The organism is Gordonia sp. CPCC 206044 (assembly GCF_048537895.1).
Classification (GTDB): domain Bacteria; phylum Actinomycetota; class Actinomycetes; order Mycobacteriales; family Mycobacteriaceae; genus Gordonia.
On sequence record NZ_JBCLVL010000005.1, the window covers coordinates 1 to 57,671 of the forward strand.

The window sequence follows — 57,671 nt, forward strand, 5'->3', positions numbered from 1 at the left end:
GTTGATCGCATCGGGGTACTCGGTACAGCGGATCACCGCCGACGACCTCAAACACTGACGTGCGCGCGGGGAACCGTCCTGCACAGCGCACGGGCGCCGCCCATCGGTCGAGACCTCGAGAACCCAGGCTGTGAACCTCGACGACGCATCGGGAAACCAGCACCGCGACGCCGCCGGACCGGACATGACCCGAATCCGCGGTGCCCCCGGCAGGACTCGAACCTGCGACCTAGGGATTAGAAGGCCCTTGCTCTATCCACCTGAGCTACGGAGGCTGATGCCGCTCGGGGCGGCAGCGTGGGCGAGTATATCCCGTCCTACAGTGGTTCCATGACCAGCGCTTCGCCGACCGCCCCGGCCGAGCCCGGCCGGGACGCGATGCGCGAGCAACGCGGTGTCGTGGCCGGGTTCGGTTGGGCACTGTCCTGGCTGGCCGCGATCGTGGCGATCGTCGTGACCGCCATCTCGGCGGCCACCGCACTCGATCTGGCCGGCGTGCCCGATCCCGGATGGCTGACCACGTATGGACTGCCGACGGTGACGGCCATCGGTGAGGTCGGTGCCGCCCTCGCACTGGGGACGGCGGTGTTCGCCGCGTTCTTCGTGCCACCGCAGGCCGACGGCGTGCTCGACGTCGGCGGGTATCGGGCGATCCGGATATCCGCGGCCGCGTCACTGACATGGGCCGTGTGCGCGGTGCTGATGATCCCGTTGTCGATCTCCAACGTCAGTGGACAGCCGCTGTCGGAGTCGCTGAAACCGTCGAACCTCGTGAACTCCTACGGTCAGGTCGCCGACGCACGCACCTGGTTCTGGACGGCGTTGTTCGCCGTCGCGGCCGCCATCGTCGCGCGGATCGTGCTGCGGTGGGGCTGGACCGTCGCGGTCGTCTACCTCGTCGGACTGAGTCTGATGCCCATCGCATTGGCCGGCCATTCGTCGACCGGCGGCGATCACGACCTCGCCACCAACAGCCTGATCCTGCACATCGTGGGCGCGACCCTCTGGATGGGCGGGCTGTTCGCGGTGGTCACCTACGCGCTGGCCGGTGGACGCTGGCGTGTGCTGGCAGTTCGCCGGTACTCGCGGGTGGCCTTCTGGTGCATCGTCGTGGTCGGCATCAGCGGCGTCATCAACGCTCTCGTCCGGGTATCGCCCGGCGAGCTGTTCACCGACACCTACGGCCGTCTGGTGCTGGCCAAGGCGGCCGCGCTCATCGTCCTCGGCGCGCTCGGGGCGTGGCATCGGCGGGTCACCATCGTCCGGCTCGAGTCGGAGTCGGCGCCACGATCGTCATTCGTCCGGTTCGGGATCATCGAGGCGATGGTGTTCGCGGCGACCTTCGGGCTGGCGGTCGGTCTGTCCCGGACGCCGCCACCCCCGGGGGCCAACGACGCCGACATCAGCGCGGTCGAGGCACAGATCGGGTATCCGATCGACGGTCCGCCGACCGTGGCGCGCATCCTGTTCGACTGGCGATTCGACCTGCTGTTCGGCACGCTGGCGATCGTCCTCGCGGTGGTCTATCTGGCCGCCGTCCTGCGACTGCGCAGGCGTGGCGACCAGTGGCCGATCGGTCGGACGGTGGCGTGGCTGCTGGGATGTGCGCTGTTGCTGTTCACCACGTCCTCGGGACTCGGGCGCTACTCGCCTGCGATGTTCAGCATCCACATGATCAGCCACATGCTGATGTCGATGATGATCCCGGTGCTGCTGGTGCTCGGCGGCGGCGTCACCCTTGCACTGCGGGCGCTCCCGCCCGCCGGGCGCGGCAACCCGCCCGGCCCACGCGAGTGGATTCAGTCGGCGATCCACAGCCCGGTGTCACGATTCCTCACCAACCCGGCGGTCGCCGCCATCCTGTTCGTGGGCAGTTTCTATGCGCTGTACCTCGGCGGGTTGTTCGAGACGTTGGTGCCCTACCACGCAGCGCACATCGCGATGAACGTGCACTTTCTGCTCAGCGGGTACCTCTTCTATTGGCTGACGATCGGTATCGACCCGGCGCCGCGCCAGGTGACCCCCGTCGCGAAGCTCGGCATCGTGCTCGGGTCGTTGCCCTTCCACGCCTTCTTCGGTGTCGCACTGATGATGACCGGCGGCATCATCGCGGAGAGCTACTACCGGGGCCTCAATCTGCCGTGGCATTACGACCTGTTCGCCGATCAGCGTGTGGGGGGCGGTATCGCCTGGGCGGCAGGCGAGATCCCACTGGTGGTGATCATGCTGGCGTTGCTGGTGCAGTGGCGACGCCAGGACGAGCGGCAGGCCCGACGCTACGATCGGCGCGCCGCCCGCGATCACGACGCCGACCTCGAGGACTACAACGAGATGCTGCGCGAACTCAACAAGCGTGGTTGACCCGGCCTGTTGTCCACAGATTGCGGCGCAGGCGGTTTCGTCGTCGCGACCTGCCCGATGCTGACTCCAGCCACGATCAACCGTGGTGCGTGAGAACCCGAGGAGTCGAGCATGTACGAGACCTACACAACCGTCATCGGGACCGTGGTGTCCGAGCCGCGTCGCCGCCAGACGAATGCCGGCGAGGAGGTGATCTCGTTCCGGGTGGCCTGCAACTCGCGTCGCGTCGACAAACGTTCCCAGGAGTGGATCGACGGCCCCACGCTGTACCTCACCGTCAGCTGCTGGCGACGTCTGTTGGCCGGTGTCGGCGGCGCCATCGCGAAGGGACGCCCGGTGATCGCACACGGACAGATCAAGACCAACGAGTACACCACCGGAGACGGAGAACGCCGCGCCGACCTCGAGATGACGGCGACCACCGTCGGTCTGGATCTCAGTCGGTGCGTCGTCGCCTATCAGGGGCCGTCGGGGCAGGACCGAGTGGTCGAGGCGCCGCCGTCGCGACTCGACGAACAGCCGTCGGCAGCATGAGGGCCCGCGACTGATCGCACCCGCAGAGCGCACGCCACACCCCGGTCCGCCGAATCCAGGACTCTCCGAGGGAGCATTCGGCGAACCGGGGTGTGGGGCTCGCGTGTGGTCGGGCAGGTAGAGTCGGTGGGTGATTCACGGTGCCCGTGAGTCCAGGCCCTGGCGGCCGTCGAGCCCGCCGGGGTCGCTTACTGTGGGCACCCAAGGTGGTCGGCCGGCACCTCGCGGAGGCGGCGGACCGAACAGACGAACAGGCAGGTGACAGCCCGACATGGCCGAAAAGTTCATCTACACCATGAAGAAGGTGCGCAAGGCGCACGGCGACAAGGTGATCCTCGACGACGTCACGATGTCGTTCTATCCGGGCGCCAAGATCGGCGTCGTCGGACCGAACGGTGCGGGTAAGTCGTCGATCCTCAAGATCATGGCCGGTCTCGACCAGCCCTCCAACGGCGAGGCGTTCCTCGATCCCGAGGCCACCGTCGGCATCCTGCTGCAGGAGCCTCCTCTCAACGAGGAGAAGACGGTCAAGCAGAACGTCGAAGAGGGCATGGGCGAGATCAAGGTCAAGCTCGATCGCTACAACGAGGTGGCCGAGCTGATGGCCACCGATTACTCCGATGAACTGATGGAGGAGATGGGCAAGCTCCAGGAAGACCTGGACAACGCCGACGCGTGGGACCTCGATTCCCAGCTCGAGCAGGCGATGGACGCACTGCGCTGCCCGCCCGGCGACTCGCCGGTCACACACCTCTCCGGCGGTGAACGCCGCCGCGTCGCCCTGTGCAAGCTGCTCCTGCAGAAGCCCGACCTGCTGCTGCTCGACGAGCCCACCAACCACCTCGACGCCGAGAGCGTGCTGTGGCTCGAGCAGTTCCTCGCGAACTACCCGGGCGCCGTGCTGGCCGTCACCCACGACCGCTACTTCCTCGATCACGTGGCCCAGTGGATCTGCGAGGTCGACCGCGGCAAGCTGCACGGTTACGAGGGCAACTACTCGGCCTATCTGGAGAAGAAGGCCGAACGTCTCGAGGTGCAGGGCAAGAAGGACCAGAAGCTGCAGAAGCGGCTCAAGGAGGAACTCGCCTGGGTGCGGTCGGGGGCCAAGGCTCGCCAGACCAAGAACAAGGCTCGCCTCGCGCGCTACGAGGAGATGGCCGCAGAGGCCGAGAAGACGCGCAAGCTCGACTTCGAGGAGATCCAGATCCCGACGCCGCCGCGTCTGGGCGATGTGGTGGTGGAGGTCTCCCACCTGGACAAGGGCTTCGAGGGTCGGGTGCTGATCAAGGACCTGTCGTTCACGTTGCCGCGCAACGGCATCGTCGGCGTCATCGGTCCCAACGGTGTCGGTAAGACCACCCTGTTCAAGACCATCGTCGGGCTCGAGGAACCGGACTCGGGGACCGTCAAGGTCGGCGACACGGTCAAGCTGAGCTACGTCGACCAGGGCCGTGCGAACATCGATCCGAAGAAGTCGGTCTGGGAGGTCGTCTCCGACGGACTCGACTACATCGAGGTCGGTCAGAACGAGATGCCCTCGCGTGCCTACGTGAGCGCCTTCGGGTTCAAGGGGCCCGATCAGCAGAAGCGGTCCGAGGTGCTCTCCGGTGGTGAGCGCAACCGACTCAACCTGGCGCTGACGCTCAAAGAGGGCGGCAACCTGATCCTGCTCGACGAGCCGACCAACGACCTGGACGTGGAGACGCTGAGCTCGCTGGAGAACGCGCTCGAACAGTTCCCCGGCTGCGCCGTGGTGATCAGCCACGATCGCTGGTTCCTCGACCGCACCTGTACCCACATCCTGGCGTGGGAGGGCAACGTCGCCGAAGGCCAGTGGTTCTGGTTCGAGGGCAACTTCGAGGCATACGAGGCCAACAAGATCGAACGTCTGGGTGCCGATGCGGCTCGCCCGCACCGGGTCACCCATCGCAAACTGACCCGCGACTGAGCGGGACCCGCCACCTGCCCGTGTCCGGCATCCGACCTCGGATGCCGGACACGCGTGTCTGCAGGCAGACTGTGTCGCCTCCCGTCATTACGATCGCAGGAGAGGGACACATTCCGGAGACTCCGGGTCACTGTCTCTCGCGCGATGGGGTGAGTGCCGTTGCTGAACATGACATCGCTTCTGCCGCAGGCGATCACACGATATGTGAGTGCGACGTCCACGGCTCGACCCGACGAAACGACGCCCGGTGGACCGGACCCCGAGCTGGCCGCGCGGGTCCGTCGGCATCTGGAACTCGCCCGACGGCGTGATCCCGACGAGCGCCTTGTCGACGTGGCCGTCACCGACTCGGGCGGTATCGAGGTGGTGGTCGTCAACGACGACATGCCCCTGCTGGTGGAGGCGGTGCTCGCCACGGTCGAGGCTCATGACCTGACCGTGACCCGGATCGACCATCCGGTGGTCGGCGTGATCCGCGATGCCGACGGGACGCTCGCGGAGTTCGCCGACAACGGCGACTCGACCGCCGTCGAGTCGTGGATCTTCGTGGTCGCGCTGTCTCGACAACCCGACGTCGACATCACCGCTTTGCACGATGACGTACTCGCCGTGGTCGGGCGCGTCGCCGACGTGGACGACGACGCCGACGCGATGCGCCGACAGATCGCCGAACTCGCCGCGGCATGCGCGCAGGCGCCGTCGACCCCGGAGACCGGTATCGACCCCGTCGCGCGCACCGAGTACGGCGAACTCCTGGAATGGTTCACCGGAAATCATTTCCTGCCGCTCGCATACGCGTATGTGCGCGACGCCGGGGAGACCGGCGGACGCGCCGACGACGGGCTCGGATTGTGGCGGACCGGTGGATCACCTGCACGGCTCGGAACCGCCATCTCACCGCCACTGCTGCCGCGGGTCTCGCGAATCCACCTCGAGACCGGGATCCAGCGGTCGAACTTTCCCACGCTGCTCCAGGTGCCGGCATTCTCCCCGGGCGGCGAGCACGTCGGCGAACACCGCTTCCTGGGTACCTTCACCTCGTCGGGACTGCACCAGACGGTGCTCGACATCCCGGTGCTGCGCACCAAGGTGCGCTCCGTGTTCGAGGCCGCCAACGTGGAAGAGGACTCCTACGCGGGGCAGTCCATGCTCGAGCTGCTGCAGAACTATCCGCTCGCCGAGATGTTCGCGATCGCCGACGACGAACTGCTCCGGCAGATCGACGAATTGCTCGACGCGGCCGCCACCCGCTCGCTGCGGCTGTTCGTACTCGCCAACCCCGCAGGCGGGGTCGTGGCGGCGCTCGTGTACCTGCCGCGCGATCGTTACAACACCCGGTCCCGTCTGACCCTGCAGCAGGAATTGGTCTCCGAACTCGGGGGCACGGCGATCGAGTACACGGCCAGGGTCAGCGAGATGCCGCTGGCCAGACTGCAGGTCCTCGTGGCTGTCGATGCCGATGCGGCGCGACCACTGGGCTCACTGGACACCGGAAGCGTCCGTCGCGCGGAGATCCAGGCGCGCCTGGCGGATTCGATCCGCAGCTGGGACGAGCGGGTGCGAGAACTCGGCCGGGCCGATGCGGACCGGATCACCATCGAGGGCGGAGTGGACGCGCTGCTGCGCATCCTCCCGTCGTTGCCCGACGAGTACAAGGATCAGCGCACGCCGCAGGCGGCCCTGGCCGACCTCGTGCACGTGAGCGGACTGACTCCCGGTGACGTCACGGTGACCCTGGACCGCGACGGCGGAGCGACCGGCCCCGACTCGGCGGCGCCGAGCACCGACGACCGGGGTGAGATCACCGATGAACGGTGGGTGTTCACGCTGTATCTGTGCGGCACGCCCGCGACCCTGACCGATGTGCTCCCGGTACTGGGCAGCCTCGGACTCGATGTTCTCGACGAGCGGCCATACCACCTGGTGCGACCCGACGGATCGTCGTGCTGGGCCTACGAGTTCGGCGTCACCCTGACGTCGGGGATGTCGGTGGACCACGACCGTCTCGACGACCTGGAAGGTCGGTTCACCGACGCCTTCGGCGAGATCTGGCGCCGCAACGCCGAGATCGACGCGTTCAACGAATTGGTCATCCGCTGCGGACTCGACTGGCGTTCGGCGGCGATGCTGCGCGGATACGGACGCTACCTTCGACAGTGTGGGTTCGCTTACACCACAAGCCATGTCGCGTCCATGCTGGGCGCGCATCGCGAGGTGACCCGTGGTCTGGTCGATCTGTTTGCGGCGTCCTTCGATCCCGAGGGTGCCGACGATACGCGCCGCGCAGCGGCGCTGAGCAGGCTGGACACCGAACTGGGCAAGGTCATCAGTCTGGACGCCGACCGGATTCTCTCGGCGTTCGTCGCGGTGGTGACGGCGACGTCGCGAACGAACTTCTATGTCCCCGACGACGCCGGGCATCGTCCGGTGATCGCGTACAAGGTGCGGCCACGGGAGATCCCGCAGGCGCCTCTGCCGCGGCCCCTGCACGAGATCTTCGTCTACTCGCCCCGGACCGAGGGTGTGCACCTGCGGTTCGGCATGGTCGCGCGCGGTGGATTGCGCTGGTCGGATCGGCGCGAGGACTATCGGACCGAGATCCTCGGATTGGTCAAGGCGCAGGCCGTCAAGAACGCGGTGATCGTACCGCTGGGTGCGAAGGGTGGATTCGTCGTCAAGCGGCCGCCTCCGTCGACCGGAGACCCGGCCGCCGATCGGGAGCGGCAGCGGGCAGAGGGCATCGAATGCTATCGGGAGTTCATCGAAGGCCTCCTCGACGTCACCGACGACATCGACCTGCAACGCGGCGAGGTCGTGCCCGCGCGGTCGGTGGTGCGTCGCGACGGCGACGACCCGTATCTGGTGGTCGCGGCCGACAAGGGCACCGCGGCGTTCTCGGATATCGCCAATGATATTGCGCTGCACCATGATTTCTGGCTCGGAGATGCTTTTGCGTCCGGCGGCTCGGCGGGCTACGACCACAAGGCCATGGGGATCACCGCTCGCGGTGCATGGGAATCGGTGAAGCGTCATTTCCGCGAGATGGGTCGCGACACCCAGTCGCAGGACTTCACTGTCGTCGGGATCGGCGACATGAGCGGAGACGTCTTCGGCAACGGGATGCTGTTGTCCGAGCACATCAGGCTCGTCGCGGCGTTCGATCACCGTCATGTCTTCGTCGACCCGACCCCTGACGCGGCGCTGTCGCATCGCGAACGCGCGCGCCTGTTCGCCCTGCCACGATCGTCGTGGGCGGACTACGACACGGCAGTGATCAGTCGTGGCGGGGGTGTGTGGTCGCGTGAGCAGAAGTCGATCCCGGTCAGCGCCGAGATGCGTACGGCGCTCGGACTCGCCGACGACGTGGCCGCACTCGCGCCCCCGGAGTTGATCCGGGCGGTGCTGCAGGCGCCGGTCGACCTGTTGTGGAACGGCGGGATCGGCACCTACGTCAAGGCGTCGACCGAATCCGACGCCGACGTCGGGGACAAGGCGAACGACGCGATTCGGGTCGACGGGAACCAGGTGCGGGCCAAAGTGATCGGCGAGGGCGGCAACCTCGGCGTCACCGAGCGGGGCCGGATCGAGTTCGACCTGTCCGGTGGTCGGGTCAACACCGATGCCATGGACAACTCGGCCGGCGTGGACTGTTCGGACCACGAGGTGAACATCAAGATCCTGCTCGACGCCGCGGTGTCCGCAGGCGATCTGCCGGTCGCCGAGCGCAACCCGTTGCTCGAGTCGATGACCGCCGACGTCGCGGATCTGGTTCTGGCCGACAACATCTCGCAGAACTCCGAGCTCGGATTCTGCCGGGCCTACTCGATGGAACGCGTCGACGTGCACGGGCGGCTGCTGGCGTATCTCGCGGCGTCGCATGGGGTCGACCTGCGGTTGGAGGCGCTGCCGACACCGACGGATCTGCGTAAACGGTTCACCGGCGAGATGCACCGCGGCCTCACCTCACCCGAACTGGCGACGTTGATGGCGCAGGTGAAGCTGGCGGCCAAGGCCGATCTGCTGGCCACCGACCTTCCCGACAACGACGTGTTCGACGCCCGCCTCGCCGGCTATTTCCCGGTCGCACTACGGGACCGATTCTCTGCGGGGATTCGATCGCATCGGCTCCGGCGCGAGGTCGTCACGACCGTTCTGGTCAACGACGTGATCGACAAGGCAGGCACCACACATCTGTTCCGGCTGGGGGAGGGCACCGGTGCATCGACCGAGGAGGGAGTGCGCGCCTACGTGGTGGCGGCGGCGATCTTCGGCACCGACGACCTGTTCGGACGGATCGTCCACGCGCCGGCGACAGTGGCGGCGATCGACGAGATGTTGACCTATGCCCGGCGGTTGGTGTTCCGCGCGTCGCGCTGGCTCTTGGCGTTCCGGCCGCAGCCGCTGGCGATCGCCGCCGAGGTCACGCGGTATTCCGAACGGGCTGCGGAACTCTCGGCGTTGCTCGACAGCTGGTTCGGTGCGAGTTCGGCCCGAGACGTGGACGGACGGGTCGAGCGATACCGGTCCGCCGGGGTACCCGAGGATCTCGCCCATGACGTCGCGGTGAGTTTGCATCGGTTCTGCCTGCTCGACATCATCGACGCCGCCGAGATCGCCGACCGGGACCCCGTCGAGGTCGGCGAACTGTACTTCGCGGTGATGGAACACTTCGGTCTGGAAGAACTGCTCACCGCCGTGTCCGATCTGGACTATGGCGACCGATGGCACGCGCTGGCCCGGCTGGCGTTACGCGACGACATGCACGGTGCGTTGCGTGCGCTCACGCTGAAGATCTTGGAGGTCGGCGAGCCCGACGAATCGGCAACACAGAAGATCGACGAGTGGGAGTCGTCGCATGCATCCCGGCTCTCGCGGGTGCGGTCGATGCTCGCCGACATCGAAGGGTCGGGAACCCGCGACCTGGCCACGTTGTCGGTCGCGGCCCGACAGTTGCGCAGCGTCATCCGTTGATCGATCCGTACCGGACCGGCACGCCGGCGGTTTATCGTGGGGCATGGCCCTGACTGCGCTGCGTATCTGCCCGTTCTGCGAGTCCACATGCGGGTTGTCATTGGGCATCGCCGACGACGAGCCCCGAGTGCTGACCGCACGCGGCGACGCCCAGGACGTGTTCAGCCACGGATATCTCTGTCCCAAGGGGGCGAGTTTTCCGGAACTCGACAACGACCCCGATCGGCTCGAGCGCCCGCTGGTGCGCCGCGACGGGAACCTCGCCGAGGCGGAATGGGACGATGCGTTGGCGATCGCCGCCGACCGTCTGGGGGCGGTGATCGCCGAGTCCGGCAACTCCGCGGTCGGCGTCTACCTGGGGAATCCCAACGCGCACACCATCGCCGGTGCACTGTATGCGCCGTTGCCCATTCGGGCGATCGGCACCACGAATGTCTTCAGTGCGAGCACGCTGGACCAGATGCCCAAACAGGTCTCTCTGGGCCATCTGTTCGGCAACCCGTTCGCGTTTGCCGTCCCCGATCTCGACCGCACCGATCACCTCGTCGTCATCGGTGCCAATCCGGTCGTCTCCAACGGCAGCGTGACCACCGTCGCCGACTTCCCCGGCAAGCTCGCCGCGCTGCGTCGCCGGGGTGGGCGGCTGACGGTGATCGATCCGGTCCGCACGCGCACAGCGAAGCTCGCCGACACGCACCTCGCACCACGCCCGGGTACCGACGCATTGTTGCTGTTCGCCGTCGTGCACACCTTGTTCGACGAAAACCTGGTGGCACCCGATCTGGGCGGCATCGGTCAGTATGTCCGGGGTGTCGACGTCTTACGCGGGGCCGCAGAGGATTTCGCGCCCGAGCGGGTCGCCGAGCAGTGCGACGTCGCGGCGCAGACGATCCGGGAACTGACACGCACCATCGCATCGTCGCCGTCGGCTGCCGTCTACGGGCGGATGGGTACCACGACCGTCGAGTTCGGGACACTCGGCAGCTGGCTCATCGATGCCGTCAACATCTTGACCGGCAACCTCGATCGGCCGGGCGGCGTGATGTTCCCGTTGCCGCCCACCGCGCCGCGCCCGCGACGCAGGCCCGGCCGCGACTTCCGTGTCGGTCGATGGACCTCCCGGGTCTCCGGTCTGCCGGAGGTGGCCGGTGAGTTGCCCGCGGTGGCGTTGGCCGCCGAACTCGACACCCCGGGCGACGGGCGGCTGCGTGCATTGGTGACGATCGCGGGCAATCCGGTGCTGTCGGCGCCCGACGGTCAGCGGCTGTCGCGGGCACTGCACGACGTGGATGTCATGATCAGCGTCGATCCGTACCTCAACGAGACAACCCGGCATGCCGACGTGATCTTGCCGCCGCCGCGTCCATCACAGAGCCCCCATTTCGACGTCACGCTGAACAATCTCGCCGTGCGGGCGACGGCGCGATATTCGCCGCCGATCTTCGCGCTGCCCGACGGGCGACCGGACGAGATGGCGATCCTGTCCCGGATCGCCTTGTCCCTGAGTGGATCATCGGTCCATGCCGATCCCGCCTCCATGGATGACCAGGTGATCACCGCGACGCTGGCCAAAGAGGTGTCCGACCCGCAGTCGCCGGTGGCCGGCCGGGTGGTCGCCGATCTCGTCGAGATGCTCGGCGACGGGCCCGGCCACGAACGCCGACTCGACATGATGTTGCGGTTGGGTGCCTACGGTGACGCTTTCGGTGACAATCCCGGCGGGCTCACCCTCGCGACGGTCAAGGCGGCGCCGCACGGTGTCGACCTGGGACCGATGCGCTCACGGTTACCCGAGGTCATCCGCACCGCGAGCGGCCTGGTCGAACTGGCAGCCGAGCCGTTGATCGACGACGTGGCCCGCCTGCGGGCATCGTTGGACCGCGGCGCCGACGACGTGGTGCTGATCGGACGTCGCCACCTACGGTCGAACAACAGCTGGATGCACAACCTGCCGGCGCTGCAGGGAGGCACGAACCGCTGCACGCTGCAGGTGCATCCCGACGATGCCGCCCGCTTGGGCCTCGATGATGTCGCGCTCGTCAAGGGGCCGGGTGGAGAACTGCGGGTCCCGGTCGAGGTGACCGCCGACATCCGACCCGGGGTGGCGTCATTGCCGCACGGGTGGGGGCACGACCACGACGACACCCGGCTGGCCGTCGCCGCGTCGACGCCGGGAGTGAACGTTAATCAACTCAACGACGGCAGCATGGTGGACCCGTTGTCGGGGACGGTGGTGCTCAACGGACTGCCGGTGCAGATCTCGCCGGGCTGACACGGCGGTTGCGTAGGGTTGGACCGGCGGCGCGTTCGCACCGCCGTGGGCCGACAGTACGAAGGGATGCGTGTGCTCTACGAGGACGAGGGGATCCGCACCGACGCCGGCTACGTGGTGAAGGTGCCCGTTCGATGGTCCGACATGGATGTTTTCGCGCACATCAACCATGCCCGCATGGTCACGCTCATCGAAGAGGCGCGCATCCCGTGGTTGTTCTACGACGAGCGTCCGACCGCTTCGCTGCGTGAGGGCTGTGTGGTCGCCGATCTGCACGTGAAGTACCGCGAGCAGGTCCGCCACGACGAGGGGCCGATCGCGGTGACGATGTTCGTGACCCAATTGCGCGCCGTCGATGTGACGGTCGGTTACGAGGTGCGTCCACGCGACGCGGACCCGGCCGACAAGCCGGCGGTGGTCGCGAGTACCCAACTCGTGGCCTTCGACGTCGAGGCGCAGCGACTGCGCCGGTTCACCCCGGCCGAGAAGGACTATCTGGCCTCCTTCCAGCGACCCGGGACGGCGGGGAAGTGACCGACCCCGAACGTCATGTCACGCTGAACGGGCCGGACGATCTGGCCGATGCGGTGGCGTTTCTCGCACGTGCCGTGCGCATCGACGACGCCGCCGTGGTCCGACTGGCCGCGCGGCCGGATGGTCTGATCGGGCTCTGGGTGACCACCGGGTTCGACGTGCTGGCCGGTCGGTCGGTGTTCGGAACCCTGCGGCCCGACGACATCGTCTGTGATGCAACGACATTGCGCGATACGCTCGCCGCGGCCAGCCCCGGTGTACCGGCGGATCCGGGATTCGGGATGCCGAGTGCATGGCGCGGGGCGCTGCCCGCGCAGGCCGGGTTCGGACATCTCGACGACATCCCTGCGCGTACCGTCGTCGAATTGTCCCGTGGCGGTGCACATCTCGCGAAGACCGAGGGGAGTGCGCACGGTCCGGCGACCGGGCTGCTCGACCAGGACGTGCTGGAGGTGTCCTCGGCGACCGCCGACGATGGGGTGTCGATCTCCCTGCGTTCCCTTTTCGCGCTCACCGCGATGGGGTTCGTCCGCGACGCCGATGGTCACGAGATCACCGAGACCTCGTCCATCGAGTTGATCGCCGCGGATGAACCGGTCCGGGTCCGGGTGTCGGGAGCGTGGATCCGCATCGATGCCCGATACGGATCGGTGTACCAACGGCGCCAACGCCTGGCGATGACCCCGGCGTAGGTGGTCCGGCTCAGACCAGCCAGGCGGCCGAGTTCGGGGCAAGCTGTCCGTCGACCAACGGATAACTCGTCAACAACACATCTCCCGGCGGCAGCGGGACCGGGACGTCGCCGGCATTGAGGGCACAGGTGAGATGCCCGACCGAACGACGGAACGCCAGGCATCCGTCAGGGGCGCCATACCATTCCACCTTGTCGCCGGTGAATTCCTCACGCTCGTAACGGAGTTCGATGGCCTGTCGGTAGAGCGACAGCGTCGAACCGATGTCCTCGAGCTGTGCCTCGACGGTGAACCGGGTCCAGGACGCCGGAATCGGCAGCCATGTGTCCGGGGTCGAACTGAATCCGAACGGCGGTTCGAAACCCTCCCACGGCAACGGAACCCGACACGCGTCGCGGCCCCGCTCGGTGTGACCGGAGCGTTCCCACACCGGATCCTGGAGTACTTCGTCAGGCAGATCGGCGTTGGGCAGGCCCAGTTCGGCGCCGTTGTAGATGAAGATGGACCCCGGTAGCGCCAGCTCGACGAGCAGCATCGCGCGGGCTCGGAGAATACCCAGGTCGATGTCGGTCTCGGCGTCGTCGGCCGCCACATCGAGTTCGATCCCACCTGCCTCGGTGTCGACGTCGGGGAGAGGTCCCGAGATCCGTCCGTACCGGGTGACCTCGCGGTCGACGTCATGGTTGGACAGTGTCCACGTGGGGGTGCCGCTCACCGACAGCACGGCGTCGAGGGAGTTCTCGATCGCGTTGCGGATGGAATCGGTGTCGAAGGTCGCCTTGGCGAGGCGGAAGTTGAAACCGAGGTGCAGTTCGTCCGGGCGCAGGTACTCGGCGAACCGTTCGTTGTCGTCGACCCAGATCTCCCCGACGTTGGCGGCGCCGGGGTACTGATCGAGCACCTTGCGGATCTTGCGGTGGATGTCATGCACCGCATAGTTGTTGAACCGCGGATCGTTGTCGTCGTTGACGAGCAGACCAGCCGATTCCAGATCCATGTCCGGAAGGTCCTCGGGCTTGGCCATACCGTGTGCGACATCGATCCGGAAGCCGTCGACGCCGCGGTCGAGCCAGAACCGCAGCGTCTTCTCGAGATCGTCGAAGACCTCGGGGTTCTCCCAGTTCAGATCCGGCTGTTCGGCCGCGAAGATGTGCAGATACCACTGTCCGGGCTTGCCGTCGGCACCGGTCACGCGGGTCCAGGCGGGACCGCCGAAGACGCTGATCCAATTGTTCGGCGGCTCATCACCGTTGTCGCCGCGACCATCTCGGAAGATGTAGCGGGCGCGAGCCGGATCTCCCGGCTCGGCGGCCAATGCCTCGACGAACCACGGGTGCTGGTCGCTGGTGTGGTTGGGGACGAGGTCCATCGTGACCCGGATGTCACGGTCGTGTGCCTCGGTGATCAGACGGTCGAACTGTGCGATGTCGCCGAAGACGGGGTCGATGTCGCGGGGATCGGACACGTCGTAGCCGTGGTCGGCCATGGGGGAGCGCATGACCGGGCTCAGCCAGATCGCGTCGACACCGAGCAATTCCAGGTAGCCGAGTTTGTCGATGATGCCGGCCAGGTCGCCGACACCATCGCCGTTCGCGTCCGAGAACGAGCGCGGATAGATCTGGTAGAAGATCGCCGACTTCCACCACGTGTCGTCGCCGGGGTCGAGCTGTGTGGCGGTCGAAGCAGGGACTGCAGGTCGATCTGTGTGCGCCGACTGCGTGGACCCATCGGTTGTATCGGTGCCGTCGGCCGTGTCGTCTCCGTCGGCGACGTCAGCGTCGGCACTATCAGCGGCAACGTCAGCGTCGGCACTGTCAGCGTCGGCACCTTCTGCGTCGAGACCGTCGGCGTCGGCACCGTTGTCCACGTCGTCGGTACCGGCCGTGGTCTCGGTTCGGTGGTCGGTGGTCGCGTCCGCGCCGTCATCGTCGCCGGCGGCGTTCGCGTCGGTTGCGGTGTCGTGCGATTCCGACGCTTCGCCGGCATCGTCGGTCTCTTCGGACGTGTCGTCGGCCGGGTCGACGGAGTCGGTGTCGGCGCCCTCTGCGTCGCCAGTGTCCGTGTCGTCACCGTCTGTGCTGGGGCCGTCTGTGTCGCCACTCGCCGAGTCGGTGGTGCGGGCATCGTCGGTGTCGGAATCAGAGTGGGCGACAGCGGTATCCGCGTCCTCGGAGTCGGCGGTACCGGATGTCGTGTCGTCTGCGTGCTCGTCGGTGGTGTCGGCGACGGTATCGTCGGCGTCGTCCGCCTCAACGGCATCGTCTGTGACGACGGCGTCCTCGTCAGTGCTCGACGTATCGGCGCTCTCGGGATCAGAACCATCGGCCCCGGCACCAGATGCTTCGGCATCGGAAGCTTCGGCGTCGGAGGTGCCGGCACCGTCCTCGGTACTCGTCGCGTCGTCATCGGCGCCACCGTCGGCGCCGTCCGAGATCTCTGCGTTGTCGGGAGCATCGTCGTGCGGCGAGGCCGCGCTGTCGTCTTCCGGAGCGACGTCTGCGCCGTCGGCTGTGAGTGCGGCGTCGGACGTATCGTCGGGATCCGGTCCGGCGGGGACAGCGTTCGGTGTCTCATCGCTCACCGTCGTCATTGTGCCTTACCTGTGTTTTCCGCGAAAAACAAAGGGGGGATCGGCGCGTCGCGATCCAGCAGGCGGCGTCAGATCGGCGAGTTCACCATGGACTGGGCGGCCATCTCCATGTAGTCGGTCAGCGCTTGCCGATGCGGGGCGTCGAGGGTGGCGGCGTCGATGGACGCGATCGCGGTACGCATGCAGCGCAACCAGGCGTCCCGTTCGATGGGGCCGATCCGGAACGGATGGTGACGCATGCGCAGCCGGGGATGCCCACGCTCGTCCGAGTACGTCCGCGGTCCGCCCCAGTACTGTTCGAGGAACATCCGCAGGCGGCGCTCCGCGGGACCCAGGTCTTCTTCGGGATAGAGCGGCCGCAGGACCTCGTCGGCGGCGACCTCCTCATAGAAACGGGCCGTGAGCTTGCGAAACGTGTCGGCACCACCCACCTCGTCATAGAAGGTGCGCGGTGCTGCGGGGGCGTTGGCCTGGCTCGGGCCCGGGACGTCGGTACTCACGGTTCCCATTGTCCTGACCACGCCGCCGGTGCTCAACATCGCCGTCCACGCGACGGCTCGTCACTCATCTGTTCACCGCCTGCGGGGACACACAGAATTGTCGTGCAAACCGTGGTGTTCCGTGGTCCACTTGAGCTCGTCGGTGTTCAGGTGGGAGTCACGTATGAGCCGCAGAGCAGCCAAGGCCCCGACGGCCGATGGTGCCCAGCCGCAGCATCGTGCGCTGACCACCCTGCCGGGCGGTCGGGGCCACGACCCCGTGTCGCGGTCGACGCTCATCTGGGCGCGGCGACGTGTTCTGTTGCTCAACGCCACCTACGAGCCGCTGACGGCGATCTCCGTGCGCCGCGCGATCGTCCTGCTGTTGCGCGAACGCGCCGATGTGGTCCACGCCGACGATCACGGTCTGGCCGTGCATTCGGCGGACGTCTCGATCCCGGTGCCCTCGGTCATCCGGCTCCGATCCTTCGTCAAGGTGCCCTATCGCGCGGTGGTGCCCATGTCCCGGGCCGCGTTGATGCATCGGGATCGTTTCCGCTGCGGTTACTGCACGGCCAAGGCGACCACGATCGATCACGTGGTGCCTCGCAGCCGGGGCGGATCGCACACGTGGGACAACTGTGTTGCCTGCTGTGCGAGCTGCAACCATCGCAAGGCCGACCGACTGCTCACGGAGCTCGGCTGGAAGCTGCGCGTGGTGCCGACGGCGCCCAAGGGCAGACATTGGCGGCTACTGGCGACCGTCAAGGAGATCGAGCCCGCGTGGGCCCAATACATCGACGTGGGCGCGGCCTGAGCCTGCGAGGTGATGCGTTCTACGACGCGCTGTAGGGGTCGTCGCCCGGGCGGTTGGCCGGTGGGCTAGATTGATCACACGACCTGCACCGCAGCGGGTCCCGGTGCTTTCTCGATCGAAAGGGTGACATGGACAACCTCGTTGTCGCCATCGGAATGCCTGTCACGATCATCTGTGTGCTCTTCGTCGTGGCTTGTGTCGTCTCGATGGCGTTCGCGTTCGGCCTCAAGTACCCGAAGGTTCCGCAGTACACCCTCGACCAGCAGTGGGACGACAAGCCCCTGCTGTTCAGCGCGACCGACATCGAGCCGATGGCGCTGGCGCACCATGCGGACGCAACCGACGTAGAGGGAGGCTCGGCCAGTGGCAAGTGGTGAGGTGACCCAGCAGCACGGCGACGTCGCCGTCGCCGGGGCGACGAGTGCGTTGCCGGTCGGCACCGTCGTCACCAACAGCGGACGTATCTCGGCCACCCGCTTCCCGGGCCAGGTGCCGACCACGCCGCCGTTCTCCCGTGACGAGCTCATCGGCCTCGACGATGCTCTCAAGGACGCCAGCGAGAAGGCTCTCGTGCGGTTCTCGGTCTACATCGGCGACCTCGGCGCCGACCCGGTCGCCGACGCCCGACAGATCCTGTTGCGCGCACCCGAACCGGCGAACGGTGCATTGATCGCCGTGTCGCCCAACACCCACGACACCGTCGTGGTGTCCGGTGTGCGCGTGGCCGACCGCGTCAACGACCGCGTCGCACAGCTGGGTGTGACCGCCGCGGTCACCAGCTTTCGCCAGGGCAACCTGATCGACGGTCTCATTGCAGCGTTGCGGGTCATGTCGACCGCCGCCGCGCCGTCCTGACCGGCTCGCCGACTTCGGATCACACTGTGGCCGCTCACCGATGGTGAGCGGCCACAGTGCTCTCGTCAGCGATCCGCGGATGCGGGTGCGCCCTCGGCAGCGGTTGCCGCGACAGTTCGTTCCAGGGCGACGTCTTCGACCATGTTCGTCTCGTCGAACGGGTCGCGGCCGGCCAGCACATCGGCGACGCGGCCCTTGTCGACGGTGCTTGTCCACGAGCCCACCAGCAGGGTCGCCACTGCGTTGCCGGAGAAGTTGGTCACCGCCCGCGCTTCGGACATGAAGCGGTCGATTCCCACGATCAGGCCCACGCCGTCGAGCATCTCCGGGCGATGGGCCTGCAACCCACCCGCCAGGGTCGCCAGGCCCGCTCCGCTCACACCTGCGGCGCCCTTCGACGCGATGATCATGAACGCCAACAGGCCGATCTGCTCGCCGATCGACAACGGATCGCCCATGGCGTCGGCGATGAAGATCGACGCCATGGTCAGGTAGATCGCGGTGCCGTCGAGGTTGAACGAGTAACCCGTCGGGACGACGACACCGACGGTGGTCTTCTCCACCCCGATGTGCTCCATCTTGGCGATGAGCCGCGGCAGGGCCGACTCCGACGACGACGTCGCGAAGATCAGCAGGTACTCCCGGGCGAGATATCGGACGAGCCGGAAGATCGACACCCCGGCGAATGCCCGTAGCATCGCCCCGAGTACCCCGAACACGAAGAGCACACAGGTGATGTAGAAGGCGAGCATCAGGATCAGCAGTTGCTGTACGGCTGCCCATCCGGTCTGGCCGACGACCCCGGCGATCGCTCCGAATGCGCCGATCGGCGCAACCCACAGGATCATCGTGAGCACCTTGAACACGAGCTTCTGGATGTAGGAGACCGCAACCAGGATCGGCTCACCGGTCGGGCCGAGCGCCTGGATCGCGAAGCCCACGAGCAGGGCGATGAACAGCGCCTGCAAGACGCTCTCCCCGGTGAGCGACGAGAGCATCGAGGTGGGGATGATTCCCTGGATGAAATCCATCGTGCCGCCCGCCTCATGCGCCTCCTGGGCCAGCTCGGCACCCTTGCCAGAGGTGGTTTCGATGTTGAGACCGTCGCCCGGTTTGATCAGATTGCCGACGACCAGCCCGATCGCCAGCGCGACGGTGGACATCGCCAGGAAGTAGACGAACGCGAGTCCGCCGACCTTGCCGACGGTCGCGGCCTTGCGCACCGAACCGATCCCCAACACGATCGTGCAGAAGATGACCGGCGCGATCATCATCTTGATCAGGCTCACGAACATCGTCCCCAACACGGCGATGTCCTTGCCCACCTCGGGCCACACCAGGCCGACGATCACGCCTGCGACAACGGCCACGATGACCCCGATGTAGAGCCAATGTGTGTGATCGCGCTTCTTGGGAATCGACGAGAGATCGGTCGACGACTCCGGTGATCGATCGTCGTCCTTCGGTTCGCTTGCGGTGTGACGCCGGCTCACTGCAATGCCTTTCGTTCGACGGATACGCACGGGAGATGATGACAGGATCGTCGGAGGCATGAGTGATCGGGGTCACCATCCGCGGCGTGTCGTCGGGCAATCGTGACCGTCGGCGTCGTGGCGAGTCGAACCCTGGTGCGCCTCGGATTTCCGGCCGACGGGCCCGCTGCTTCGCTAGGCTGCACTCACAGTTGCCCCGGCGGAGGGAAGGTACGTGCGGATACGTCCGGCCCTACCTCGCACCTTGGCCGGACAGGCAGTGGCATCGTTGCTGGTGATTGCCAGCGTGGTCATCGTCGGAGGCTGTGTTCTCGCTTTTGTCGACGCGGTCTTCGACGGTGAGCGCGAGGCGCGAGAGCAGACTCGAGCTGTGGCCGTCGGGCTTGCAGAGGCGCCGTTCACAGCCGAGGTGTTGGCCGCGCACAATCCCACCTCGGCGCTGCAGCCCCTGGCCGAACAGGTCCGGAAGGCGACCGGCGTCGCATTTGTGACCGTGATGGCACCTGATGGCACCCGTTACACGCACCCCGACCCGCGGCTCATCGGGCAGGAGTACAGCGGCCCGGCGCCGCAGTTACATGGTGACGAGATCTACGAAGAGACGCAGGCCGGCAGCCTCGGTCTGTCGGTGCGGACCGTGGCGCCGGTCCACGACACCGCCGGCCGCGTCGTGGGTTACGTCGCAGCGGGCATCACCATCGACTCGTTGCGGGCGGATTGGCTGTCGCAACTGCCCTACATCGTGGCGATCGGCGTCGCGGCGGTGCTGGCGACCGCCGGCTGCCTCATGATGCTGCGCCGCCGGTTGCTTCGACAGACAGGGGGACTGGCGCCGGACGAGTTGCGATTGATGTACGAGCACCACGACGGGGTGCTGCACTCGGTCCGTGAGGGTCTGATCGTGGTGGAGAACGGCCGACCCGTGCTGCTCAACGATCAGGCGCGCGGACTGCTGGGCGTCCCGACCGATCAACCGTATGCCCAGATGCATTTGCCCGACTTCGTCACCGGCGACGGAGACTTCTTCGACGATGCCGAACTCGCCTATGGGGGCAGACCCCTGGTGGTCAGCCGTGCGCCCGTGGCGCACCAGCCGTCTTCTGCAGTGGTCACCTTGCGCGATCGCACCGAACTCGCGGCCGCATTGGGTGAACTCGATTCGATGCGGCACTTCTCGGAGGCGCTGCGATCGCAGGCGCACGAATCGGCCAACAGGCTGCACACCGTGGTGGCATTGGTCGAGATGGGGAGGTCAGACGAGGCGATACGGCTGGCCACCATGGACCTCCAGGTATCCCAGCGGCTGATCGACCGGATGGCGGAGACGGTGACCGAGCCCGCCCTGGCCGCGCTACTGCTGGGAAAGACCGCGCAGGCGTCTGAACGCGGGATCTCTTTCACCATCACCGAGGAGTCCCGGCTCGAAGGCGACGAGACGGCACAGCTCGCCTCGGTCGACGAGATGATCACTCTGATCGGCAATCTCGTGGACAACGCGTTCGACGCCGCCGACCCGGCCGATCCGTGGGTGGAGGTCACGGTGATCGGCGACGCGACCGGCCTGCTGATCGTGGTGGCCGACAGTGGTCCGGGGATGGACCCGGCGGAGTTCGAGCGCGCGCAACGTCGCGGCTACTCGACCAAACCGGGTGGCGATGCGGCCGGCCGTGGCCTGGGATTGGCGCTCGTCGCACAAGTCGTGGCAGGGCATCGAGGGAGACTCACCGCCGAGCGCACCTACGGATCGGTGATCACCGTCGCCATCGGTGACACCGCCGCGGCCGAACAGGAGGTCGGACGATGATTCGGGTACTGATCGTCGAGGACGATCCGGTGGTCGTGCAGGCACACCGCGAATACCTCAGACGCATAGGCGGTTTCGAGGTGGTGGCGGCAACCGCGACCGTACGTGCCGCTCTGCAGGCGGTCACCGCGCAGTCCGAGGCAGGGGCGGCGGTGGACCTCGTCCTGCTGGATCTGGGATTGCCCGACGGCGATGGCATCGAACTGGCGTCCGAGCTCTCGTCGGTCGCGGCGGGCCCCGACATCATCGCGATCACCGCTCGACGCGACCTGTCGAGCGTCCGCAGTGCGATGTCGCACGGCATCATCCTCTATCTTCTCAAGCCGTTCTCCTACGCGGGTTTCGCCGAGAAGATGCGGCAATACCTCAGCTACCGCTCCGCCCTCGAGGACGGGGGAGATGCGGTGAGTCAGCGACAGGTCGACCTCGCGCTCGCGGAGCTGCGTAGCGCCGACACGAGACGCACGGCCAAGAAGGGGTCGTCCCCGGAAACCGCCGACGCCGTCGGCCGAGTGATCCGTGACAGCGAAGGCGGATTGACGGCATCCGAAGCCGCTGCGGCCGTGGGTATCTCTCGGGTGACCGGTTGGCGATACCTGGAGCGGATGGCTGACGAGGGCACCGTGGAGCGGCTCACCGAATACGGCACCGCGGGCCGGCCCCAGGTCCGGTATCGGTGGCGTGGTCGGTGAGCCGCAGCGCGGTCAGCCTTGTGCGTCGAACTCGCGTGCGCGCAGCGATCGCGCGACGGTGTCACGTCCCTCGGTGATCAGCCGGGCGAGGGCCGGCGGGTGATCACCCGCCAGGAACTCGTCGGCCGCGCCCAGCGCTGCGGCGTCGATCGCCCAATGGGGGTAGAGCCCCACCACCACGGTTTGCGCCACCTCGCTGGAACGCCGTGCCCAGACCTCGGGTACCGCCGCGAAATACTTGGCGACGTAGTCGGTGAGCAACCCGCTCTGACCTGGACGGGCGAAGCCGTCGATCATGGTGCGCGTGTAGATGTTCGACAACGAATCGTCGTCGAAAGCCTGCGTCCACGCCTGCGCCTTCGCCTCGGGTAGCGGGCGTGACGTGCGGGCGGCCGCCGCCTGGCGGGTGCCCGCGGCGGTGTTGTCGCGCTGCTCCTCGGCGTCGATCACCGGCGTCGCGGCTGGATCGGAATCGATGGCACCGGCGGATGCCAACGCTCGCACCAGTTTCCACCGCATGTCGGTGTCCACGACGAGACCGGGGAGTCCGTGCCCGGCCGGGTCGTCGCCGTCGAGCAGGGCCTGCAGGGCAGGCACCTGGTCGTCGTTGATCCGCCCGGCGAGCAGCGTGTTGACGAACGCGAGCTGGTGGTCGGACCCCGCGGCGGAACCGCGAGCCAATTCCAGGAGGCGTGCGCTGAAGCCCGGCCAGCCGGTCTCGGTCACCCATGTCGGGTCGGCATATGCCTCGATCGCGCTCGTTGCCTGCAACAGGACACGTTGCACCACACCGATTTCCGTTTCGGTGGCGATGCCGCGCTGTACCAGCTCCACGAAATCGCGGGCCTTCATCTCGGCCTGCCGGGTCATCTCCCAGGCCGCCGACCACACGAGTGTACGAGGCATCGGATCGGCGATGTCACCGATGCGCGCGGTGGCCGTCGCGAGCGAATCCGGATCGAGACGCACCGATGCGTACGTGAGGTCGTCGTCGTTGACCAGGATCAGTTGGCCGCGATCCACACCGACGAGGTCGGGGACGTCGGTACGTTCTCCTGCGACATCGAGTTCGACGCTGCGGACCTGTTCGAGACGTCCGGAACCGTTGTCGTCGTAGATCCCGACCTTAAGTCGGTGCACTCGGGTCTCGCCCGCGCCGGGCGCAGCGCCGTCCTGCACCACGGTGAACCGGGTGAACGCGCCCTGGGCGTCGAGCTCGAAGTCGGGTCGCATGACGTTGATGCCGGTGGTCTTGAGCCACTGGGTACCCCAGTCGGACAGGTCACGACCCGACGACTTCTCCAGCGCGGCAAGGAGGTCGGCGAAGGTGGCATTGCCGAATCGGTGCGCCGAGAAATAGTCGCGGAGTCCGGCCAGGAAATCCTCGAGACCGACGTAGGCCACCAGTTGCTTGAGCACCGAAGCGCCCTTGGCGTAGGTGATCCCGTCGAAGTTGACCTCCACGGCGGCGATGTCGGGGATGTCCGCGGCGACCGGATGTGTGGAAGGCAACTGGTCCTGACGGTATGCCCACGACTTCTCTACGTTGGCGAACGTCGTCCAGGCATTGGTGTACTCGGTGGCCTCGGACTGGCACAGCACCGACGCGAACGTCGCGAATGACTCGTTGAGCCACAGGTCATCCCACCACTGCATGGTGACCAGGTCGCCGAACCACATGTGCGCCATCTCGTGCAGCACGGTCTCGGCGCGGCGTTCGTAGAGGTATTTGGTCACCCGGGACCGGAACACGTAGTCCTCGAGGAACGTGACCGCACCGGCATTCTCCATCGCGCCGGCGTTGAACTCCGGAACGAACAACTGGTCGTACTTGCCGAATGCGTAAGGGATGCCGAAGTTCTTGTGGTAGAAGCCGAAACCCTGCTTGGTCTCGGTGAACAGCCGATCGGCGTCCATGTGCTCGGCGAGCGATGCACGGCAGTAGATGCCCAGCGGGATGGTCCCGTGGTCGTCGGTGTAGGTGTCGGTCCACTCGGCGTAGGGGCCGGCGATCAACGCGACGAGGTAGGTGCTCATCAGCGGTGTCTCGCGGAAGCGATGCACACCCGGTTCTGCGGCGACCGTGTTGACGACGGCGGCGTTGGAGATGACCTTCCAGTCCTCCGGCGCGGTGACCGTGATGGCGTAGGTCGCCTTCAGATCGGGCTGATCGAAACAGGCGAACATGCGTTTGGCGTCCGCGGTCTCGAACTGTGAATAGAGATAGACGGCGTCGTCGGTGGGATCGACGAAACGGTGCAGGCCCTCACCGGTGTTCGAGTAGGCGCAGTCCGCGACGACGGTCAGCGTGTTCTCCTCGGCCAGCGAGTCGAGTGGGATTCCCACGGACTCGTCGAAGTCGGAGACATCGAGGTCGGTGCCGTTGAGCGTCGCCGAGATCAGCTTCGGTGCGACCAGGTCGATGAAGGTCTGCGCCCCCGCGGTCGCCGTGAACGTGACGGTGGTGACCGAGCGGAACGTGTCCACGCCCGGCGAGCCGTTGCCGTCGGTGAGGTCGAGGTCGATCGCGTAGGTGCCGACCTTGACGGTTGCGGCGCGTTCGCGAGCTTGGTCTCGGGTCAGGTTGGGAGCAGTCACAGTCGGGTCAGTCCGCCTCTCGAAATCGTGTATCTCTCCGCCAGCTTAGTGGTCTGGCCGATGAATTCGCCTCGGTCCCAGACGTTCGACGATCAGTCCACACCAACAGTCCGCGGCATCGTCGGAGGTGGGGGAGGATCGGGAATGACCGACGCGGAATCTCGTTGGTAGTTACGGCAGAGTTGGCGAACACCGAGAGGTTGTGACGATGGCAGCGCAGGCAGACCAGACGCGGCAGGTGAATCGGGTGGACTTCTGGTTCGACCCCTTGTGTCCCTGGTGCTGGATCACATCGCGATGGATTCTCGAGGCCGAGCAGGTTCGTCCGATCGATGTGAACTTCCACCTGATGAGCCTCGCCGTGCTCAACGAGAACAAGGACATCCCCGACGAGTACCGCGAGCGGCTGAAGTCGGCATGGCGACCGGTCCGGGTGATCGCCGCGGCCGTAGCCGCCAAGGGCGACGAGATCCTCGCTCCGATCTACACGGCGATGGGCACCCGGATCCACGACAAGGGCATCAAGGATCCCGACCAGGTGATCAGCGAGACCTTGGCGGAACTGGAACTCGATCCGTCCCTGGCGTCGGCCGCGGACTCGACCGAGTTCGACGAGTGGATCCGCACCAGCCACCACGAGGGCATGGACAAGGTGGGCGATGACGTCGGGACCCCGACGATCCACGTCAACGGGGTGGCGTTCTTCGGGCCGGTGTTGTCGAGGATTCCGCGTGGCAAAACCGCGGGCACGGTGTGGGACGGCGCCGTCGCACTCGCGTCCTACCCGCACTTCTTCGAACTCAAGCGGTCTCGCAACGAGGACCCGCAGTTCGACTGAGCGTGTCGGGCCGCGCGCCCGGCGCACGACGCCGGCGCGCGGTCACAACCTCGGAGGCATCTGCAACCCGTTGGGCAGAGTTCCGTCGGGCACGGCGGCCGGGTGGGCAGGCGGCGGGATCGGGACGACGTTCCCGCTGCCCACACCTCGCACGATGGTCTTGGGACGGAAGAGCATCGCGCCGGCCCGGGTCCGGTCGCGCAGTGCCGCCGCGCGCCAGGTGAGCACCGGATGCGACGCGAGGGCATTGACCATCCAGGTGAAGAAGCCGCGTTCGTGGGTGGCGCGGTCGGCGAACTGGTCGAAGTCCACCGCCGACAGCATGTACTTGCCCGACGACAACACCCCGATGACACCGGGCGCACCCGACGAGCAGGTGTAGTAGCCGTAGTTGTCGGCCGTGTACTCCTGGGCCCGGGAGAGTGCGGACCCGAGGAACGGGATGTTCATCCCGACCGCCGTGCCCAGTTGGCGCCAGTACGACGTGTGACCGGCAGCGATGTGACCGACCTCGTGGCCGATGATGAACTCGAGCGCCTGCGGGTCGCGTGCGCGCCCGCCTACCTCGAAGAGGTCCGAATAGACGACCACATAGCGCCGGAACCCGTGTCCGGAGGCGAACGCGTTGATCATCCCGTTGCCGAGTACGACGTAGGCGTCCGGGACGTATTCGAGGCCGTAGCGGGCGGCCGCCTCGACGACCATCCGGTAGCCGTCGGGAAACTGGCTCGGGGTCATCTGCACCCCGTTGACCCGCGGCCCGGCATAGGTGAGACCGCGGACGAGGAACAGCACCAGCGGGGCCGCCAGGAGTGCGAGCACGTACTCACTGAACTGACCGAGCAGCACCAGTCCGACAATCGCGAGATAGCCGATCAGGGTGATCGCGATGATCACCACCAGCATCGGGATCTCCCACGGATGCAGTCGGGGCCGGAGCGCGTACTGCGCCGGTGGCAGCCAGAAAGCGTCGGGATCGGGGCCCGATCGATCGACGGCTGCGTCGGCGACACCGGGCACGTTGGGTATCGGCGATTCTGCGTCCATTCACCCAATCTATAGTGGCGACATGCGTGTCTACCTCGGTGCCGACCATGCCGGATTCGAATTGAAGAATGCGATCGCCGATCACCTCAAGGCCGGCGGCCATGAGGTCGTCGATTGCGGTGCCCATGTCTACGACGCCCAGGACGACTATCCGGCCTTCTGCATCGAGGCGGCGGTCCGTACCGTCGCCGACCCGGGAAGTCTGGGAATCGTGTTGGGCGGCAGCGGAAATGGTGAGCAGATCGCCGCCAACAAGGTGCCCGGTGCGCGTTGTGCGCTGGCGTGGAGCACCGAGACCGCACAGTTGGCCCGACAGCACAACAACGCGCAACTGATAGGCATCGGTGGCCGGATGCACACCACCGAAGAGGCGTTCGCCATCGTCGACGCGTTCGTGTCCACCGAATGGTCGCAGGAGCCTCGCCACCAACGCCGCATCGACATCCTCGCCGAGTACGAGCAGACGCACGTGGCGCCGCCGGTGCCCGGACAGTCCTGACGTAGGCCGTCGTCGGGGTCGGCGCTCGTGCCCGAAGGTCACACACTGCATCGGCTGGCTCGTCGCCAGCAACGCATGTTCGGTGGACAGCCCGTCCGGGTGACGAGCCCGCAGGGCCGATTCGCCGAGGGGGCCGCCGCACTCGACGGTCTGGTCTTCGCGAAGGCGGAGGCCTGGGGAAAACACCTGGTCCAGCACTATCGTCCGGCGGCATCCCGAGGACGCGCCGGCCGCCGGATGGTGCATGTCCATCTCGGCCTTTACGGCACGTTCACCGAGGCGCCGATGCCGATGGATCCGCCGGTCGGCCAGGTGCGGATGCGTATCGAAGGTGTCGAGGACGGCATCGACCTTCGTGGTCCGACCGCCTGCGAACTGTTCACGCCCGCAGACCTCGACGCGTTGATCGCGCGGCTGGGACCCGATCCGCTACGGGCCGACGCCGACCCGGGACTGGCCCGGGCCGCGATCACCCGATCTCGTCGCCCCATCGGAGCGTTGCTGATGGATCAACGGGTGCTCGCTGGAGTGGGCAACGTCTATCGCGCGGAGGTGTTGTTCCGCGCCGGACTGGATCCGTATCGGGAGGGTCGATCCGTCGACGAAGCCCGCTTCGACGACCTGTGGCTGGACCTGGTCGCGTTGATGCGCGTCGGGGTGAGACGCGGACGGATGCACGTGGTGCGGGCCGAAGACGACCACGGTGCGCCCTCGTATGCGCCCGACCGGCCCAGGACGTATGTCTATCGCCGGGCAGGGGAGCCGTGCCGCATCTGCCGGACGACGGTGCGGATCGCGGAACTCGAAGGACGAAACCTGTATTGGTGCCCGGTTTGTCAGCGGTGAGATCTCACGATCCCGCTGCGCGATAATCCCTTGCAAGCATCTCTCGGCGCGGGAAGTCTTTGGGCTGCAGTCCCTTTGGGTGGAGGTTCGTCAGCCGTTCTCGGCGCGCTGAGCCATCACGAGCAACTCGTCCCGGACACGGCGATCGGGTAGCGAGATGATGTTGTTGTACAGCTTGCGCTGCGAGTAGAACTGGCGACGGGCACGCAGGCGTGCGAGGGACATGATGGGTACAGCTCCTGAAATCGATTCTTTGCTCTACTCCATTGTTCGCGTAGCGCCTGGGCATATCAACGAAATCGCAGGTGATATGCCTTACGTTCCGATCGCGTGACATCACAGGCAACACTCAGGCGCGCCCGTGGAGATTCCTAGCCGTCCCGATCACGATGGATCGTATGAAGGGTGCAACCGAACCGGCAGGCAACGCGACGATGACGCTCCTCGCCGTGGGTGGCACGGGGGAGTCGTTTCTCGGTGACCGGCGGCCGAACGTGTCCGGCCTGCTGAGCGCGGTCACCTCCCGGCTCGACGAGCGATTCGACTGCCGCTGGGTGGGCTATCCGGCCAGCTACGGTCCGGCGCCGCGACTGGGCGGCATGAGTTATCTGCGCAGCGTGGCCATAGGCACAGACGAGCTGCACGCGGCGCTGCAGCGCACCACCGGTCCGGTGGCCCTGATCGGATACTCACAGGGCGCGGTGGTGATCCGTTCGGCACTCCACGATCTGTCGGTGATGGGGGCCGAGGTGCTCCAGCGCATCACGGCGGTCGGATTCGTCGCCGATCCCCATCAGCCTCCCGGTGTGGTGCCCGGATGCGTCGGTGGTGGTGTCGCCGGTCCGGGACTGGCGCTGCCCTCGGACCTTCCGGTGTTCTGGGTGGGTGCCTCCGACGATGCGATCTGTAACGCGGGAGCCGATTCCTACCTGCGCGACATCGCGGACCTCACCGCGGGAATGACCCTCGGGCGTGTGCGAGAGTGGTACACCTACCTGTGGCAGGTGCTGCGCCACAATGCATTTCAGAACGCGACGCGTACCAGGGTGGGGCTCGGCCAGATGATGCGCGACATAGTGCGGCTGCGCTCGGCCTCCGGTGAGGTGCGCGGCTATCTTCCTGGGGTGATCGCCTGGCACGGGCTGCGGATCCGCAACCGGCGCGGCGGGCGGCACACCGCCTACGCGCGCGAGCCCTACCGTCGTGGGTCCGTCACCGACCCCGATTCCACCGGTTGCGAGGCGTTGGCCTCGTGGCTGCAGGTGCGCGCCACGTTCTCGGAAGTCGGCCCACGCGTCGATCCGGTGGAGGGCGATCTCGTCGCCTGATCCGGGCGGCGGCGCATCGGGGACATGAGAAGGGGCTCGGTCCATCTCGGACCGAGCCCCTCGTCGTCGTGTCGGGTGACGACCGATCAGTCGCCGGTGTACTTCGGCCCGATGGTGCCGCGCACCACGATCGGCGTACCGCGCGGGATCGTGTTGAACACCCACTTGCCGTTCTCGGTGCTCACGTTGATGCAGCCGTGGCTGGCGTTGCTGTTGCCCTGCTGGGCGACCGACCACGGCGCGGCGTGGATGAAGATCCCGTCCCACGACATTCGCGTCGCGTACTCGACGTAGGTGCGGTAACCCTCGGCGGAGTCAACCGGGACGCCGTACGTGGACGAGTCCATGTACATGTCGCGGTACTTCTCCTTGGTGTGGTACACGCCGTTCGGAGTCGGATGGTCGTTGGAACCCATCGAGATCGGCATCTTCTTGACGAAGCGGCCGTCCTTCCACCAGAAGATCTGATGAGACTGATCGACAGCCAGTGCGACCCACCCGGTCGACGTCTTCACGTTCGGGATCGCCGGGACGCCCGGGGTCTTGGGTGTCGACGGCGTCGGCTTCGGCGTGGGCGGTGTCGGCTTGGGCGTCGACGGGGTGCCCGGGATCTTGGGTGCGCCCGGGATGTCGGGAACCTCCACCGGGGGCAGCCCCGGGACCACGGTGACCGGCGTGGCGCTCGCGGCGATCGGCAGCGCGAGCATCACGGCGACCACACCGAGGACGGCGGAAATCGATCGTCGTGTAAGGCCGCGGCGAGCGCGACGCGAAGGCTTCGTTGTCAGCACGGAGTGGGAACCCTTTGCAGTTTGAGTTACTGAAGCGTGCCCGCAGGAACGCTCATCCATCGTTACACAAACGTTGTCTACGGGCCAAAGCCGACCGGACGAACAGCGCGCCAACAGCATTCGTCGTCGGGGCAGACTCCGCGAACCGCGTGGTGACCGAGTCGGACGTCCCACTTCCTGTGACAACCATCACATCGGGTGTGGATTCGTCCATAACGCGGAAACCGGACGTATTGGATCTCCGGCCCGGCCGGTGCGTGGGCGGCCGGGCCGGATCGCAGCGTGGCTCGGCTCAGCAGTCGCTGGGCGCCGGTGTCCCCTCGAATCGGTCGGTCAGATACCGGAACGCGGGTAGTAATCCGACCACCGCGGCGGACATGTGATCGGGCGTCGGTGCGCGCAGCCGCTGAACCCGAACGCCGGCCCGGCAGTACCGACGGAGGGTCTGATCGATTGCCGCCACCGGGATGAGGACATCGGTGGGGCTGTGCCATTCGAAGATCGGGGTTCGCGGGATGCCCTGGTAGTTGACCAGGCCGTTCTCCGTGACAACTCGACGTGCGTCCGGGTCGTCGAAGATCGCGCGTCCGCCGGTGGTGACCTGCTGGGCGTCGTGACCTGCGCCGAGCCGGAGGATGTCGTTGGTGCACGCGTTGCGCATTCCCGAGAACATCTGTCGTCCGAGCGGGGAGAGGTGATCGAGCATCGGCACCTGCCGCGGGTATTCGCGCGACATCCCGATCGCGGCGGCGAACGCGAGGCCGAAGGCGGGGTGCGGATTGTCGTAGCCGAGCCCTTCGGCCATCTTGATCAGATCCATCGGTACGCCGCCGTATGCTGCGCCGACGATGCGCAGGTCCGGCGCATACGTCGGAGCGAGTGCCGCGGCCCATGCGGTCGCCATACCGCCACCGGAATACCCGGCCATCCCGACGCGGCTGTGCGCCACCTGCGCAGGGGTGAAGCGCTGGACCGCCCGAATTCCGTCGAGGGTGATCTGGCCGCCGAGCTTGGCTGCGCCGTACGAGCTGCGCGGTCCGAGATGGTCGGGGATCGCGATGGTCCATCCCTGTCGCAGGGCCACGTTGAGGCCGGGCGCCTCGCGGATCGTGAGGTTCGGGTCCTGGGTCCACAGCGCCTGCGACGGTGCGCACTCCAGGCCCGTCGCGTTGATGATGTGCTGGAACGAGAGCAAGGGTCCGTCGGCGCGCTTACGTGTGGGCACCAGCAGGGTGGTGACCGCCGCGATGGGTGTGCCCTGACTGTCCGCGGACCGGAACTTGATCTGGTAGGTCCGTACGTCGAAGAAGGCAGGCGGGTTGGTACGGGCCCGCGTCGCGATGATCGCTCCGGGCTTCAGGTCGGCGATGTTCTTCGGCGCGGCATAGAACGGATCGGGCAGCGGCGTCGGCAGCGCCACGTCATCGGCGGCTGCCGTGCCGCTGCCCGTGATCACCGCTGCGGCCACCATCGACAGCGCCGTGGCGGTGGCGATCAGGGTTCGACGCACCGCCGGCCGGGCAGGCGGACGGTAACTGCGGATGTGCTTTGTCGAGAACATGGTTCCCCCCAAGGTGATTCGGTGTCGGTCTCGATCGGATCGGTGTCACCGACACCGACCGACGACGGCCATCGACCCCCATGGCGATTGCCGGTCGTCGGTATGGATCCTGTACGACCCGGACGACAAATCAATGGTGACGCGACAGATCTCCTCCGCTCGGTGGTCGGCGGATGCCGATGTCGCGCATCGTTGCGTCGTCAGGCCGGCTGTGGATGCTCGGTGCGGATGTGCCGTGCTGGTTCGGTGCACGATTCGTCGCGGCACACGAGCATCACGTCCACACGTCCCTCACCGGAATCGGTGTACGTCACGTCTTTGCGGACGTAGAGGGGCGCACCGCAGCTCGGACATTTGCGCTGGCTTTTGGTGTGACTGGATGACATGACCCAAGGTTACGCCCGCTGTGTCGTTGATCACAGTGGTCGACGCCGACATCAGTCGAGTCCGAATGATGCAGGTGGGGCGGGTGGGAACCCGGTTGCGCAGGCTGTCGTATCTCGGTGTCCCCGAAAACTGATCGAGGCCGCCCTTCGGTGTGAAGGGCGGCCTCGACCTGACCGGAGCGGGTGACGGGAATCGAACCCGCGTAGCTAGTTTGGAAGACTAGGGCTCTACCATTGAGCTACACCCGCGTGCCGCGCCACCATGGGATCGCCACCGGCGTCGCGTGCGTTTGCCGACTGTACCCGGTGGGGTCGGAGAACCAGAAATCGACCGGTGCGCCGGACCCGTCGGGTGTGGTCTGCGGCCACCCGTTTAGGTGCCAGACGATGGGCCACGTACTATCTGCTGTTGGCCCTGCTCAGTGTTCGGTGCCGGTTGTCCGATTCGGATGCCGCCACCGGAATCCGCGATGAGGGTTTGACCGGGATGTGGCGCAGCTTGGTAGCGCATCCGCTTTGGGAGCGGAGGGTCGCAGGTTCAAATCCTGTCATCCCGACTCGGGTGGCGAGGACCACCGGTCCGAGAGCGTTGGGAGCGGGCCGGGTCGTCACCGACCGACTTCCACCACCCGACGCAGAATGCAGACGTAAGGAGCAGGCGTGAAGAGCACCGTCGAGCAGTTGAGCCCGACCCGGGTGAAGCTCAATGTCGAAGTCCCGTTCGAGGAACTCTCCGGCGAGTTCGACCGGACCTACAAGACGCTGGCCCAGCAGATCCGGATCCCGGGTTTCCGGCCGGGTAAGGCCCCCGCGAAGCTCATCGAGGCCCGTGTCGGCCGCGATTCGATCCTCGCGCAGGTCGTCAACGACGCGCTGCCCGCGAAGTACTCGCAGGCCGTGACCGAGACCGAGACCAACGCCATCGGTCAGCCGGAGATCGACCTCGCCGAGCTGGTCTACGGCGAGCCCGTCACCTTCACCGCCGAGGTCGACGTGCGCCCGGAGATCGAGCTGCCCGACTACTCGACCCTTGCGGTCGAGGTCGACGCCATCGAGACCGACGAGGCCGCTGTGGACGAGCAGCTCGAGGGCCTGCGGGCACGATTCGGCACCCTGACCGGTGTCGAGCGTGGCGCCGAGAACGGCGACTTCGTTTCCATCGATCTCGCCGCCACCGTCGACGGGGAGCCCGTCGACGAGGCATCCACCGAGGGGCTGTCGCACGAGGTGGGTTCGGGTCAGCTGATCGACGGACTCGACGAGGCCCTGCTCGGTCTGAAGACCGGCGATACCAAGGTCTTCACCACCAAGCTGGTGGCCGGTGAGCACTCGGGCGAGGACGCCCAGGTGACCGTGACCGTCAACTCCGTCAAGGAGCGCGAGCTGCCCGAGCTCGACGACGAGTTCGCACAGATGGCGAGCGAGTTCGACACCGTCGACGAACTGCGCGAGAGCACCCGCGAGCGCGTCGAGCAGTCCAAGAAGCTCGAGCAGGCCAACGCCATCCGCGACAAGGTGCTCGAGGAGCTGCTCGCCAAGGTCGAGATCCCGCTGCCCGAGAAGGTCGTCGACGACGAGATCGAGGGCCAGCAGCACCAGATCATCCATGCTCTCGGACACGACGACGAGCAGGTCGCCAAGTTCCTCGAGGCGCAGGGCAAGACCCGCGAGGAGTGGGACGCCGAGGCGCGCGAGGAGGCCGAGAAGTCGGTCAAGACCCAGCTGCTGCTCGACGCGATCGCCGATCAGCAGGAGACCGAGGTGGGCCAGGACGAACTGACCCAGCAGATCCTGTTCCAGGCGCAGCGCTACGGCATGCAGCCGCAGGAGTTCATCCAGCAGTTGCAGAGCGCAGGTCAGGTCGGGGCGGTCTACGCCGACGTCCGTCGTGGCAAGGCGCTTGCGGGCATCGTGTCCGAGGTGGGCGTCACCGATTCCAACGGTGCGGCCGTCGACACCACCGAGTTCTTCGGTGACAACGACGCCGACGATGATGCAGACGCGGATTCGACCGACGAGACCAGCGAGAACTGAGACCGCACATCTGTGGTCGGAACAGCCGGAGGCGGGCACTGCCCGCCGCCGGCTGTTCTGCTCTCAGCGAATGACGGCGTCATCGGGACTGCCCGCCCGCCGGCATTGGTTAGTGTCGGTGAGGAACCCGCCGAGATGATCGGCGGATGACCACCGATCGTCCAGGGGGAAACGGCTGGACCTGAGGAAGCTGGATCGGAAAACCGGTAGACGCGGCATCAGCCGCACGTCACCACGACAGACGAAGGTAGGAACAGTGAGTGAGCCGACCATCCACACACCAACACTGAGTTCGGGAGTGGCCGGGCTGAATCTGACCGACTCGGTCTTCGAGCGGTTGCTGCGTGAGCGAATCATCTTCCTCGGCACCCAGGTGGACGACGACATCGCCAATCGCCTCTGCGCGCAGATCCTGTTGCTCGCGGCCGAGGACCCGACACGCGACATCAACCTCTACATCAATTCCCCGGGTGGCTCGGTCACCGCGGGCATGGCCATCTTCGACACCATGCAGCTGGCCGAGTGCGATGTCGCCACCTACGCGATGGGCATGGCCGCCTCGATGGGGCAGTTCCTCCTCGCCGCCGGAGCACCGGGCAAGCGTCACGCGCTCGAGCATGCGCGCATCATGATGCACCAGCCGTCGGCCGGTATCGGTGGTACCGCCGCCGACATCGCCATCCAGGCCGAGCAGTTCGCCGCGACGAAGAAGGAGATGAACCGCCTCAACGCGGAGTTCACCGGTCAGCCGCTGGAGAAGATCGAGGCCGACTCGGACCGCGACAAGTGGTTCACCGCCCAGGAAGCCAAGGACTACGGGCTGGTCGATCACGTGGTCAACCGCGCATCGTTGGCGAAGTCCTGACCCGGTCGACTTGTCCACCCACGGCACGCACACCAACTGCCACCTCAGACCAACGGAGCAGATGATGACCAACTCCCTGTCGCTCGACTCGCTGCCGGCCGACGTCGCCGCCGGCATCCCGGCGTCGGCGCTCGCACTCAAGAGCATCGAGGCCCGCTACATCCTTCCGCAGTTCATCGAGCACACCCCGAACGGACAGCGCCAGTACGACCCGTACGCGAAGCTGTTCGAAGAGCGCATCGTGTTCGTCGGGACGCCGATCGACCAGACCGTCGCGAACGACGTGATGGCCCAGCTGCTCGTGCTGGAGTCCCAGGATCCCGACCGCGACATCACCATGTACATCAATTCGCCGGGCGGCAGCGTGCCGGACATGCTGGCGATCTACGACACCATGCAGTACGTGCACTGTGACATCGTCACGGTGTGCCTGGGTGAAGCCGCGTCGGCAGCCGCGATCCTGCTCGCCGGTGGTACACCCGGTAAGCGCGCCGCGCTCCCGAATGCGACCGTCTTGATCCATCAGCCGCGCACCGGCGGTGCATATCAGGGGCAGGTCTCGGATCTGGAGATCCAGGCGGCGGAGATCGAACGGATCCGCAACCGCCTCGACGAGATCCTTGCCGGACACACCGGCCAGGATCCGGAGAAGATCCGCCGCGACACCGATCGCGACAACATCCTGACCGCCGCGGCCGCCAAGGAATACGGCATCGTCGACGAGGTGTTCGAGTACCGCAAGAAGTCGCTGAAGAAGTCCGGGTCCTGATCCGTTGTTGCGCACATCGATCCGACACGCCGGGTCGATGTGCGTGCCACACGTCGTCGGCAGCGGTCATCCTTGACGTCTGCGTTGTCCGCGTGGAATCGCGGTGACGTCGGAGGGTGTGCAAGACAAACAGATAGTGGTCAACGGCCGTAAATCGGGCGCGACATTTGCGCTTATCGGTCGAAGTTCGAGCGGTGCGCGGGTACCGTCGGGTTATTGGGCAGTCCGGGTTCGGATCGGCGGCCCATGCCCGGGTGTGCACAGCCCTACGGGCCGACCACCGGAGCACAGAGGAAAGGTGCAGCACGAGATGGCACGAATCGGAGACGGTGGCGATCTGCTGAAGTGCTCTTTCTGTGGAAAGAGTCAGAAGCAGGTGAAGAAGCTCATCGCCGGTCCCGGCGTGTACATCTGCGATGAGTGCATCGATCTGTGCAACGAGATCATCGAGGAAGAACTCGCCGAGAACGGTGACGTGAAACTCGACGAGCTTCCCAAGCCCGCGGAGATCCGCGACTTCCTGGAGAACTACGTGATCGGCCAGGACACCGCGAAGCGGACGCTCGCCGTAGCCGTCTACAACCACTACAAGCGCATCCAGGCGGGTGAGAAGAAGGACTCACGCAGCGGTGAGACCGTCGAGATCGCCAAGTCGAACATCCTGATGCTCGGCCCCACCGGGTGCGGTAAGACCTATCTCGCGCAGACGTTGGCCAAGATGTTGAACGTGCCGTTCGCCATCGCCGACGCAACCGCGCTGACCGAGGCAGGCTACGTCGGTGAGGATGTGGAGAACATCCTGCTCAAGCTGATCCAGGCAGCCGACTACGACGTCAAACGCGCCGAGACCGGGATCATCTACATCGACGAGGTCGACAAGGTCGCCCGCAAGAGCGAGAACCCGTCGATCACCCGTGACGTCTCCGGCGAGGGCGTGCAGCAGGCGTTGCTGAAGATTCTCGAGGGGACCCAGGCGTCGGTGCCCCCGCAGGGTGGTCGCAAGCACCCGCACCAGGAGTTCATCCAGATCGACACCACGAACGTGCTGTTCATCGTCGCGGGTGCGTTCGCCGGTCTCGAGAAGATCGTGTCCGAGCGGATCGGCAAGCGTGGCATCGGTTTCGGCAACGAGGTGAGCAGCAAGGACGAGATCGACACCACCGATCACTTCGCCGAGGTGATGCCGGAAGACCTGATCAAGTTCGGTCTGATCCCCGAGTTCATCGGTCGTCTGCCGATCCTCGCGTCGGTCACCAACCTGGACAAGGCATCCCTCGTGTCGATCCTGTCCGAGCCGAAGAACGCGCTGGTCAAGCAGTACACCAAACTCTTCGAGATGGACAACGTCGAGCTCGAGTTCACCACCGACGCGCTCGAAGCGGTCGCCGATCAGGCGATCCACCGGGGCACCGGGGCTCGTGGTCTGCGCGCCATCATGGAAGAGGTGTTGCTGCCGGTGATGTACGACATCCCGAGCCGCGACGACGTGGAGAAGGTCGTGGTGACGGGAGAAACCGTGCGCGACAACGTACTTCCGACGATCGTGCCCCGCAAGGAGGGGCGTGACGAACGGCGTGACAAGAGCGCCTGACCTTCGGCGACACTCGACAGCGGCACCGTGTTCCCAAGGGAGCGCGGTGCCGCTGCCGTCTCGCCGGCGCAACTCCTCTGGGACGGATCAGCGCGCGGGTGAGCTCTCGAGCCGGATTGTCACCGCCTTGGAGACCGGGGTGTTCGAACCTCTCGCCACCGAGTTCAGGGGCACGAGGGGATTCGTCTCGGGATAGTAGGCGGCCGCGTTGCCGCGCGGCGTCGGATACGCCACCACCTCGAAGCCCTCGACCCGACGTTCTTCGAGGCCGTCGCAGCCGGTGAACTCCGAGACGATGTCCACCTGTTGGCCGGCATGCAGTCCGAACGCGGCGATGTCGTCGACGTTGAGCAGGATGACGCGGCGATTGCCCTTGATGCCGCGGTAGCGGTCGTCGTGGCCGTAGATGGTGGTGTTGTACTGGTCGTGACTGCGCATGGTCTGCAGGATCAGACGGCCCTCGGGCACCTGAACCCATTCGAGCGGGTGGACGGCGAAGTTGGCACGTGAGGTCGGGGTGACGAACTCGCGTCGATCGCGCGGGGGATGGGGGAGGACGAAGCCGTCGGAACGACGTACCCGGATGTTGAAGTCCTCGAAACCGGGGACGACGCGGGAGATGTGATCGCGGATCTCGTCGTAATCGCCGCGCAGACGCTGCCACGGCACCGGGTGATCGGGTCCGAGGACCTCTGTCGCCAGATCGCAGACGATGGCGACCTCACTGTGCAGCTCGGGTGAGGTGGGCGGCAGCGATCCGCGCGACAGATGCACGACCGACATCGAGTCCTCCACCGAAACCTGTTGTCGTACACCGTCGATGACGTCCTTGTCGGTACGTCCGAGGGTCGGCAGGATGAGTGCGGCGCGGCCGGTGGCCAGGTGGGACTCGTTGAGCTTGGTACTCACGTGCACGGTCAGTGCGCACCGAGCCAGGGCGGCGCGGGTGGCCTCGGTGTCGGGTGCGGCGGAGACGAAGTTGCCGCCCATACCCACGAACAGACGCACCTGTCCGCGCGCCATCGCACCGATCGCGGCCACGGTGTCGTAGCCGTGTGCGCGGGGGCTGACGATCCCGAACTCGGCGTCCAACGCGTCGTGGAACGACTCGGGCATCCGCTCGAAGATGCCCATCGTCCGGTCACCCTGGACATTGGAGTGGCCGCGCACCGGACACAGGCCGGCACCCGGCTTGCCGATCATGCCGCGGAGCAACAGCAGGTTGGTGCCCTCGCCGATGGTGGCGACCGCGTGGCGGTGTTGGGTCAGTCCCATCGCCCAACACAGCACGATGCGATGCGACGACGCGACCGCGTCGGCGAGCTCGGCGATCGCCGTGGCGGACAGCCCGGTGGCCTCGATGATCTCGTCGAGATCCACATCCTCGAGGAGTTGCAGGTACTCGTCGACGCCTGCGCAGTACCGGTCCAGGAAGTCGTGGTCGAACACCGTTCCCGGACGGGCGCGCTCGGCATCGAGGAGCAGTCGGGCGACGCCACGGAACAACGCCATGTCGCCGCCTAGGCGGATCTGCAGGAAGTCGTCGGTGAGTGGGGTGCCGCGCCCGACGACGCCGCTCACCTTCTGCGGATCCTTGAAGCGCATCAGGCCGGCCTCGGGCAGCGGGTTGACCGCGACGATCCGGGCGCCGTTGTGTTTGGCCTTCTCCAGGGTCGACAGCATCCGGGGATGGTTCGTACCGGGATTCTGTCCGGCGATGATGATGAGGTCGGCGGCCTCCAGGTCGCCGACGGTGACCGATCCTTTGCCGATGCCGATCGACTCGCCGAGCGCGGTCCCCGACGATTCGTGGCACATGTTGGAGCAATCGGGGAGGTTGTTGGTCCCGACGCTGCGGGCGAACAACTGGTAGACGAATGCGGCTTCGTTGCTCGTGCGTCCGGAGGTGTAGAAGACCGCTTCGTCGGGTGTGGACATCGCCGAGAATTCGGCCGCCATGATCCGATTGGCCTCGCCCCAGGACACCGGCCGATAGTGGGTGTCGCCGGGCTCGAGATACATGGGATGGGTCAGCCGGCCCTGCTGCGAGAGCCAGTATCCCGACCGCTCACGCAGATCGTTCACCGAATGGGCGGCGAAGAACTCGGGGGTGACGCGGCGTCGGGTGGCTTCCTCGGCAACGGCCTTCGCCCCGTTCTCACAGAACTCGGCATGTTTGCGGTGACCGGGCGTCTCCGGCCACGCGCAGCCTGGGCAGTCGAATCCGTCGCGCTGATTCAGCCGCGCCAGGGTGCGCGCGGTTCGCAGTGGGCCCATCTGTTCGACACCGCGTGCCAGTGCGACGGCCACCGCGGGGACGCCCGCGGCGTGGTCTTGCACGTCTGTGACCACGACGTCGTCCGGGTCGGTGATCGGGGTCTCGTCGGAGGGCAGGCGATGACGCATATCTCCATCTTGCCCCCACGCGTTGCGGAGTTCGCAGAGACTGTTCGCATGACGCTAGAGGACACCGAGCAGACGGTCGCAGGAATCGTGTTGGCGGGAGGCCGCTCCCGCCGTATGGGCCGCGACAAGGCCGCCATGGACTGGGCCGGTGAACCGATGCTGGCCCGGGTGGTGCGGGTGGTGGGAGAGCGGTGCACGCCGGTGCTGGTGGTGGCCGCCGAGGAATCCGCCGCGTACCGCTCGCTCTACGGCACCGGCGGGCCGCCTGCCGTCTGGGTGACCGACGAGCAGCCGGGCGCCGGTCCGCTCGGCGGTCTCGCCGTCGGACTGGCACACGCCGCGCAGGCGGGTGCCCGATGGGCGTTCGTGTGCGCCACCGACATGCCCCTGATCGAGGCCGGGCTCATCGACGAACTGCTCCGCGGGGTGACCGCGTCCGCGCAGGCGGTGATCGTGAACGACGCCGAGCGCGACCACCCGATGGCGGGTCTCTACCGCACCGATGCGGCCGACGTCATCGCCGGACTGACGGCGACCGGCGAGCGGCGGATGATGGCCGCGCTCGATGCACTCGCGACCTATCGGGTGTCGGTGAGCAACCCGGAATGGCTGACCAATGTGAACGCCCCCGAGGACCTGCACCGGCTGCACGTGTGACGTGGTGCGCCCGCCGAGGGGACCGACACGCGGGGCGTGACAACGACAGGCGCGACGTTTCCTAAGATTGTGGGGTGAGCACACCCGACCCCACCCGCGAACTGCCGAAGTCCTGGGATCCCGCCGAGCACGAGGCTCGGCTCTATCAGCGTTGGGTGGATGCCGGCTATTTCACCGCCGACGCGTCGAGCGAGAAGCCTGCGTTCTCCATCGTCATCCCGCCGCCCAACGTCAACGGCTCGCTGCACATGGGGCACGCCTACGAGCACGTACTGATGGATGCGCTGTCTCGTCGGCGCCGGATGCAGGGCTACGAGGTGCTCTGGCTGCCCGGTATGGATCATGCCGCGATCGCCATGCAGACCATGGTCGAGCGCAAGCTCGCCGCGGAGGGCCTCACCCGCGATGACCTCGGCCGCGAGGCGTTCATCGAGCGCGTGTGGGCGGAGAAGGCCGAGATCGGCGACAACATCGGCGAGCAGATGCGTCGCCTCGGTGACGGCGTCGACTGGACGCGCGAGCGGTTCACCATGGACGACGGACTGTCGCGTGCCGTGCAGACCGTCTTCAAGAAGATGTACGACGACGGACTGATCTATCGCGCCGAACGTCTCGTCAACTGGTCGCCGGTGCTCAAGACCGCCATCAGCGACATCGAGGTCAGCTACGCCGACGTCGAGGGTGAACTCGTGAGCTTCCGGTACGGCAGCCTCGACGATGGGCAACCGCACATCGTCGTGGCCACCACCCGTGTCGAGACCATGCTCGGCGACACCGCGATCGCGGTGCATCCCGACGACGAGCGTTACGCCGCGCTCATCGGTACCGAACTCGACCACCCATTCGTCGACCGCAAGATCCCGGTCATCGCAGACGACTATGTGGACCCCGAATTCGGAAGTGGCGCAGTCAAGATCACGCCGGCCCACGACCCCAACGACTTCGCCATCGGGCAGCGGCACGACCTCCCGATGCCGACGATCATGGACGACGAGGCCCGGATCGCGGACACCGGCACCGAGTTCGACGGAATGGACCGCTTCGAGGCCAGGGTCAAGGTGCGTGAGGCGCTGGCCGCCCAGGGGCGCATCGTCAAGGAGGTCCGTCCGTACCTGCACAGCGTCGGGCATTCCGAGCGGACCGGCGAGCCGATCGAACCGCGCCTGTCGATGCAGTGGTGGGTTCGCGTCGAATCGCTCGCGAAGTCCGCAGGCGACGCGGTCCGCAACGGTGACACGGTGATCCATCCGACGTCGATGGAGTCACGCTGGTTCGGCTGGGTCGACAACATGTACGACTGGTGTATCTCCCGGCAGCTGTGGTGGGGACATCGCATCCCGATCTGGTACGGCCCCGACGGCGACATCGTGTGCGTGGGACCCGACGAACAGGCGCCCGAGGGCTACGTCCAGGAGACCGACGTCCTCGACACGTGGTTCTCGTCGGGATTGTGGCCGTTCTCCACCCTGGGGTGGCCGGAGCAGACGGCCGAGCTCGAGAAGTTCTATCCCACTTCGGTTCTGGTCACCGGCTACGACATCCTGTTCTTCTGGGTGGCCCGCATGATGATGTTCGGGACCTCGATGGGCCCGCAGGTCGACGACCAGCCGCAGGTGCCCTTCCACAACCTGTTCCTGCACGGGTTGGTCCGTGACGAACACGGCCGGAAGATGTCGAAGTCCAAGGGCAACGGCATCGATCCGCTCGATTGGGTCGAGCGTTTCGGCGCCGATGCGCTGCGCTTCACACTCGCGCGCGGGGCGAACCCGGGCAGTGACATCTCGGTCGGCGAGGACCATGCGCAGTCGTCGCGCAACTTCGCGACCAAGCTGTACAACGCCACCAAGTTCGCGATGATGAACGGCGCCGACGCAACCGGCGAGCTGCCCGACCGGGACACGCTCACCGAGGCCGACCGCTGGATCCTGGATCGGCTCGACCAGGTGTTGGCCGATGCAGATGCGGGTTTCGAGGCCTACGAGTTCTCCAAGGCATGTGAGTCCCTGTACCACTTCGCCTGGGACGAGGTCTGCGACTGGTATCTCGAGCTGGCCAAGGTCCAGTTCGCCGAGAATGACGAGAATCGTTCGCGGGCAACATCTCTGGTCCTCGGCGAGGTGTTGGACAAATTGCTGCGGCTGCTGCATCCGGTGATGCCGTTCGTGACCGAGGTGCTCTGGCAGGCGCTGACCGGTGAGGAGTCGGTGGTGATCGCGCCGTGGCCGCAGGTGCAGTCCGCCGACGCCGATCCGGTGGCGGCCCGCCACATCGACGACCTGCAACGCCTGATCACCGAGGTGCGCCGATTCCGCAGCGATCAGGGGCTGCGACCCGGACAGCGGGTGGCGGCCGAGATCGACGGCCTCGACGTCGCGGGTCTCGAGCGGTCGCGGCCCTACCTGGACTCGCTCGCGCGACTCGAGGGTGCCGGCGACGACTTCGCGGCCACCGCGACCATCGATGTCCGTCTCTCGGCGGCCACCGTGACGGTGCGCATCGACACGTCCGGCACCGTCGACGTCGCGGCCGAACGCAAGCGGCTCGCCAAGGATCTCGCCGCCGCGGAGAAGGAACTGTCGTCGACGACCGCCAAGCTGGGCAACGAGCAGTTCCTGTCCAAGGCGCCCGATCATGTCGTCGCGAAGATCCGTGAGCGCCAACGTGTGGCGACCGAGGAAGCCGAGCGCATCGGCGCCGCGCTGAATGCCCTGGGCGGATCATGAGTCCGCGCGAGTACGGGCACGGCAGCGCCGACGACGAGGACGCCGACGAGCTCGACCGCGATCATCTCGGTGACGACGCACTCGACCGCGACGAGATCGCGGTCGACCCGCTCGGGTCCGCGCCGTTGCCCACCGACCTTGGGTCGCTGCTCGCCGGTCGTGGTGGCGCCCCCGACGAGCTGTACGCCGACGACGAGTCCGCAGACGACGAGCCGGTGGACGATGATGTGCCGGGATCGGCGTCATCGTCCGGCGTCGCGCACGATGACGCCGCGACCCTCGCCGAACTGGCCGAGGTCGAGGCGGAACTCGACACCCGGTGGCCGGAGACGAAGATCGAACCGTCGCTGACCCGGATCTCGGCGTTGATGGATCTGCTCGGATCGCCACAGCACAGCTATCCCGCCATCCACATCGCGGGCACCAACGGCAAGACGTCGGTGACCCGGATGATCGACGCGCTGCTCATCGCCCTGCATCGGCGCACCGGACGCATCACCAGCCCGCACCTGCAGCGGGTCACCGAACGCATCTCGGTGGACGGCCGTCCGATCGGCGCCCGCACCTACATCGACACCTATCGCGAGCTCGAGCCCTACATCACGATGATCGACGACTCGTCGACGGCCGCAGGCGGTCCGCGGATGAGCAAGTTCGAGGTCCTCATCGCGATGTCGTACGCGGTCTTCGCCGAAGCGCCCGTCGACGTGGCGGTCGTCGAGACCGGGATGGGTGGCCGCTGGGACGCGACCAATGTGATCGACGCGACCGTCGCGGTGATCACGCCGATCGCGATGGACCATGCCGACTATCTCGGCGACACATTGTCGGCGATCGCGTCCGAGAAGGCCGGGATCATCAAGAAGGGCAGCGCCGACGAACTGGTCCCGGTTGACCCGGTCACCGTCATCGCCACGCAGGAACCCGAGGTGATGGACGTCCTGCTCCGACAGACCGTCGAAGCCGAGACCATCGTGGCGCGACAGAACTCCGAGTTCGCCGTGCTCGAGTCGGTCATCGCCGTCGGTGGGCAGATGCTGCGGCTGCAAGGTCTCGGTGGTGTCTACGACGAGGTGTACCTGCCCTTGCACGGCGCCCATCAGGCGGCCAATGCTGCGCTGGCGCTGGCCGCGGTCGAGGCGTTCTTCGGCGCCGGGGCCGACCGCCAACTCGACATCGAGGCAGTCCGCGAAGGGTTTTCGTCGGTGGCCAGCCCGGGACGTCTGGAGCGGGTGCGTGGTGCGCCGACCGTCTTCATCGACGCCGCGCACAACCCGCACGGGGCGACCGCGCTCGCGCAGGCACTCGCCGAGGAGTTCGACTTTCGTCGGCTCGTGGGTGTCATCGGCATGCTCGGTGACAAGGATGCCGAAGGTTTCCTGGAGGCGGTGGAACCCGTCTTCGACACCGTCGTGTTGACGAACAACGGTTCGCCTCGGGCGTTGGAGACCGAGCGCCTCGCCGAGATCGCGCTGCCGATCTTCGGGGAGGATCGGGTGGTGCTCCAGCCGTTCCTGCCCGACGCGGTCGAGACCGCCATCGGACTGGCCGAGGAGTCCGACGGCGAGCCCGTATCCGGTGCGGGTGTCGTGATCACCGGTTCGGTGGTCACCGCGGGCGCCGCCCGCACCCTGTTCGGCAAGGAGCCAACATGAGCGAGCCCGTCCGTTTCAGTCCGCCCGCCACCGACCCGTGGAAGGGTTTGCGCGGGGTGATGGCAGGGACTCTCGTCCTCGAGGTCATCGTCTTGTTCCTGGCCTTTCCGATCATCGCGAAGATCGGTTCCGGCATCACCTGGCTGTCCGGCGGATACCTGGGCATCGTCATCCTCGCCCACATCGTGGCGGCCGGATTGCAGGGTCGTTCGTATGCGCTCAAGCTCGATCTGGCCCTGCAGGTGCTGGTGATCGTCGGGGGACTGTTCCAGTGGTCGATCGCCGTCGTCGGCGTGATCTTCGGCTGTGTCTGGGTCTACATCGCCTACATCAAGCGCGACGTGGCCGCCCGGATCGAGAAGGGCATGTTGCCCGGACAGGTACCGCTCGACCACTGACCTGGCGGTTTCGTGAACGGACAACCCGACTTCGTCGCCTGCAACAGGTGTTGCCCGACTGTGACCCGCAAATCCTCGCTTTTGCGTGCGCGGGACTGTGAGAATGTCGGGGCCGGGGGGCGAGCCGTCGTGTGCGGAGTTCCCCCTGTCCGGTGTCCAACTCCCGTGACGTGAGGAAACGTTTGTCTCTCATCGCCCGCCACCGTCGGTCCGCGACGACCTGCGCCGTGGCCTTCGCTCTTCTCGCATCGCCGTTCGTCGCCGCGACGAGCGCCCATGCCGCGCCTGCGGCCCCTGCGCCCGCGGCCCCGGCCGCTCCGGCTGCGCCGATCCTGCCGGATGCCGATGCGCCGATGCCCGTTTCCGACGGCGAGTACAGCTTCATCGCCACGCACGACGTCACGCGCCGCGCCGCCACGATGAAGGCGCCAGAAGCGATCGCGTCGCTGCCGGTTCCGCAGCAGTACCGTCCGGCCAACCTCGCCCTGGCTGCGCAGTTCGATCAGGCGCTCGCGGGTGCACTCGCCGCGCCGGGTGGATGTCTGCAGGTGATCGTGGACCCGCGTGCCCGGTCGGGGAACCTGTTCAACTACGGCTTCTTCCCGGTCGCCGCCCCGTACTGCCCGTGACCGGGGACGCTAAGGTGTGCTCGTGACTGAACGGACTCTGGTACTCATCAAGCCCGACGGTGTCGGCCGCCATCTGGTCGGCGACATCATCAGCCGAATCGAACGCAAGGGCCTGACCCTGGTGGCACTCGAGCTGAAGACGGCCGACGACGAGGTCGCCCGCGGCCACTACGCCGAGCACGAGGGCAAGCCCTTCTATCCGTCGCTGTTGGAGTTCATCACCTCCGGTCCTCTGGTCGCGGCCGTGCTGGAAGGCGAACGTGCCATCGCCGCGTTCCGTCAGCTCGCCGGCGGCACGGATCCGGTCGAGAAGGCCGTGCCCGGCACCATTCGCGGCGATCTCGCACTGAGCACTCAGAACAACCTCGTGCACGGCTCGGACTCGCCGGAGTCCGCGGCCCGCGAGATCGCACTCTGGTTCCCTGACCTGGCGTCCTGAGGTTTCCCGGCGTCGCGACATCGCGACCCGGGAGCGACCCCCGTCGACCATCGCGGCCGGCATCACCACCATGGTGATGCCGGCCGTTTCACGTCGCCGGACGCCGAAACGCCGCATAGTGTGCGGCGATCATCGCGTGGTGTGGGATACTTGATCAGTTATCGGTGGCACGCTCTGTCACCGGTGACCGGATGACAGTTCCGGCGTCGGTTACCCCCGATGCCCGTCTTCCCCATCGAGGTTCGAGCGTCGACGGCGGCCGAACGGTCGACCCCGACCCGCGACCTGATGGTGTGGAAGACGCGGCCGGATCTGGTCATCAACATGCAAGGCGCCGTCTCGCGACCGGAGATCACAGGTCGCAGCGACGGCGCGAAGACCATATAACACCGGTCCAGCAGCGACCGGGACACAAGAATTGAGGCCCTCGCGTGGCCGCGTCAGCCCGACGCGCCCGGGGGCTCGAGGAGATTGAGTGACCGACAACGGGTCGCCGACTGACGCGAACGCAGCGTCCGAATCGGCGGAGGAGTTCGACTTTCCGAGCAGGCTTCGTGTTCATGCCTTGGCCAGGTCCCTGGGCCTGACGAGCCGACAGGTGCTGGCACACCTGGCCGAACTGGGCATCGAGACGCGCAGCCCCCAATCCAGCATCGACCGTGAGGTCGCCCTGACCGTCGCCGCGCGAGTGCGTGCGCACGTCGAGGTCGACGAGACAGAGGTCGAGGCCGTCGAGGATGCGGCCGACAGCGCGGGTCCGTCGGCGGCCGTCGCGTCGGCCCCGGCTGCCGAGGTCCCCGCGCCGGCCTCCGAGGTACCGGCACCGGCGGTCGAGAGCGCGGCCGAGCCGGTTGCGGCTGTCGACGTGCCCACCGACACCCCGCAGGCGTCGGAGGTGTCGACCGAATCGGCCCCGGTGGCCGAATCCGCCGTCGTGGAGACCGCCACAGACAAGCCGTCCGAGAGCGCGGTCGCGCAGGACGAGACGGCGACCGTCGCGGCCCCCGACGACACCACTGCGGCCGACACCGCTGCGGCCGACACCACTGCGGCTGATACCACTGCGGCTGATACCACTGCGGTCGACACGGCGGCCGAGGCCACCTCGACCGACACCATCCCGGCCGACACCACTGCGGCCGACACTGTGGCCGAGGACACCTCGACCGACACGGCAGCGGTCGAGGCCACCCCGGCCGTCGCCACCGACGACTCGACGGCCGCGAAGAGCGACGCGGCCGCCGAGGACACCGCAGGCGATCGAGCTGCGGTCGAACGTGACGGCAACACCGAGGCCCCGACGTTGTTCTCGGCCGTCGAACAAACCCAGCATCACCCGGTTCGGCACTCGGCCGAGGCGTTCGACACCGCTCCGCTGTTCCTGCAGCCGCAGCCCGTCGAAGCCCCGCAGCGCACGCCGAAACCGACCCGTGACGCCGACGCCGAGGCCACCGCAGACGAGCGCGGCGCCGATCACGACCAGGACGATGACTCGAACGGCGACGGCGAGCGCACCGCCCGTCGGCGGCGTCGCGGACGTCGTGGACGCGGCCGTGGCCGCGGCGATCAGAACGACGCGAACGGCACCGACGAGACCTCGTCGTCCGGCGCGGACTCGTCGGACGAATCCGCGGAACGCGAGACCGACGACTCCGACAACGCGCGGCCGTCGGGCAAGAAGAACCGCAAGACCAAGCGCACCTCCTCGGACGAGGAGACGGCAGACGATTCCGACAGCGCATCAGCCGCCTCCGACGAGAGCGACGACTCCGGCGCCGACGACGATGAGCAGGGTTCGTCGAAACGGCGTCGTCGGCGGCGTCGTCGCAAGGGTGGTTCGGACGGTGACGAGAGCTCGCCCGATGATCCGCCGAACACCGTCGTGCACGAGCGTGAGCCGCGCAGCAAGCGGGCCCGCGACGAGGTCCAGGGGATCTCCGGGTCGACGCGGCTCGAGGCCAAGCGTCAGCGTCGGCGCGACGGCCGGGACGCCGGACGTCGGCGCCCGCCGATCCTGAGCGAGTCCGAGTTCCTGGCCCGGCGTGAGGCCGTGGACCGGGTGATGGTCGTCCGGGAGCGCAGCGCGAACAGCAAGATCGTCGTCGACGGCGCTCACGAGTCGACGGCCCCGGTGGAGGACTACACGCAGATCGCGGTCCTCGAGGACGGCGTCCTCGTGGAGCACTTCGTCACCACCGAGACATCGTCGTCGATGGTCGGGAACATCTACCTCGGCCGGGTCCAGAACGTCCTGCCCGGCATGGAGGCCGCCTTCGTCGACATCGGACGCGGGCGCAACGGTGTGCTGTACGCCGGTGAGGTCAACTGGGACGCCGCCGGTCTCGACGGCGGGTCCCGCAAGATCGAGCAGGCGCTCAAGCCCGGCGACAACGTGCTCGTCCAGGTGAGCAAGGACCCGGTCGGACACAAGGGTGCCCGACTGACCACGCAGATCTCCCTTGCCGGCCGCTACCTCGTTTACGTGCCCGGCGGGACGTCGACCGGTATCAGTCGCAAACTGCCCGACGTCGAGCGCAAGCGGCTCAAGAGCATCCTCGGCAAGCTCGTCCCCGACGATGCGGGCGTGATCATCCGCACCGCGTCGGAGGGCGTCAGCGCCGAAGACCTCGGTGCGGACATCGAGCGGCTCGAGAAGAAGTGGAAGGACATCGACGCCGCGGTCGGCAAGACCAAGGGCGGCAACGGGTCGGCGCCGCAGGCGCTCTACGAGGAGCCCGATCTCCTCGTCCGGGTGGTCCGTGACCTGTTCAACGAGGACTTCAAGAAGCTGGTCGTCGAGGGCGGCCGCGCCTGGGATCTCGTCGAGCGTTACGTCAGCACGGTGGCACCCGACCTGATGGACCGGATCGAACGATTCGAGAAGGCCCATGCCGACGCACCCGATTCGTTCGTCGTGCACCGGATCGACGAGCAGTTGGCCAAGGCGCTCGACCGCAAGGTGTGGTTGCCGTCCGGCGGCACGCTCATCATCGAGCACACCGAGGCGATGACCGTCATCGACGTCAACACGGGCAAGTTCACCGGCTCGGGAGGCAATCTCGAGGAGACGGTGACGCGTAACAACCTCGAGGCCGCCGAGGAGATCGTGCGCCAGATGCGGTTGCGCGATATCGGCGGCATGATCATCGTCGACTTCATCGACATGGTCCTCGAGTCGAATCGGGATCTGGTCCTGCGACGCCTCACCGAGGCGTTGGCGCGCGACCGCACCCGGCATCAGGTGTCCGAGGTGACCTCGCTCGGCCTCGTCCAGATGACCCGCAAGCGGCTCGGCACCGGGCTCCTCGAGGCGTTCTCGACCACCTGCACCCACTGCGGTGGCCGCGGGATCATCGTGCACTCGAGTCCGGTCGAGGTGCGTTCGGACGATGCAGGTCGTTCCGACGGCGGAGGGTCGGGCAAGAAGTCCCGGCGTGGCCGTCGCAAGAGCGAGGCGGCCGCCGAGCCACAGAAGCCCGCTCACAATCCCGCCGAGCACCCCATGTTCCGGGCGATGGCCGCGCATGCGCACGAGGACATGCCCGACGGTGCCGTGGACGCCTCGTCCGAGGACGGTGCGCACGCACGCTCGGGGACCGAGGTGACAGCCGGGGACACGTCGCCGGTCGAGGACCGCCCCAAGCGGTCCGACGATGCGCGCGACACCGGCACGGACAAGGTCAGCACCGAGGCGGCCGACGGTTCGGCCACCCAGAGGTCGGACACCCAGCGCTCGGACGAACCCGTCGCTGTGAAGACAGGTCGGGCGGGAAAGCCTGCCACGACCAAGGCCGACAATTCCGCCAAGACCGACGCTGCGACGACCGACGCCGGGAAATCCGAGGACACCGCGGAGGCGGGCACCGCGGAGCAGGCCGGATCGGCGGCCGAGGCCACCGCCACACCGGAGACGGACGGGAAGCCGGAGACGGCAGCCACACCGGAGCGGGAGCCGGACGCCACGGCGACACCGGGGACATCGGAGAAGGCGGCGCCCAAACGCCGACGTCGAGTGGTTCGGCAGGCGGCGGCACCACCGACCGCGTCGGAACCGGTGGTGGTGACGGCGGATGCCGCATCGACATCGGGGCCGCTGACGACCTTCGGCCCGACGGGTGGGACCTCGGATGCCACCGTCGCGGTGCGTCGACGTCCGCGCCGTCGGACCGCCGGACGACCGGCGGGCCCGCCGCCGGCCGACGAGTGATCACGGTGACCGCGGCGCGCGGATCGGGTAAGGTGCACGAGTTTGACCCGACCGGCGGCGGTCCCGTAATCTTGGTTGGTCGCCTTCGGCGGAGGGTCAGCGCTGTGCCCGGAACCAGGTCCACCCTGGGGGATTGGCGAGCAGTTGCCGAAACCCGCCGGCAGGCCTCTGGTGTGATCCGTAGCGCCCCCCGTCCTGCGCGGGGATGCGGCGCGGAGATCAGCAGGACAAGCACCACCCACACACCCCGGTGCGGATACCAGCGCCGTGGGTCCGACAGACGAGTTAAAGAGGACAGCTTCGATGGCAACGTACGCGATCGTCAAGACCGGCGGTAAGCAGTACAAGGTCGCTGAGGGCGACATTGTGAAGGTCGAGAAGATCGACAGCGAGCCCGGCAGCACCGTGAGCCTGCCGGTGGCGTTGGTCGTCGACGGCGCGAGCCTCACCACCGATGCGGACAAGCTCGCCAAGATCTCGGTGACCGGCGAGGTCGTCGAGCACGTCAAGGGCCCCAAGATCCGCATCCACAAGTTCAAGAACAAGACCGGCTACCACAAGCGCCAGGGTCACCGTCAGAAGCTGACGGTCCTCAAGGTCACCGGTATCAAGTAACTCGATTCCCGCACGTACCCAGGAGGACTGCAGAGATGGCACACAAGAAGGGCGCGTCCAGCTCGCGCAACGGTCGTGATTCCAATGCCCAGCGACTGGGTGTGAAGCGTTTCGGTGGACAGAGGGTCAGCGCAGGCGAGATCCTGATCCGCCAGCGCGGCACCAAGTTCCACCCGGGCGTCAACGTCGGTCGCGGTGGCGACGACACCCTGTTCGCCCTGGCTGCCGGCTCGGTCGAGTTCGGCACCAAGCGTGGCCGCAAGACGGTGAACATCGTCCCGGAGACCGCCTCGGTCTGACCGGGCGCCGGGAAGCGGGCCCTCAGACGGGCCCGACGGCACACAGCTCTACACAGGGCGGGCAGGGTCATCGAGTACCCGGCCCGCCCTGTTTTCGTTTTTCCAGAGAGGAAGTAGCCCGATGTCCCGCTTCGTCGACCGCGTGACCATCCATGTCGCGGCTGGCAACGGCGGCCATGGCTGTTCGTCGGTGCACCGAGAGAAGTTCAAACCGCTCGGTGGACCCGATGGCGGTGACGGCGGCAACGGCGGCTCGGTGCGCCTGGTGGTCGACCCCCAGGTACACACATTGCTGGACTTCCACTTCCGTCCCCATGCCAAGGCGTCCAACGGCAAGCCCGGGATGGGCGACAACCGTGACGGCGCCACCGGCGAGGATCTGGTTCTGAAGGTCCCCGACGGCACCGTGGTCCTCGACGGGGCCGGTCGGATTCTCGCCGACCTCGTGGGGGAGGGCACCACGTTCGAGGCGGCCCAGGGCGGACGAGGCGGCCTGGGTAACGCTGCCTTGGCGTCCAAGGCTCGCAAGGCTCCCGGCTTCGCCCTGTTGGGCGAAGAGGGTCAGCATCGCGATCTGGTCCTCGAGTTGAAGTCCGTCGCCGACGTGGGTCTCGTCGGGTTCCCCTCGGCCGGGAAATCCTCACTGGTGTCGGTGCTCTCGGCAGCCAAACCCAAGATCGCCGACTATCCGTTCACCACCCTGGCGCCCAATCTCGGTGTGGTGCAGACGGCGGGCGACGTGTTCACCATCGCGGACGTGCCCGGCCTGATCCCCGGTGCATCGACCGGCCGCGGACTGGGCCTCGACTTCTTGCGCCATCTCGAGCGCTGCGCGGTCCTCGCACACGTCGTCGACTGCGCGACACTGGAACCCGGACGCGATCCGATCTCCGACATCGACGCCCTCGAGGCCGAACTCGCGGCGTACGAGCCTGCCCTCGATGCCGACCACGGATTGGGTGAGCTGGCGTCGCGGCCTCGCATCATCATCCTCAACAAGATCGACGTCCCGGATGCCGCCGAACTCGCGGATCTGGTGGAACCGGAACTGGCCCAACGTGGTTGGCCGATCTTCCGGATCTCTGCAGTTGCCCATCAAGGGCTGCGGGAACTCACCTTCGCGCTCGCCGAGATGGTCGCGTCCTACCGGGAGAGTCACCCGAAGCCGCTGCCGCGGCGACAGATCATCCGTCCCAAGGCGGTCGACGAGGCCGAGTTCTCGGTGTCGCCGGATCCCGAGGTGGCCGGCGGTTTCATCGTCCGCGGCACCCGCCCCGAGCGCTGGATCGCCCAGACCCAGTTCGACAACGACGAGGCGGTGGGCTATCTCGCCGATCGACTCAATCGTCTGGGTGTGGAGGACGAACTCGTCCGGCTCGGTGCGACCCCGGGGGCCTCGGTCACCATCGGTGAGGTCACGTTCGACTGGGAGCCGTCCACCCCGATGGGTGACGACGTGCCGATCACGGGTCGCGGCACCGACATCCGACTCGATCGCAACGATCGCGTGGGCGCGGCCGAGCGCAAACAGGCTCGGCGGCTGCGGCGTGGTCGATCCGCCGACGAGGACGAGGACACGATGTGAGCGACGTGCGTGAGCAGATCGCACGCGCGCGCAGCATCGTCGTCAAGATCGGGTCGTCTGCGCTGACCGACCTGCACGACGGACTCGACCGGCAGCGTCTCGACCGCCTCGCGGATGCCCTCGAGGCGCGGATGCGGGCGGGCTCGGACGTGATCGTGGTGTCGTCCGGGGCCATCGGCGCCGGTCTCGCGCCGTTGGCCCTCAAGAAGCGCCCTGCGGACCTGGCGACCAAGCAGGCCGCGGCCAGCGTCGGGCAACTCGTACTCGCCCACGCCTGGGGTACGTCCTTCCACCGCTACGGGCGCACCGTCGGCCAGGTCCTGTTGACCGCTGCGGACATCTCCGATCGCGCCCATGCGGCGAATGCGCAACGGACACTGGATCGTCTGCGATCGCTCGGTGCGGTTGCGGTGGTCAACGAGAACGACACGGTCGCGACCAACGAGATCCGATTCGGCGACAACGACCGTCTGGCCGCACTCGTCGCGCATCTGGCCGGTGCCGATGCGTTGGTCCTGCTGTCCGACGTCGACGGCCTCTACGACGGGGATCCGCGCAAGGTCGATGCGCTGGGCCGCCGGGCGCGGCTGATCGACGAGGTCAACGGACCCGAGGATCTCGACGGCGTGATCGCCGGATCGGGCGGCACCCTGGGTACCGGCGGGATGGCGTCCAAGCTGGCCGCCGCGCGTTTGTCGGCCGACGCGGGGGTGCCCGTGTTGCTCGCGGCGGCGGAGCAGGCGGCTCAGGCGTTGACGGACGCATCCGTGGGCACGGTGTTCGCCGCACGCGACGAGCGTTTGTCGGCCCGTAGGTTCTGGGTCCGGCACGCCGCCGACGCCCGTGGCCAGATCGCTCTCGACGACGGCGCGGTCGCTGCGGTCGCGAGCCGTCGGCGGTCGCTGCTGGCCGCCGGCATCGTCGGGGTGACCGGTCGGTTCTCCGACGGCGACGTGGTGGAACTCGTCGATGTCGCTGGCCGGGTCCGGGCGCGCGGGGTCGCGGCCTACGACTCCGACGAGATCGCTCTCATGGTGGGTAGGCAGACGTCCGACCTGCCCGCAGACCTGCGGCGGCCGGTGGTGCACGCCGACGACCTGGTCGCCGTCTGACATCCCTTCCGCGCCGAGTGGTTATTAGGGTAACCTAACTCGATGGCGATGAATCGTGTCCACCGATGGGGATGTGCGTCGCGGCCCTGGTCGCTGTACGTGTCGCGTTGGCTGCTCCCGTGGGCACTGACCGACGTCGACCTCGGACCGACGACACTGGAGTTCGGCCCGGGGTTCGGGGCCAACATGGAGCCGCTGCTGGCCCGGACTGGCCGGTTGACGTCGGTGGAGATCGACGGATCGAGTGCACGGAGACTGCAGCGTCGATTCGGCGACCGCGCCGAGATCATCGAGGCCGATGGCACCGAATCCGGATTGCCCGACGCGAGTTTCGGCTCGGTGGTGTGCTTTTCGGTGATGCATCACGTGCCGACCGGCGACGGTCAGGATCTCCTGTTGGCCGAGGCGCATCGGATGCTCACCCCGGGAGGTGTGTTCGCCGGCAGCGACGGACTGCACTCGACGGCCTTCCGGTTGTTGCACATCGGCGACACGTACAACCCGCTCGCCACCGACGACCTGCCCGACCGGTTGTCGGCGGCAGGCTTCGTCGACGTCGAGATCGACACGGCGGCAGGCAATCAGCGGTGGAGAGCGGTCAAGCCGACTGCATGACCACCTGCGGTGGTCTTCCGTGCGCGGCCAACGCGGGCAGGACCACTGCGGCGAGATGATCGATCTTGAGATCCGCGATGTCGTCGGCGCGGGTCGCGCCGCGATTGACGATGACGAGAGGTTTGCCGGTGCGATGTGCGTGCCGGGCGAACCGCAGACCGCTCATCACCGTCAGCGACGACCCGACGACCACCAGTGCATCGGCTTCGTCGACGATGGAAAAGGCTTGTTGCACAGTCTGTTTGGGTACCGACTCGCCGAAGTACACGATGTCGGGCTTGACGATGCCGCCACAGTGCGGACAGTCGATCATGACGAAATCGGAGGTGTCCTCGATGGCTGCGTCGGCGTCGGGGGCCACCTCGATCGCGCCTCGACCGCGGACCCGAACGGCGAAATCGGCATTGAGGGCATCGAGTTCGCTCGCGAGGCGGTGTCGTGAGATCTGCCAGGCGCAGTCGAGGCAGCGCACCCGGCCGTAGCATCCGTGCAGCTCGACCACGCGACGGGTGCCGGCCTTGGTGTGCAGCATGTCCACGTTCTGGGTGATGACCCCGCAGAGTCGGTCCTGAGCCTGGAGTTCGGTCACGGCGCGGTGCGCATCGTTGGGGCGTGCGGCATCCATGTGTCGCCAGCCGAGATGATTACGCGCCCAGTAGTGACGGCGGAAGTCGGGGGAGGACAGGAACATCTCCAGCGTCATCGGCGTGCGTGCGGGGGCGCCGGGGCTGCGGTAATCGGGTATGCCGGAATCGGTCGAGATGCCCGCGCCGGTCAGGATCGCGAACCGGCGATCCGCCAGCAGGGCCCGCATCCGGCCGATCTGGTCGTCGACATCCTCGTCGACGGGAGTCGCCACCGCGGGTTCCCAGCCGATCTGTAAACGCGTACGCACCCCGTCCAGGATAGTGGACGGGGTGCGTACGTGGTTTCGTGACGACGCTGCTGCGTGGCGGTTCAGCGAGGGCAGATGTCGCTCGCTTGTGCCGCGGACGTGCAGGCGGTGCTCACACGGTGCGACGTCAGGCGTCGACGCTGTGCTTTCCGGTCGGCACGGTGACCAGCGGGTAGACGCCGTTCTCGTCGTGCACCTCGGTGCCGACCACCGGCGGGTTGAAGACGCAGAGCATACGCATCTGCGTGTCGGCGGTGACCTGGTGGTCATCGTGCTCGTTCAGCAGGTACATGGTGCCGGGAGCGAGCGGGTAGGTCTTGCCGGTGCCCTTGTCGAGCAGGGTGCCGGTGCCCTCGACGAGCCAGACCGCCTCGATGTGGTTGGCGTAGTGGAAGTTGTTCACCGAGCCGGCGTTGATGGTGGTCTCGTGGAACGAGAAGCCGACCCCGTCGCCGCCGAGCACGATGCGCTTGGACACCCAGTTGCCGAGCGGGTCCTTGACGTCCCGATCCGTGCCGGTGATTTCCTCTGTGGTGCGAACGATCATCCGATGACCTCCTTGACTGAATCGCTGATGATCTGCAGGCCGCGATCTAGATCCTCGGCCGAGATCGTCAGCGGCGGAAGGAGTTTCACAACCTCATCGGATGGGCCGGAGGTCTCCGCCAGAAGTCCCGAGCCGAACGCGGCAGCGCATACCTTACCGGCGGTCGCGGACTCCTCGAACACCAGCCCGCGGACCATGCCGCGACCACGGGTGCTGATTCCGTCGTAGCGGTCGGCGAGGCCGGAGAATGCCGTGTTGATCTGTTCACCCTTGGCCAGCACGTCCTTCTGGAGGACGTCGTCGGTCCAGTAGGTCTCGATCGCCGTGGTGGCGGTGACGAATGCCGGGTTGTTCCCACGGAAGGTGCCGTTGTGCTCACCCGGTGTCCAGACGTCGAGGTCGGGACGGAACAGGGTCAGCGCCATGGGCATTCCGTAACCGCTGATCGACTTGGACAGCGTGACGATGTCCGGCGTGATGCCTGCCTCCTCGAAGGAGAAGAAGGCGCCGGTACGCCCGCAGCCCATCTGAACGTCGTCGACGATGAGCAGGATGTCGCGACGGCGGCACAGATCCGCAAGGGCGCGAAGCCATTCCGCGCGGGCGACGTTCACGCCGCCCTCGCCCTGCACGGTCTCCACGATGACCGCGGCGGGCCGGTTGAGACCACTGCCGGAGTCGTCGAGAACGCGCTCGAACCAGGCGAAGTCCTCCATGACGCCGCCGAAGTAGTTGTCGAACGGCATGGGGGTGGCGTGGACGAGCGGGATACCCGCGCCGGCGCGCTTCATCGAGTTGCCGGTGACGGCCAGCGAGCCCAGGGTCATGCCGTGGAATGCATTGGTGAAGCTGATGATCGATTCACGGCCGGTGACCTTGCGGGCCAGCTTGAGGGCCGACTCGACGGCGTTGGTGCCGGTGGGGCCGGGGAACTGGACCTTGTAGTCCAGTCCGCGGGGTTCGAGGATGTTCTTGCTGAACGCTTCCAGGAACTGGCCCTTGGCGACGGTGGCCATGTCCAGGCCGTGGGTGATCCCGTCGTTCGAGATGTAGTCGACGAGCGCCGACTTCATCACCGGGTTGTTGTGGCCGTAGTTCAGGGCGCCGGCTCCGGCGAAGAAGTCCAGGTACTGCCGCCCGTCCTGGTCGGTCATCCAGGATCCGCTGGCGCGGGTGAACACCGCGGGCCAGCTGCGGCAATAGCTACGCACCTCGGATTCGTGCGTGGTGAAGACAGAGTCGTCCACTTGTTGATCGAGAAGTTGCATGACACTTCCTTTTCTGTTGTGACGAGCATTCGATGGCGGTGCGCAGCGGCACACGACGGTGTGGGGCACACGCCATCAGGGTTGAAAACTGTTGAACGCGTTCAGGGTTCGCGAATATCTGGCTCGAGGAGGTACAGATCCTCGGGCTCATGGGCATCTGGGAAACTGTCGGCTGCGAACAGGTCGCGGCGCTCGAAGTTCAGACCTCGCGCGGCCGCCACCGAGGCGAACAGGCGTTGCGACGCAACGTTGTCCGGGCTGATGGTCGTGTGCATCGCCACGACGCCGGAACGCTGCGTGCGATCGAGCAGTCGGTGCAGCATGGTGGCGGCGATACCGTGGCCGCGGTAGGCGTCGTCGACAGCCACCTGCCAGACCATCACCGTGGATGGATCGGTCTGACGCCGATAACCGGTGACGAATCCG

Annotated in this window: 46 protein-coding genes and 3 tRNA genes (1 of these 49 running past the window's edge); 33 read left to right on the forward strand and 16 right to left on the reverse strand. The window is 66.9% G+C overall.

Translation table 11 applies throughout. The features are described 5' to 3' along the window. Positions 1–201: 201 nt before the first annotated feature. A tRNA-Arg gene (locus AAFP35_RS08660) sits at positions 202–275 on the reverse strand. A 55-nt stretch (positions 276–330) separates the two neighbouring features. On the opposite strand from AAFP35_RS08660, the gene AAFP35_RS08665 reads away from it, so the two are divergent. The 7 genes from AAFP35_RS08665 to AAFP35_RS08695 all read left to right on the forward strand — a co-directional run bounded on the left by AAFP35_RS08665 (position 331) and on the right by AAFP35_RS08695 (position 13,312). Beyond that, positions 331–2,361, forward strand: a complete 2,031-nt coding sequence (locus AAFP35_RS08665; protein WP_419221173.1) for a cytochrome c oxidase assembly protein — start codon at positions 331–333, stop codon at positions 2,359–2,361. 111 nt (positions 2,362–2,472) lie between these two features. After that, entirely contained in the window at positions 2,473–2,895 is a 423-nt protein-coding gene (locus AAFP35_RS08670; protein WP_419221174.1) for a single-stranded DNA-binding protein, read from the forward strand. A 271-nt stretch (positions 2,896–3,166) separates the two neighbouring features. Continuing rightward, a complete protein-coding gene (ettA, locus tag AAFP35_RS08675; RefSeq protein ID WP_419221175.1) occupies positions 3,167–4,843 on the forward strand; it encodes an energy-dependent translational throttle protein EttA in 1,677 nt (558 codons plus the stop codon). 168 nt (positions 4,844–5,011) lie between these two features. Next, positions 5,012–9,814: an NAD-glutamate dehydrogenase gene (locus tag AAFP35_RS08680; RefSeq protein WP_419221176.1), complete on the forward strand. Its 4,803-nt coding sequence runs from the start codon at positions 5,012–5,014 to the stop codon at positions 9,812–9,814. Positions 9,815–9,857: 43 nt separating this feature from the next. Continuing rightward, positions 9,858–12,086, forward strand: a complete 2,229-nt coding sequence (locus AAFP35_RS08685; protein WP_419221177.1) for a molybdopterin-dependent oxidoreductase — start codon at positions 9,858–9,860, stop codon at positions 12,084–12,086. Positions 12,087–12,158: 72 nt separating this feature from the next. Beyond that, positions 12,159–12,620, forward strand: coding sequence for an acyl-CoA thioesterase (locus AAFP35_RS08690; protein ID WP_419221549.1), 462 nt, complete (start codon positions 12,159–12,161; stop codon positions 12,618–12,620). Then, positions 12,617–13,312, forward strand: coding sequence for a hypothetical protein (locus AAFP35_RS08695; RefSeq protein ID WP_419221178.1), 696 nt, complete (start codon positions 12,617–12,619; stop codon positions 13,310–13,312). The genes AAFP35_RS08690 and AAFP35_RS08695 overlap by 4 nt, the downstream gene beginning before the upstream one ends. Positions 13,313–13,322: 10 nt before the next feature. Here AAFP35_RS08695 and AAFP35_RS08700 read toward each other — a convergent pair whose 3' ends face one another. Then, positions 13,323–15,179, reverse strand: coding sequence for a glycoside hydrolase family 13 protein (locus AAFP35_RS08700; protein ID WP_419221550.1), 1,857 nt, complete (start codon positions 15,177–15,179; stop codon positions 13,323–13,325). A 791-nt stretch (positions 15,180–15,970) separates the two neighbouring features. After that, positions 15,971–16,411, reverse strand: a complete 441-nt coding sequence (locus tag AAFP35_RS08705; RefSeq protein ID WP_419221179.1) for a globin — start codon at positions 16,409–16,411, stop codon at positions 15,971–15,973. A 154-nt stretch (positions 16,412–16,565) separates the two neighbouring features. On the opposite strand from AAFP35_RS08705, the gene AAFP35_RS08710 reads away from it, so the two are divergent. The 3 genes from AAFP35_RS08710 to AAFP35_RS08720 all read left to right on the forward strand — a co-directional run bounded on the left by AAFP35_RS08710 (position 16,566) and on the right by AAFP35_RS08720 (position 18,053). Then, on the forward strand, positions 16,566–17,198 hold the full coding sequence (locus AAFP35_RS08710; RefSeq protein ID WP_419221180.1) for an HNH endonuclease: 633 nt from the start codon (positions 16,566–16,568) through the stop codon (positions 17,196–17,198). Positions 17,199–17,326: 128 nt separating this feature from the next. Then, positions 17,327–17,575: a hypothetical protein gene (locus AAFP35_RS08715; RefSeq protein WP_419221181.1), complete on the forward strand. Its 249-nt coding sequence runs from the start codon at positions 17,327–17,329 to the stop codon at positions 17,573–17,575. Continuing rightward, on the forward strand, positions 17,562–18,053 hold the full coding sequence (locus tag AAFP35_RS08720) for a DUF5130 domain-containing protein (RefSeq protein ID WP_419221182.1): 492 nt from the start codon (positions 17,562–17,564) through the stop codon (positions 18,051–18,053). The genes AAFP35_RS08715 and AAFP35_RS08720 overlap by 14 nt, the downstream gene beginning before the upstream one ends. Before the next feature lie 65 nt (positions 18,054–18,118). Here the strand turns inward: AAFP35_RS08720 and AAFP35_RS08725 are convergent, their stop codons facing one another. Then, a complete protein-coding gene (locus AAFP35_RS08725; RefSeq protein WP_419221551.1) occupies positions 18,119–19,471 on the reverse strand; it encodes a cation:dicarboxylate symporter family transporter in 1,353 nt (450 codons plus the stop codon). A 289-nt stretch (positions 19,472–19,760) separates the two neighbouring features. On the opposite strand from AAFP35_RS08725, the gene AAFP35_RS08730 reads away from it, so the two are divergent. Further along, positions 19,761–21,350 carry an ATP-binding protein gene (locus tag AAFP35_RS08730; RefSeq protein WP_419221183.1) on the forward strand — a complete coding sequence of 530 codons (1,590 nt, stop codon included), beginning with the start codon at positions 19,761–19,763 and terminating at the stop codon, positions 21,348–21,350. After that, positions 21,347–22,042 carry a response regulator gene (locus AAFP35_RS08735; protein ID WP_419221184.1) on the forward strand — a complete coding sequence of 232 codons (696 nt, stop codon included), beginning with the start codon at positions 21,347–21,349 and terminating at the stop codon, positions 22,040–22,042. The genes AAFP35_RS08730 and AAFP35_RS08735 overlap by 4 nt, the downstream gene beginning before the upstream one ends. 12 nt (positions 22,043–22,054) lie before the next feature. Here the strand turns inward: AAFP35_RS08735 and pepN are convergent, their stop codons facing one another. Beyond that, a complete protein-coding gene (gene pepN, locus AAFP35_RS08740) occupies positions 22,055–24,640 on the reverse strand; it encodes an aminopeptidase N (protein WP_419221185.1) in 2,586 nt (861 codons plus the stop codon). Between the two features lie 208 nt (positions 24,641–24,848). Between pepN and AAFP35_RS08745 the strand changes: the two genes are divergently transcribed. Continuing rightward, positions 24,849–25,478 (forward strand): DsbA family protein, encoded by a 630-nt coding sequence (locus AAFP35_RS08745; RefSeq protein WP_419221186.1) that lies wholly within the window; start codon positions 24,849–24,851, stop codon positions 25,476–25,478. A 42-nt stretch (positions 25,479–25,520) separates the two neighbouring features. On the opposite strand, the gene AAFP35_RS08750 is transcribed toward AAFP35_RS08745, so the two are convergent. Beyond that, positions 25,521–26,525: a M48 family metallopeptidase gene (locus AAFP35_RS08750; RefSeq protein ID WP_419221187.1), complete on the reverse strand. Its 1,005-nt coding sequence runs from the start codon at positions 26,523–26,525 to the stop codon at positions 25,521–25,523. 22 nt (positions 26,526–26,547) lie between these two features. Between AAFP35_RS08750 and AAFP35_RS08755 the strand changes: the two genes are divergently transcribed. Both AAFP35_RS08755 and AAFP35_RS08760 read left to right on the forward strand, forming a co-directional pair. After that, positions 26,548–27,024 (forward strand): ribose-5-phosphate isomerase, encoded by a 477-nt coding sequence (locus AAFP35_RS08755; RefSeq protein WP_419221188.1) that lies wholly within the window; start codon positions 26,548–26,550, stop codon positions 27,022–27,024. A 27-nt stretch (positions 27,025–27,051) separates the two neighbouring features. Next, the gene (locus AAFP35_RS08760) at positions 27,052–27,870 is read left to right on the forward strand and encodes an Fpg/Nei family DNA glycosylase (RefSeq protein WP_419221189.1); all 819 of its coding nucleotides are present in this window, start codon (positions 27,052–27,054) and stop codon (positions 27,868–27,870) included. 90 nt (positions 27,871–27,960) lie between these two features. On the opposite strand, the gene AAFP35_RS08765 is transcribed toward AAFP35_RS08760, so the two are convergent. Further along, positions 27,961–28,095 carry a hypothetical protein gene (locus AAFP35_RS08765; RefSeq protein WP_419221190.1) on the reverse strand — a complete coding sequence of 45 codons (135 nt, stop codon included), beginning with the start codon at positions 28,093–28,095 and terminating at the stop codon, positions 27,961–27,963. Between the two features lie 173 nt (positions 28,096–28,268). Here AAFP35_RS08765 and AAFP35_RS08770 point away from each other — a divergent pair, with 173 nt between their 5' ends. Further along, positions 28,269–29,198, forward strand: a complete 930-nt coding sequence (locus AAFP35_RS08770) for a PE-PPE domain-containing protein (RefSeq protein ID WP_419221191.1) — start codon at positions 28,269–28,271, stop codon at positions 29,196–29,198. Between the two features lie 86 nt (positions 29,199–29,284). Here the strand turns inward: AAFP35_RS08770 and AAFP35_RS08775 are convergent, their stop codons facing one another. From AAFP35_RS08775 to AAFP35_RS08790, 4 genes are all read right to left on the reverse strand, one after another. Then, positions 29,285–29,989, reverse strand: a complete 705-nt coding sequence (locus tag AAFP35_RS08775) for a L,D-transpeptidase (protein ID WP_419221192.1) — start codon at positions 29,987–29,989, stop codon at positions 29,285–29,287. A gap of 292 nt (positions 29,990–30,281) precedes the next feature. Next, positions 30,282–31,460 (reverse strand): lipase family protein, encoded by a 1,179-nt coding sequence (locus tag AAFP35_RS08780; protein ID WP_419221552.1) that lies wholly within the window; start codon positions 31,458–31,460, stop codon positions 30,282–30,284. A gap of 290 nt (positions 31,461–31,750) precedes the next feature. Next, on the reverse strand, positions 31,751–31,936 hold the full coding sequence (locus AAFP35_RS08785) for a hypothetical protein (RefSeq protein WP_419221193.1): 186 nt from the start codon (positions 31,934–31,936) through the stop codon (positions 31,751–31,753). Between the two features lie 178 nt (positions 31,937–32,114). Next, positions 32,115–32,185, reverse strand: a tRNA-Gly gene (locus tag AAFP35_RS08790). A gap of 234 nt (positions 32,186–32,419) precedes the next feature. On the opposite strand from AAFP35_RS08790, the gene AAFP35_RS08795 reads away from it, so the two are divergent. The 5 genes from AAFP35_RS08795 (at position 32,420) to clpX (ending at position 37,195) form a co-directional block, all read left to right on the forward strand. Continuing rightward, positions 32,420–32,493: transfer RNA gene (locus AAFP35_RS08795), tRNA-Pro, on the forward strand. 103 nt (positions 32,494–32,596) lie between these two features. Then, a complete protein-coding gene (gene tig / locus AAFP35_RS08800) occupies positions 32,597–33,970 on the forward strand; it encodes a trigger factor (protein WP_419221194.1) in 1,374 nt (457 codons plus the stop codon). 256 nt (positions 33,971–34,226) lie between these two features. Next, the gene (locus tag AAFP35_RS08805; RefSeq protein ID WP_419221195.1) at positions 34,227–34,835 is read left to right on the forward strand and encodes an ATP-dependent Clp protease proteolytic subunit; all 609 of its coding nucleotides are present in this window, start codon (positions 34,227–34,229) and stop codon (positions 34,833–34,835) included. 64 nt (positions 34,836–34,899) lie between these two features. Then, positions 34,900–35,604: an ATP-dependent Clp protease proteolytic subunit gene (locus tag AAFP35_RS08810; protein ID WP_419221196.1), complete on the forward strand. Its 705-nt coding sequence runs from the start codon at positions 34,900–34,902 to the stop codon at positions 35,602–35,604. 310 nt (positions 35,605–35,914) lie between these two features. Beyond that, complete coding sequence (gene clpX, locus AAFP35_RS08815; protein WP_419221197.1) at positions 35,915–37,195, forward strand: ATP-dependent Clp protease ATP-binding subunit ClpX; 1,281 nt, start codon at positions 35,915–35,917, stop codon at positions 37,193–37,195. 87 nt (positions 37,196–37,282) lie between these two features. Here the strand turns inward: clpX and AAFP35_RS08820 are convergent, their stop codons facing one another. After that, positions 37,283–39,601 (reverse strand): FdhF/YdeP family oxidoreductase, encoded by a 2,319-nt coding sequence (locus AAFP35_RS08820; RefSeq protein WP_419221198.1) that lies wholly within the window; start codon positions 39,599–39,601, stop codon positions 37,283–37,285. Between the two features lie 48 nt (positions 39,602–39,649). Here AAFP35_RS08820 and mobA point away from each other — a divergent pair, with 48 nt between their 5' ends. The 12 genes from mobA to AAFP35_RS08880 all read left to right on the forward strand — a co-directional run bounded on the left by mobA (position 39,650) and on the right by AAFP35_RS08880 (position 54,535). Continuing rightward, positions 39,650–40,258 carry a molybdenum cofactor guanylyltransferase gene (mobA, locus tag AAFP35_RS08825; RefSeq protein WP_419221199.1) on the forward strand — a complete coding sequence of 203 codons (609 nt, stop codon included), beginning with the start codon at positions 39,650–39,652 and terminating at the stop codon, positions 40,256–40,258. Between the two features lie 74 nt (positions 40,259–40,332). Continuing rightward, positions 40,333–42,981, forward strand: coding sequence for a valine--tRNA ligase (locus AAFP35_RS08830; RefSeq protein WP_419221200.1), 2,649 nt, complete (start codon positions 40,333–40,335; stop codon positions 42,979–42,981). Further along, positions 42,978–44,636 (forward strand): bifunctional tetrahydrofolate synthase/dihydrofolate synthase, encoded by a 1,659-nt coding sequence (gene folC / locus AAFP35_RS08835; RefSeq protein ID WP_419221201.1) that lies wholly within the window; start codon positions 42,978–42,980, stop codon positions 44,634–44,636. The genes AAFP35_RS08830 and folC overlap by 4 nt, the downstream gene beginning before the upstream one ends. After that, a complete protein-coding gene (locus AAFP35_RS08840; protein WP_419221202.1) occupies positions 44,633–45,034 on the forward strand; it encodes a DUF4233 domain-containing protein in 402 nt (133 codons plus the stop codon). The genes folC and AAFP35_RS08840 overlap by 4 nt, the downstream gene beginning before the upstream one ends. A 182-nt stretch (positions 45,035–45,216) precedes the next feature. Beyond that, entirely contained in the window at positions 45,217–45,663 is a 447-nt protein-coding gene (locus AAFP35_RS08845; protein WP_419221203.1) for a hypothetical protein, read from the forward strand. Positions 45,664–45,685: 22 nt separating this feature from the next. After that, positions 45,686–46,102, forward strand: a complete 417-nt coding sequence (ndk, locus tag AAFP35_RS08850; protein WP_419221204.1) for a nucleoside-diphosphate kinase — start codon at positions 45,686–45,688, stop codon at positions 46,100–46,102. Between the two features lie 475 nt (positions 46,103–46,577). Beyond that, positions 46,578–50,309, forward strand: coding sequence for a translation initiation factor IF-2 N-terminal domain-containing protein (locus AAFP35_RS08855; RefSeq protein ID WP_419221205.1), 3,732 nt, complete (start codon positions 46,578–46,580; stop codon positions 50,307–50,309). A 303-nt stretch (positions 50,310–50,612) separates the two neighbouring features. After that, complete coding sequence (rplU, locus tag AAFP35_RS08860; protein ID WP_419221206.1) at positions 50,613–50,924, forward strand: 50S ribosomal protein L21; 312 nt, start codon at positions 50,613–50,615, stop codon at positions 50,922–50,924. Between the two features lie 35 nt (positions 50,925–50,959). Next, on the forward strand, positions 50,960–51,223 hold the full coding sequence (rpmA, locus tag AAFP35_RS08865) for a 50S ribosomal protein L27 (RefSeq protein WP_419221207.1): 264 nt from the start codon (positions 50,960–50,962) through the stop codon (positions 51,221–51,223). Positions 51,224–51,344: 121 nt separating this feature from the next. After that, the gene (gene obgE / locus AAFP35_RS08870; RefSeq protein WP_419221208.1) at positions 51,345–52,808 is read left to right on the forward strand and encodes a GTPase ObgE; all 1,464 of its coding nucleotides are present in this window, start codon (positions 51,345–51,347) and stop codon (positions 52,806–52,808) included. Next, a complete protein-coding gene (proB, locus tag AAFP35_RS08875; protein WP_419221209.1) occupies positions 52,805–53,920 on the forward strand; it encodes a glutamate 5-kinase in 1,116 nt (371 codons plus the stop codon). The genes obgE and proB overlap by 4 nt, the downstream gene beginning before the upstream one ends. Positions 53,921–53,962: 42 nt before the next feature. Continuing rightward, the gene (locus tag AAFP35_RS08880) at positions 53,963–54,535 is read left to right on the forward strand and encodes a class I SAM-dependent methyltransferase (protein WP_419221210.1); all 573 of its coding nucleotides are present in this window, start codon (positions 53,963–53,965) and stop codon (positions 54,533–54,535) included. Here the strand turns inward: AAFP35_RS08880 and AAFP35_RS08885 are convergent. The 4 genes from AAFP35_RS08885 to ectA all read right to left on the reverse strand — a co-directional run. Beyond that, a complete protein-coding gene (locus AAFP35_RS08885; protein WP_419221211.1) occupies positions 54,519–55,430 on the reverse strand; it encodes a Sir2 family NAD-dependent protein deacetylase in 912 nt (303 codons plus the stop codon). The two genes, AAFP35_RS08880 and AAFP35_RS08885, sit on opposite strands and share 17 nt — an antisense overlap. Before the next feature lie 127 nt (positions 55,431–55,557). Next, positions 55,558–55,977 carry an ectoine synthase gene (locus tag AAFP35_RS08890; RefSeq protein WP_419221212.1) on the reverse strand — a complete coding sequence of 140 codons (420 nt, stop codon included), beginning with the start codon at positions 55,975–55,977 and terminating at the stop codon, positions 55,558–55,560. Beyond that, positions 55,974–57,245 (reverse strand): diaminobutyrate--2-oxoglutarate transaminase, encoded by a 1,272-nt coding sequence (ectB, locus tag AAFP35_RS08895; RefSeq protein ID WP_419221213.1) that lies wholly within the window; start codon positions 57,243–57,245, stop codon positions 55,974–55,976. Before ectB ends, AAFP35_RS08890 begins: the two co-directional genes overlap by 4 nt. A 101-nt stretch (positions 57,246–57,346) precedes the next feature. Next, on the reverse strand, positions 57,347–57,671 hold the 3' portion of the coding sequence (gene ectA, locus AAFP35_RS08900) for a diaminobutyrate acetyltransferase (protein ID WP_419221553.1). The gene runs 206 nt beyond the window's last position; only the last 325 of its 531 coding nucleotides appear in the window; its start codon lies beyond the right edge, outside the window; it ends in the stop codon at positions 57,347–57,349.

Excerpts from the sequence above, each read along its gene's own strand:
- obgE (WP_419221208.1), top strand. The coding sequence starts at position 51,345 with ATGTCCCGCTTCGTCGACCGCGTGACCATCCATGTCGCGGCTGGCAAC.
- AAFP35_RS08880 (WP_419221210.1), top strand. The coding sequence starts at position 53,963 with ATGGCGATGAATCGTGTCCACCGATGGGGATGTGCGTCGCGGCCCTGG.
- AAFP35_RS08710 (WP_419221180.1), top strand. The coding sequence starts at position 16,566 with ATGAGCCGCAGAGCAGCCAAGGCCCCGACGGCCGATGGTGCCCAGCCG.
- rplU (WP_419221206.1), top strand. The coding sequence starts at position 50,613 with ATGGCAACGTACGCGATCGTCAAGACCGGCGGTAAGCAGTACAAGGTC.
- AAFP35_RS08780 (WP_419221552.1), bottom strand. The coding sequence starts at position 31,460 with ATGGTGGCCGCAGCGGTGATCACGGGCAGCGGCACGGCAGCCGCCGAT.
- mobA (WP_419221199.1), top strand. The coding sequence starts at position 39,650 with ATGACGCTAGAGGACACCGAGCAGACGGTCGCAGGAATCGTGTTGGCG.
- AAFP35_RS08770 (WP_419221191.1), top strand. The coding sequence starts at position 28,269 with ATGAAGGGTGCAACCGAACCGGCAGGCAACGCGACGATGACGCTCCTC.
- AAFP35_RS08765 (WP_419221190.1), bottom strand. The coding sequence starts at position 28,095 with ATGTCCCTCGCACGCCTGCGTGCCCGTCGCCAGTTCTACTCGCAGCGC.
- AAFP35_RS08840 (WP_419221202.1), top strand. The coding sequence starts at position 44,633 with ATGAGCGAGCCCGTCCGTTTCAGTCCGCCCGCCACCGACCCGTGGAAG.
- AAFP35_RS08680 (WP_419221176.1), top strand. The coding sequence starts at position 5,012 with ATGACATCGCTTCTGCCGCAGGCGATCACACGATATGTGAGTGCGACG.
- folC (WP_419221201.1), top strand. The coding sequence starts at position 42,978 with ATGAGTCCGCGCGAGTACGGGCACGGCAGCGCCGACGACGAGGACGCC.
- AAFP35_RS08820 (WP_419221198.1), bottom strand. The coding sequence starts at position 39,601 with ATGCGTCATCGCCTGCCCTCCGACGAGACCCCGATCACCGACCCGGAC.
- AAFP35_RS08750 (WP_419221187.1), bottom strand. The coding sequence starts at position 26,525 with ATGGACGCAGAATCGCCGATACCCAACGTGCCCGGTGTCGCCGACGCA.
- AAFP35_RS08665 (WP_419221173.1), top strand. The coding sequence starts at position 331 with ATGACCAGCGCTTCGCCGACCGCCCCGGCCGAGCCCGGCCGGGACGCG.
- AAFP35_RS08670 (WP_419221174.1), top strand. The coding sequence starts at position 2,473 with ATGTACGAGACCTACACAACCGTCATCGGGACCGTGGTGTCCGAGCCG.
- AAFP35_RS08705 (WP_419221179.1), bottom strand. The coding sequence starts at position 16,411 with ATGGGAACCGTGAGTACCGACGTCCCGGGCCCGAGCCAGGCCAACGCC.
- rpmA (WP_419221207.1), top strand. The coding sequence starts at position 50,960 with ATGGCACACAAGAAGGGCGCGTCCAGCTCGCGCAACGGTCGTGATTCC.
- AAFP35_RS08715 (WP_419221181.1), top strand. The coding sequence starts at position 17,327 with ATGGACAACCTCGTTGTCGCCATCGGAATGCCTGTCACGATCATCTGT.
- AAFP35_RS08735 (WP_419221184.1), top strand. The coding sequence starts at position 21,347 with ATGATTCGGGTACTGATCGTCGAGGACGATCCGGTGGTCGTGCAGGCA.
- AAFP35_RS08890 (WP_419221212.1), bottom strand. The coding sequence starts at position 55,977 with ATGATCGTTCGCACCACAGAGGAAATCACCGGCACGGATCGGGACGTC.
- AAFP35_RS08685 (WP_419221177.1), top strand. The coding sequence starts at position 9,858 with ATGGCCCTGACTGCGCTGCGTATCTGCCCGTTCTGCGAGTCCACATGC.
- AAFP35_RS08785 (WP_419221193.1), bottom strand. The coding sequence starts at position 31,936 with ATGTCATCCAGTCACACCAAAAGCCAGCGCAAATGTCCGAGCTGCGGT.
- clpX (WP_419221197.1), top strand. The coding sequence starts at position 35,915 with ATGGCACGAATCGGAGACGGTGGCGATCTGCTGAAGTGCTCTTTCTGT.
- ettA (WP_419221175.1), top strand. The coding sequence starts at position 3,167 with ATGGCCGAAAAGTTCATCTACACCATGAAGAAGGTGCGCAAGGCGCAC.
- AAFP35_RS08755 (WP_419221188.1), top strand. The coding sequence starts at position 26,548 with ATGCGTGTCTACCTCGGTGCCGACCATGCCGGATTCGAATTGAAGAAT.
- AAFP35_RS08810 (WP_419221196.1), top strand. The coding sequence starts at position 34,900 with ATGACCAACTCCCTGTCGCTCGACTCGCTGCCGGCCGACGTCGCCGCC.
- AAFP35_RS08745 (WP_419221186.1), top strand. The coding sequence starts at position 24,849 with ATGGCAGCGCAGGCAGACCAGACGCGGCAGGTGAATCGGGTGGACTTC.
- ectB (WP_419221213.1), bottom strand. The coding sequence starts at position 57,245 with ATGCAACTTCTCGATCAACAAGTGGACGACTCTGTCTTCACCACGCAC.